This is a genomic window from Gracilibacillus pellucidus (assembly GCF_033949965.1).
GTDB classification, from domain to species: Bacteria; Bacillota; Bacilli; order Bacillales; family Amphibacillaceae; genus Gracilibacillus; species Gracilibacillus pellucidus.
The window spans coordinates 1-57,671 of the sequence record NZ_JAWZSR010000003.1 but is presented as its reverse complement, the minus strand read 5'-3'; the positions used below and the strand labels follow the sequence as shown (position 1 = coordinate 57,671).

Genomic DNA, 57,671 nt, shown 5'->3' with positions numbered 1-57,671 from the left:
AGCTCTTCTGTTGTTGATGGCATCTTTAGACCAAGTTCATCTAACCATTCAACATTAATCCAGCCTGTTGCATCAAGTGAATGAATACTTTCTTTTCCTGCTCCTAGTTCTTCAATCCATGGAAAAGCATAAATATGCCCATCAGGTGCCGTCATCATCGCACGATATTCAGGCGCTTGCTCTAATACTTTCTGTAAATTTGGCATATATTGATCAATTAAATCTTCAACAGGAATAATTGCCTCATCACTAGCTAAATTTAATAACTCATAATCACTGTAACCTGCATTCATAATTGCATCTGGTAAATCGCCACTTGCTACAGCCAAATTTCTTTTTTCAGCAAATGATTCGCCAGTATAATTTTTCCACTCGATATGCACACCCGTCTCTTCTTCTAGGCGTTGCAATATTAACTTATCATTAGGATCCTCTGGAGCCATTGGCGAACTTTCCGTTATAAATTTTAATGTTACTTTCTCTTCTAAAGGAAAGGTAATATTACTCAGCTCATAATTTTCTGATGAAGCTTGCTCATTACTATTACTACATCCTGCAATGAAAAGAATACTTAATAAAAGACTCATTAATAAACAACGATAAATATTTTTCATAAATACACCCCTCTTTTATTTTAGTGATCCTACCATAACTCCCTTTTCAAAATATTTTTGAAAAAACGGATACATAATCATTAATGGTAAACTTGCAATAACAATAGCAGAATACTTAATCATTTCTGCAATCCTTTGTAATTCCGCTCTAGCCATTTGGTCACCAATCATCCCTGGCTCTACTTCGTTTTGAATTAGGATGTCTCGCAACACTAGCTGTAACGGATGCAAACTTCTATCTTCTAAATAAATCATAGCGTCAAAATAAGCATTCCATTGACCGATAAATGAATATAGCGCAAGAACAAATATGATTGGTTTAGCAAGAGGTAATATAATACTAAGAAAGATTCTTGCGTCTGATGCACCATCTATTCTCGCAGCCTCTTTCAATTCATTTGGGAGACCTTTAAAATAAGTCCTAGCTAAGATAATATTCCAAACCGTAATAGCACCAGGTAAAATAATCGCCCATGGACTGTTTAATAAACCCAGATCTTTTACTAATAAATAGGTTGGAACCATTCCACCATTAAAAAACATCGTAAAAAGAAAATAAAGCATAATAATTTTCTTCCCTACTAAATTTTCAATAGATAATGAATAGCCTGCAAGTATAGTAAAACCAACTGAAACAAGTGTAAATCCAGTTGAGTATAAAATAGAATTTAAAAAGCCTTTCATAATTGACCCATCATTAAAAATGCGAACATAACCATCAAATGTCCAATGTTTTGGATCAAATGATATCCCTTTCGTTAAAAGAATATCAGGTTGTAAAAATGAACCTAATAGTACATATAAGAGAGGCAATGTCACAATTAGTACTATTGCACCCAAAAATAATTTATTAAAAAAGAGTAAGATTTTATCACTTTTTGAGTTGTTCATAATATTACTATTCATTTTGACTACCTCCTCTCTAATAAAGTGTTTCACCATTCGCCTTTTTCACAACGGTATTGACTGTTATTAGTAGCACCAAACTAATAATAGAATTAAATAGCCCAATTGCTGCACCAAATGACCAATCTGCCGCTTGTAGACCTCGTTTATACACATACGTATCAATAATCTCAGAAGCTGGTAAGTTCATCGAAGTCTGCAGTAAATACGCCTTTTCAAACCCAATTGTCATAATGCCTCCAACCGCTAAAATAAATAATACTGCCATTGTTGGTTTGAGGGTTTGAAAATCAATATGTCTAATACGTTGGAACAATGATGCACCATCAATTGTTGCTGCATCATGTAACTGTGGATCAACATTTGATAGAGCTGCTACATAAATGATAGATGCAAATCCTGCCGATTGCCATATTCCAGAGGTAATAAAGATAGTCCGGAAATATTCTGGTTCAGACATAAATGAGATCGGTTGATCTATGAACAAACTCAATAAAGCATTTAATGGACCTGCAGGCGATAAAAAGATAAATGCCATACCAGCAATAACGACAACAGAGATAAAATGCGGGGCATACAGTACAAGCTGAATATTCTTTTTAAGTTTTGCCCTTCTTATCTGATTGAGCATAAGCGCTAAGATAACTGGAACCGGAAAACCGATTAACAATTCAAACGTACTAAGTTTTATTGTATTGAAAAAAATTTGATGAAAATTTGGTGATTCCAAAAACTTAATAAAGTGCTCCAATCCTACCCATTCGCTTCCCATAATTCCTTTTAAAGGGCTAAAATTTTTAAAAGCAATTGTTACACCATACATTGGAATATAGTTAAAAATAAATACTAATACGACTGCAGGTAATAAGAACAAATACAAGATATAATTTTTTCTAATATACTCTAAGGTGCCTTTCTTTCTTGTTCTCCCTTCATTTATTTGTTCTCCCAATGTATCTGATTTTGGTGAAGTATCCCATTCTTGTGCCATAAGCATCCCTCCTCTACTTTTTCTTTATCTATAAAAGTGAGACTGCTATTAATGGGGGAAATCAAACAATGTTCAATAGAATTACCAGTAATTTTTTAAAACTTCATTGTTACTCTAAAACCAATGAACAATCATCAGATATAACATTTACAGCCTTCACCTTTATGTTTTCACTATACTAAATAATGAAAGCGTTTTATTTAGATATTTTAGGGGACTTAGCTTTAAAATATTTGGATAAAATTTTGCACAAAAAAACACTAGTATACACTAGTGAATTGGAAGACCATTATGTTTTATTAACAGCGTTCTGATTTTTAGATAAGGATAAAGACGATATTTTCATTACAATAAAACAAAATAAACTAAAACCTAGTAACAACGATAATGCTGGAACCACCCAATATATAAACAATATAACACCAAGCGATCCAATTAACATAATAGTATGGAATGGCTTAGCAATGGTTAATATACACGCATACTGTAGGTACTGCACTAACTTCAAATTAAAATGAACATATAACGGAAAAACATACAATACACTAATTGCAAAAAAGACACTAATAACAAACAGACCATTAAATAACACTACTTGAAAACCTGTATTATTTAATTGTTCAATCACTTTTAAATCAACATATAAAAATACCGCAATGAAAACAATCAAGTAACCAAGAATATTTGATTTAATAAATTCCGCTTTGAATTGTTGAATAAATAACAAATAAATAGATCCAGCTTCATCTTCTAATATAATTTTTCTTATAACAGCAAACAATGCCACAGTAGCTGGAAAAAAGCCGAATACAACAAGACCAACAAATGAACATATCACCCACATTATATTCAACATAATTAGATTAAACCCTAAATTTCCAAGTCGTATATACCATCTGCTTTCTCCCATACTGCGCCTCCTCCACTCAAGTATGATGAAGTTTCTTGTTACATACACTTTAACAGAATGAACACAAGAACGATTTTAATTATTTTGGAAGGTGTTCTATAATATCTTCAGTAAAACTTATCAGAAAGTTAATATCCGTTTCCCCCTCTTAGCTTTCTTATCTTTAGGCAGGAGATTTATACAGGCTTTTTGCCGTGATAAAAAAGGGCTATTCTACTTCTTTTATTCGCTCATTAATTATTTCAACTGCTTCTTCAACAGATGCCCTAACATCTTTCTTAGCGATACCAACATCTTCAAATAAGTTCCGTACAACGGTGCTAATTTCAGGATAAGTAGGTGTTACAGGACGATTTTTAGAATAATAATATGCTTGATGTAAAAATATATTGTATGGATATTCATTAAATATAGGCAAATCCTCTGCTACTGAATACCTTGCTGGGATATCTTTCGTTATCGTCACATATTTTTTCATGGCATCATAGCTAGTTGCATAACGGATAAATTCCCATGCTTCATCAGGGTATTCTGTTTGAGCTGATATGCCTAATGCCCAACTTCCATTCGGAACTACTTGTTTATCTGCTTTAGGGAGAGGTGCTACCCCAAAATCTTCCCCCAACACAAATCCATCTTTCTCCAATTCTGTTATGGCCCATGACCCAAGAACAGTCATTGCTAATTGGTTAGTTTCAAAAGCTTTTGCCGGTAATTCAAGCGCCGCAACCTCTTCTTTATGATACAAATCTTGATAAAATTGAAGAGCTTCAATAGCTTCTTCAGAATCTAAATAACCACTTGCTGTCGAAACATCCGGGCTTAAAATATTTGCATCAAACTGCCACAAAAACGGCAACTTAAAGTAAGCAGGGGATTCTCCCGTACCAAATCCTTGAGCAGGATCAATTCCATACACAGCTTGTTCTTTACTTTGTAATGTTTTAGCTATTTCAATCGTCTCTTCCCAAGTCATAGGATTTACTGCACTTTTATCAGGAAAAGGCATATCAGCAGCTTCAAAAATATTCTTATTATAATATAATGCGATACTAGATTCTATAATGGGCATTAAATACAGATCATCTTGATAGTTTAACCCTTCTATAATCGAGGGTGGAAAATCATCTTGTATATCAATATCCCTTTCCACAAAGGATGTTAATGGTAGCAGTATTCCAGCATTTGCGTATAGTCCAAGATTAGGACTATCAATAGCCATTATATCTGGCCCTTTTTCCGTTACAAGTTCTGTTCTTAATTTCACTTCATAATTACTATATTCTATTTCCTGCATATTAATATTGACATGAGGATGCTCGATTTCAAAATCTCTTATCAACTCTCTATAGGCCTCATTTTCAGCAGTATTACCAAAATTTCGCCAGAATGTTAAGTGTACTTTTTCCTCCTCATTTATCGCCTTTTTGTCGGGGTGTTCAAAGGTTAATGGCCTTATTACTAATATAAAATAACCGATTATAAAGCTAATTAGTAAAATAAATATCAACATATACATATATTTTTTCATTTTATACACCCTTTATTTTAAATCAGAAACTGCGATAGCTTTCCGATATTCTACCGGTGTTTGGCCAACACGTTTTTTAAATACTGTACCAAAATAAGCAGAGTTAGAAAAACCGACCAAGTTAGCTACATCAATAATTTTCAAGTGCTGATCTGTCAAAAATTTCTTTGCTTCAACTATTCTTCTTGCTACTAGATACTCACTGAAATTTTGACCTGTTTGCAGTTTGAAAATTTCTGATAAATAAGCACTATTAATGTAAAATAACTCCGATAAATGTGATAACGTAATATCACTTCCATAATGTTGATCTATATATCTTTTCACACCATCTACAATGAATTTTCCATCAGAGACACGAGTATTATTTACCTTTTCCATAATAATACTTGCTAACTGTGAAAGATAATCTATCACTTGTTTTTGAGCATTAAGTTCCCAAATTGCTTGCTGAACCTTCCAAATAAACCGTTGTGTTTCCGCTGTCTCCACGCTATATCTTTTCACTATAGCACTTAAACTAAATAATATTCTATTTGCTATAAGTGAAAAAGATAGTACTGATTGTTTGTTCATATCACCAAGCAACCATTCTAGTTCTGCTCTAAATTGCGTTAAATCGGATTGTTCAATAGCATTTATTATCTTCCGTTCCAACTCTGGCGAAAAATCAGTAATACTCTCTTTTTTTACTGCTTCGCCACTCATTTGTGAACAATTCCCTACTTGACTTTGACTCCAAGATAGCAAACTAGAAATATATCCCACCTTAAAATTAGGTAATCCAGTTACTTCATCACCAATGCCAATCACAGCTTCTAATCTAAGTAATGATCGCACATAATGTTGTATAGATTTTACTAAAAAGGATGGATTGCTCGACTTATCTACTAATCTTAACAATTGCATCATATTTGCATAATTAGGATCATAAAAAGCAAACACACCATCCTGATTCTCTACCATTTCTTTACACAACATTTGGAATGCTAGTTGTAATTGTTTAGCTCGATCCGTATCCTCATTCAAATCCCTTACCTCTACCGTAATAAATTGTGCTTTTACATTTTCCTGTAATAAACTATGCAACTTTAATTGTTTCAATCTATCTTCAATAATATGATGTTGAAACCATTCTCCCTTTACTAAATGAAGTAAGTATTGCTCTTGAACTTCGTGTAATTGATTGCGTGCCAAACTTCGTACTTTTTCTATCTCTAATTGCTGCTTTCTATCATCATCCATTTCCTTCTTCATTCTTCTTAATACTGCTTGTAATTCCTCTGGATCTACAGGTTTTAATAAATAATCCTTAACTCCTTCTTTCATCGAATTTTTTACATACTCAAAATCAGAGAAACCTGATAATATAATGACTTTCATCCGCCGATTATATTCTTTACATTTCTTTGCCAACTCAATTCCATCCATTACTGGCATTCTGACATCTGTCAAAACTAAATCTATTTGATTATTATCCATTAATAAGAGCGCTTCTTCACCATTTTCAGCTTCATTAACAATTTGAAAACCTTCCTCTTCCCAATCAACTTTCCAGTGTAGCCCTTTCCTAACTTGTACTTCATCATCAACGATTATGACTCTTTTCATCTATTGTTCCTCCTCATAATCTATCACTAATGTTATACGTGTCCCTTTATTTAATTCCGATTCTATATAATAAGAGAAGAGCTCCCCATAATATAATTGCAAACGATTCAACACATTGCGAAGACCGATGCTGTTACCGCTACTTTCCAATATATTTTCTTCTGGTGTACTTTTCTCTATTAAACAATGAATAAAGTCCTGAGACATTCCAATTCCGTCATCTTCAATTACGATGGTTAGCTGATTAGCGTGATAAGTGGTTTTAATATATACGGAAGCTTGATTTTTAGAGATAAAGCTGTATTTCACTGCATTTTCAATTAATGGTTGGATAATGAATTTAATAATAGGAATATTCCGTGCCTTCGGATCATCATCAATTGAAATGTCAAGTGCCTGTTCATAACGAAGTTGAAGTATTGTTGCATAATTACGAATGTATTCTAGCTCTTCATTTAATGTAACAATATTAGATTTTGTATCTAATGAATATCTCAACATTTTACCTAAGTAAACACTAACATTTATTACATCTTTATTTTTGCCTTGTGCGGCTAATCCACCAATAATTTCTAATGTGTTATTTAAAAAATGCGGATTTATTTGTAATAGCAATGCCTTATACTCAGCATTACGTCTACGTATATTTGCTTTATATTCCTTATCAATTAGCCCCTTCAATCGTTCGACTGTAGTCGCAAATACATTCAACACATAACGAATCTCATTATTTTCAGATTTAATTGTAGGCATCACCTTTCTCACACTATTAAAATCCCCTTTTTCCAAATAATGCATCGCTTTTGTCAATTCTCGAAGCGGGTTAGTAATCGAGGAAGCAAATGCGAAGGAAGCAATAATAGTTATTAGAAATACCCCTAAACTAAGTAAAAGCAAACTCTTTTGTAGGCGATATGGACGAGCAAATAAATCTTCTTCTGTCACTTCACTCATCAAAATCCAACCATCTACTGTTAAATGTTGATAAAACAATAAATAGGTTTTCTGATCATCTTTCACCTCCAACAATCCCTGCTCGTTATCGCTACGTTTCACCTTATTCAAAGCATCAGCTATTATATTTTTTGGTGTATTTATTTCCTCAGTTAACATATTTTTACCTTGCTCATTAATAATAAATGTATTTCCGTTATCACCAATCTTCATTTTCTCCAACGCTTCTTCTATCATATCTGTAGAAAAGTTGACTTTAATCACACCACTATCATGGAAAGAATTCATATCTACTAATGGTATTAAATGGCTGTTAATTTTCATATCTCTCATTAATGCTGACTGCTGATTAGAGTCTATATGTGAATGAGTGTATGTTTTACCACGTTCCAAAAAATCGTTATACCAACCAGTACTGTCTAAATTAGCATAATCTCCCCAAATTCCTTTCCCATCATGTGTAAAAATCGAAACAGATATATTATTTGAGTTATTCACCATCATAGAACTAAGCAACATATTTAATTCATTCCTTACTAACAATCGAGCTGTGGACAATGTTTCATCATCTCTTTGTCTTGTCTCTAATTGTACCCATTCTTGTGTTATGGAATTCACCAATACTTGTTGCCCCACATCTTCTGCCTGCTTCGTAACAGAATCAATATAAAGAGAAAACTGATTCATCATCTCAACTGTTAAATCCTGTGTTTGTTCTTTAATATACATCGTAAACAAACTAGGAATAACTAAAGAAAATACAAGAAATGGAATAGTCAACAAACATGAGAATACAAGAAATAGTTTATTACGCAATGAAAAAAACATAATTATTCCTCCGAAGAATTATAGCTCCTGTTATCCACCATTAAGTTAATAAATTAATTTATTTTATCATGAAAAAATTTACATTTGTTGATTGAATCACAAAATACATATCTATTTTTCATAATTAGGATAAAAATAATTTAAAAAGGGAAGCTTTCCAACCTCCCTCTTAAATAAAACTTCTGTTACTAACTGCTTAATTCAATTCCGCAGAAAGGAGCCACTGCTGACTTGCTTTTAACGGATCATAATCCTGTAACATTAATTCCTCTTGCTCTGATACTTCTAACGCTTGACTATTAAAAACAGATAGGATTGATTTTGTACCATTCTCATTATCTTTAATGAGCCAACGTTGATTGTCATAACCTAAGTAATCATATAGTTGTATAATATTTTCTTCCGTATCTAAATCAATAGCTTTATTTCCTTCATTTCTTATTGAAAAAGAATTCTCTTCATCACCTGTTGGAACTAATGTCCAATTTGTTGGTTCTTCATCTTTTCCAACTATAACTCTTTCACCATTATTAGATGTTGCTACATAGATGGTTTGCTCAGTAGAAGCATTCATGAAAGATGTTTCTATTAAGTTAGCTTCTGCTACATTATTAATCTCAACATTTTGATATGTCGCTTGACCACCAAATACATGTAATCCAAAATGACCCTCTGCAAAAGTACCGTCTTTTATATCGATAATATTCTCACCATCCACATTAACACGTATGTGTGGACCATTCGCTTCAATTCTCACTCTGTAAACCTTACCTGTCTCAATAAACGCGGGAACTTTCTTTAGTATCATACGTTCTTCCATATGTCCATTCATCTTATAAAAGAGACGAAATGCATTCATATTGGGGTCTATATTAAAATAATAACCACTACTCCCATCTTTTGTTGCGCGAAATAATATCGACCCAGCTCCGCCTTCTTTATCAAGTAACATGTCTGCTTCATAAAGAAAATCTCCTGCTCGTTCTTCCGCCATATAATGAGCATCACTACTATGTGATCCTCTAATTCCGTTCTCAGTAGTAATCCAATGGTCCGCAGAAATATCTGCATTCCACCCCGTAAGATTAGTATTGAACTTACCATCGTAGACATTTACATCAATCTCTTGATATATTTTTCCATCTGGAGTTGAAGCCGTTATCGTTACTTCTCCTACTTCTTTAGCTTTAACTTTAGCATGTCGATAATGGCTAGATTCTATCTCGACAATATCAGTGTTTGATGAGTTCCACTTTATTGGTCGCATTTCATTGCTTTTATTACTCTGAATATCTGCATGCAACGTTTGAACACTTCCGCTATTCATTTCTAACTCTTTTCTATTTGTCACAATACTTGATTCTTGATCTATTAATCGCTCCCATATATCATCTAATCTAAAGACTTCCAGGGAAACTATATCCACAGCACCACCTTCAGTGAAAAAGCTCATCCCTCTACTCGTTGCTCTAGGGAATATCACATCAGTAAAGACTACCTCCCCATTATTCACAAACACTTCAATAGAGCCATTATCTACAAAAACATTTAGTTTAATTCGCTTATTTTCTTGAAATAACGGAGCTTCATGTAACGTTGTAAATTGATTAGAGAAGTTTGTAACACCTGAATTAGAACGATCAATAAACATTAAATGATCTTCCACATTATAGCCAAGCACTGTTTGTTCTTCTATTCCTTCTCTAAATTGGATACCGAATTCATCCACAGGGCTATCGGAAGGTATTTCTACCTCCATCTCTATTTCATAAGAAGCTTCATTTATTTTTTTCAATAGATCCGATGCCGTTTCAGGGGTTACATGTTTATCTTTTTCTTCAAAAACAGGATGACGAAGCGTTTCCAATTCTACAATTGGAGATTGAGCTAACCTAATTCCATCCGACGTATCCATTAACTGTAATTTCCTAGGAATGGTAAGTTGACCTTGCCAACCGTCTGTTGGAAAATCAAAAGGATAATCCCAATTCGTCATCCAAGCCAATGCTACACGACGATCATCTGGCATATTAGCGAATGACATAGATGCATAGAATTCTTTACCGAAATCCGTTTTTAATACATCACCAGCTTCATTATCATTAACAAATTTACCTTCTGAGGTTAATTCTCCAATAAAATATTCAGCATCAGAACCTTCAGTATTTGGATTTGCCCCTGTACTAACCATAAGAACCCATTTTTTCTGATTTGTTCCTTCAACTTGCAATTCAAAAAGATCTGGACATTCCCATACTCCACCACGAATATACTCCCCATACCCAAAATTATCTGTATGTTCCCAATTCAGAAGATCAGTCGAAGTAAATAAACGTATATGATCTCCTCCAGACACAACCATTATCCAGCGGTCATTTGTTTCATCACGAACTACCTTCGGATCACGAAAATCCCAATCACCAAGGTCTTCGTCACTCTGACCTGGATTTTCAATTACAATTGGAGTATCGGTTGAGTATTCCCAGGTACGTCCTTTATCTTTACTATAAGCAAGCCCAATTTTTTGATTACCGTTCTGCAAATCAGGATTGTAAGACGTATAAAACGCAATCAACCCTTTACCACCTGAATCAGTAAAAAGTCCAGAATCATTTTCCAAATCTGCCACTGCAGATCCTGACCATACATGCCCATGTTCATTCCAAGGTAATGCTACAGGTACATGCTTCCAATTAATTAAATCGTCACTAATCGCATGTGCCCATTTACCACCATCTTGATGAAAAAGATGATATTCTCCTTCAAAATAAACCAACCCATTCGGATCACTAACAGAGCCACGAGCAGGTGTATAATGATAATCTGGTCGGTAATTTTCTTTATAATATTCATTGGTCGGAACTGCATAGACATCTTGAAAGTAAGCTGTTCCAGTTAATGCTATTAATCCTATAAATCCTTCTGAATAGCTATTATCTATAATTTCTATTGCAGGATCCGCATAGCCATCTAAATACAAGGTCACCTGTTCTTCCTGCACTATTATTTCTAAATGATGCTTAGTGCCATTTAGTGATGGAAAAGATTGCGTAGATGTACCCAGTATCGTTCCATCAGCTTTTTGTATTCTAACTTCTATTGCAGCTTCATGTTTATTTAAAATAACCTGATAACCTTCTGTTCCATCTTCATTCATACGAAATGTTAAACCAGCCTCATTTTCTCCTTCCTTAAAGGAAATATTTCCTTCCAAAACAAAGTTAGTCATTTTGTCATCATATATTTTTTCTGCTATTTCATCATCTTCTGCATACCCTTTTAGTCCATTTATATTGGGCTGCCAATCACCTTGTTCAACCAATATGGAATCAAGATTAGTTGAGAATTCACTAATAACTACATGCTGAAATAATGCAGAGCCATTTGATACGCTTAATCCTACATATTGATTATCGTCTAACGACATATCCGTATCGATTACTGGATTATATTGATTTTCCCAGTATACTTTAATCGTTTCTTCTGCTACTTTAACTCTTAAATTGTAAATATTATCTTCTTTAATATTTACTTCTACTTCTTCTACTAATTTATTTCCCTTCTCTACATTACGTAATTGAATAACTCCTTGTTCTGGTACTAATTGAACACTATAGGAATCACGTCCATTTTCACTTGCTCCGAATAATAACGCTACCTTAGCTGATTTATCTAAAATTTGTACATCTGATGCATAATTAAACGCTTCTGATTGAACATCCGAAATAGCGAACACATTCTCATTCGATTCTGATGATAGTTTTAAACCTTTGCGTGTATCCTCGAGCTTACCTGAACCATAAATGCTCCAATTAGATACATTCGTATTTGCGTTGTTAATAGCAATAACTTCTTTCTTATCATTATCCCCCTTCGTTTCATTTAGAGCGAACAGTTGTATACTAGACAACTTAATTAATAGGCCTACTATTACAATAATTAAAAGTAAACAATAAGTGACTTTTCTTTTTATTATATAAACCATGATAAGAACTCCCTTCTAAGATCTTGCTTTTCGTTATTATGATCCAAGAATACTTCACCTTTTTTGGTTTTTTGTTCATCATCGAGTAATAAAAAAAAGAAAACTGGTTGCATATTGTTTGAATTAAGCCCCCACTTAATATAAGTCCAATATTATAGAAAACGCTTACAACTGTCAACCGATTGACACATAAAGTGAGACTTCAATCAGTGGGGTTTTTACGGATTTATGCACCATAAAAAAAAAAAAAAAAAAGAACTAGCCGCTGAATAAATCAGCGGCTAACTCTTATTTCTTCTTCCCATTCCTCTTAACAATGTCAATCGCTGGTGTTGGTGGCTCATCCATATGATAACCTAGGAAAAATCCTGTATGTGGTGGTTGATTGTAAGCGACATTTTGCCATGCAACAGATAATCGATATACGGGGTCATGCATTAACGTATAGATCTTTTCTTCTGTTACATCTGTTGTCGTGTAAATCCGTAATTCTTCACTATCTGCAGTTGGCCAGATTACTTCCTCACGCCAATCACCAAAAATATCTGCCTGCAGCGACGGATTTCCTTTCGTCCAATTGTTTGTACGTGTGCCCTCTGGAACAAAAATGGTTTCTAATCTTTCCTTTTCGTAATCCCATTTATCGATTTTTCCAACTCCATGTGGATCACTATTTGGATCAAACGTATGGTCAAGTAGTTCTCTGCCCAGATCACCTGTCCACCAAATACCAAAATTAGCGGAGCGTGGCGCATTATCTGTAATGACTTCTCCATCTATGGCATGCAAGCCACTTCCTTGGCTACCGTCCCATTCTACTGATGCCCAGAATTGTGCTCCTTCATAGCGTGGGTCAATATCTGCTATCATCCCTCTACCAACATCTTGGGCTACTTCAAATCCGTAAATTAATTCACCTGTTCCAGCATCTCGGAAGCTATAACCAATCGGAATGCTCGCATCCTCATGTGTTTGGAAAATTTGAAATCCGGGACGATTCGGGTCAAATTTACCAACATGTAGTGCATCGCCATGGCCCCACTCTGTTGTATATAAGCCTGTTCCATCATTATCTACTACCATAGAGCCGTAAACAATTTCATCTTTTCCATCACCATCAACATCTGCTACAGCTAAGCTGTGGTTACCTTGCCCAGCATAGCCTTCATTCCCTTCATCATCACTGTCAAACACCCACTCTTGTGTTAATTCACCATCACGCCAATTATATGCCGCAAGCACTGTTCTCGTATAGTATCCACGAGCCATCACAATACTTGGACGCTCACCATCTAGGTAAGCTACTCCGGCAAGGAAACGGTCGACACGGTTACCATAACCGTCACCCCAATCATTCACATCACCTCGTGGTGGATAATAATCGGTCGTTTCCAACGCTTTACCTGTTTCACCGTCAAACACTGTAAGAAATTCAGGTCCGTCTAAAATGTAACCTTGATTATTTCGCCAATCAGCATTTGCATCACCAATCACATTACCTTCTCCATCAATCGTTCCATCTGCTGTTTTCAACGCCACTTCTGATTGGCCATTTCCATCAAAATCATAAACAAGAAATTGTGTATAATGAGCGCCGGCACGAATGTTTTTACCTAGATCTAAACGCCATAATTTCGTCCCATCTAGCTTGTATGCATCTAAATAAACATTCCCTGTATACCCACTATGCGCATTATCTTTTGCATTGGATGGATCCCATTTTAAGATAATTTCATATTGACCATCACCATCCAAGTCACCAACACTTGCGTCATTGGCACTATATGTGTACTCGACTCCATCTGGTGTAGTACCGCCTTCAGGCTTATCTAGTGCAATACTTAAATAATTTTCACTCCATACACTTACTTCTTCTGTATATTTATCACCTTTACCATTCAATACCTTCACTTGATATATAGAATCTGGTGTTCCATTTTCATCAAAGTAGTTCGTACTATCTCTTATTGGCTTTTTATTTATTTTCTTTCCGTCACGGTAAATATGAAATTGAACATTCTTTGGATCCGTACCTAGCATCTTCCATCCTAGATATACCCCACCATCTGATTCAACAGCAACTAATGCTCGATCAAGGTCTTCCATCTGTCGTTTGGCATCTTGTGACGCATCTTTTTTTGCATCAAGCAGACTAGAAGGCAATAAACCTATGAACAGGACAACACCAAAAGTAATTAGGATTTTCTTCACCAATTTCATTCCTCCTCGTATTTATCATACTAGAATAACGTGACGGTTTTCCTTCACACCTCCTTGTCGTGATTTTAGAGGTTTAGGATAACGCTTACATTTTACGTTTTCAAAAATAACTAAACCTCTTCGTTGGATAGTCTAAAATCTTAACATACGCTTGTCAATCAAACCTCTGATTTTTAACCAAACATCTCTGAAAAGTGGTACAAGCAAAGTCACCAAGAAGGCTATAAGGGAGTACTTTTCTTAATAAAGGTTATTTTTAATTTAATGTGTTGTTATGGAAAAACTGTGGTATATTATAAAGTGAGACTTCAATCAGTGGGGGTTTTTGACACCCACTAATTGTTAGCGAAACTTATCAGGGCGTTAGCGTCCGTTTATCGCCCGCTTAGCTTCTTTGTTTTAACTCGAATCTTGAAGTGGGGTATTACGGACTCATGCACCGTGATAAATAGAAATGTCATAACATAGTAAAAACCGTAGACACTCCAACGTCTACGGTTACAATAGACCTAATCCCGATAAGTGGGGATAGGCAGACTTAAGAAAATAATCCCTTAGTGCCTGGCAAAGCACATGAGGGGTTATTTTTTGTCGTTTTGTCGGACATAGTAAAGTGGGACTTCAATCAATAGGGTTTTTAACTCACACTAAAACGGATTATAAAACCGATTCCCATCGTAAAACGTAACAAGCATCGCTACAATAAACAATACAACACTAATTATCAATGTAAAGAAATCAGGCTTTAACAACGGTCTAGCACTATACCAAGTACGTTTTTTATGTTTGCCAAAACTACGTAACTCCATCGCATTACTGATTACTTCAATTCTATCCAAACTAGAGAAAATCAATGGTAGCATAATAGACGCAACGTTTTTCAGTCGTTTGATCAACTTTTCATTTTTGGATAAGTCAATTCCTCTTGTTTGCTGCACTTGTGCAATTGTTCGAAAATCTCGTTGAATGTCTGGAATATAACGTAATGCCAAGGATACAGCAATACCAATTTTATAACTGATCCCTATCTTATTCAGTGATGCAGCAAACTCACTTGGATGGGTCGTTAAAATAAATAACAATGCCGCTGGAATAACAACGAAATATTTTAATGTGATATTTAATTGGTAAAACAATTGCTCCCATGTCAGATTATATCTACCTATCCCTTCCCAAATCACATGACTAGTTCCGTAAATAGATACTCCCTCACTTGGAGAAAATAGATAAATAGCTACATTATTCAGTGCAAGAAATGCTAGAATAATAATCAAGACAAAGGAAATATCTCTCACACTAATTTTAGATAGACTGAATATGACAAGGCTTGCAATAAATAAGACGCAAAGCACTCTTGTATCATAGGTAAGCATTGCAACAGATGACCATAATAAAAACACAATGAGCTTTGTCAATCCTGACAATCGATGTATCGGAGATGTTCGTTCCATGTATCCTAAAATATTTACAGCCATCTTTTTCGAACCTTTCTATCATAAGCTATGAATTGATGTACAAATGCTTTCGGATCTTGGGCATTCGCTTTCTGCGCAAGATCAAACAAAGAAGTGCGTTTTAAATTGGCTTTTACTACTACTTGATCGTCTGTTAATACATCAACAGCTGACCGATCAGCGATTAACCTTCCATCTGCTAATACGATCGACCTTGATGTGTACTCTAACATTAAGTGCATGTCATGGGTAATGAACATGATCGTTGTGCCATTAGCATTTAGTTCTTGTAAGAAGGTCATCATTTCCGTATAATGACGAAAATCTTGACCAGCAGTTGGTTCATCTAAAATAAGAATACTCGGTTCAAGTACTAATATCGAAGCGATGGTTACTCGTTTCTTTTGTCCATAGCTCAAAGCAGAAATCGGCCAATTACGAAATGGATATAAGCCAAACACTTTTAATGCATGTATGACTCGTTTGTCTATTTCTGCTTGATCATAACCACGATTGATTAAGCCTAATGCAATTTCATCATAAATGAAATGCTTCGTAATCATATGATTAGGATTTTGCAATACAAAACCGATCTTACTTGCTCGGTCAAAAATCGTTTTGTTCGATATATCCTCACCATGCAATAGAATTTCACCACTATCCATCTGCTCAAAACCACAAATCAGCTTAGACAATGTAGATTTTCCTGCTCCATTTTTGCCGACAATACTAACCATTTCACCTTGCCTAATCGAAAAAGAAATATTTTGTAATATCGGATTTTCTGCATAGTTGAATTGTAGATTATGAACTTCTAATATATTTTCAGAAAATGATTGGGTAGCATCATCCTGTACTATCGACCATTGTTGTAAAGCTGTTTTGTTAGACGCTGACAGTTCTAAACGAGTGAGATCCGCTAATTGCATCTGTGAATGAAGCGGACAATCCGCATACTTTAATGCTTTTAAATAAAGTGGTTCTCGAATAGCTACTTGCTCTAACACATCACTTGCTAACAAGTCATTTGGCTTCCCATTGAACACAATCTTCCCTTCATCCATCACAATCACTCGGTCAAACTCGATATGCAAAGCATCTTCCAGACGGTGCTCAATCATCACAATCGTTTTATCCGTCTCTTGATGGACACGATCAATCAAATCCATCGCATACTGTCCTGTTGCTGGATCTAAATTTGCTAATGGCTCATCAAATAGAAGAATATCTACCTTTTCATCTACCATCACACCACCAAGTGAGACACGCTGTTTTTGTCCGCCGGAAAGCTCATGTGTCGCATGATTCATATGGTCCTCGACCTCTACTAGTTCTGCCACTTGCTGGACAATTTCTTTCATTTCCTGCTGTGGTACCTGCTCATTTTCTAATGAAAAAGCAAGATCCTCTCCAACTGTAATACCAATAAATTGACCGTCTGTATCTTGTAACACCGTACCTACCATTGTCGATATCGTAAAAATATCTAAATCCTTCGTGTTCTGCCCGTTTATCAAAAGCTCTCCTTCGATTTTCCCTTTATAAGAGAATGGCACTAGCCCATTTAAACAATGAACGAGTGTACTTTTTCCTGAGCCGGAAGGGCCTAAAATCAATACTTTTTCGCCTTGATAAATCGTCGCATCTATGTTGTGTAAGGTAGGTTCTGTTTGGCTATGATATTTAAATGTAAATTGATTAAATGCTATGATTGGCTCTTTCATGGTATACTCCTTTATCATGCTACGATTCCTTCGACAGACTATTTCCTTTCGTTCTTGTCTTCGCATAAGCTGCAAGTAAGATGGTACCGACTACGCCAACAGATATAATGTTAGAAATACTTGCTACCGCTCCTTGTGTGAATACTTTACTAGCTGGTTCGGCATAAATAAGAATATCTAATAATGGCGCGAGTAAAATCCAGCCAATCGCTTGTACAATAACCTGTACTACATTAAACGTCACTATTTGCTTTGTTCCAAACTCTCCATTTTCTACGGCAATCTTTCGTGCAAATAATCCGATAAATAGTCCAATAAACAGGGAAACAAACACCCAACTCCACCAAATCGAACCCCATAATAAAACATCTTTAAGCGCATGACCAATCAAGCCGATAAGTCCACCTGCAATAGGACCAAATAACACTGCCATGAAGGCTAAAAATGCTACTGCCGTTTCAATATTTGTATTGGGAATCCCAGTTGGAATCGTTAAAAACCTCCCTAAAATAACGTATACAGCAGCACCAATACCAATCGCCACAATTGTTCTAATTGATAAGTTCCCTTTCATTATTCCTCTCTCCCTTTAGAAAAATATGAGCTGTGTCCTTCTGTTGTCGATTCTTTTTAACTATATACAATCCTCGGTGCTTTGCGTACAATTAATTTCCATTTCTCCCCTGTTTGAATTTGATAAGCTTGTGCAAAAGACCCTTGATTCAATGCAACACCGATATTTTCTAGTGAATTAATATAGAGAAGCGGTTCTCCAACTCGTGTATCCGCAAATGATTTACCATAGGACATCACATTTTTATATACTTGTCTTGAACCATCTAATATTGTTACCTCTAACGTATCACCATAATTAATCTCTTCATTTTGAAAATATTCCTTCGAGATATTCGTCCATAAATTTCCGAATCGAATATCTAAAATATCGATATTACCTGTGATCATGCCATCCTCCACTGTTACTTCTGGTGTGGAGAGTTTCACCAACTGTTCCCTATCTAACTTCTTTCCAACTTCTTCAAATGTAATAACGCCTGTCGCAAGTCTCGCTCCTGTATATGCATATACATCTCGACCATGAAACGTATAGGATTCATAAGATTTTTCCAATCGATTCACTTTTTCATCTATTTCTCTAACCTCTTTAATGCCAATCGAATTCGCAAGATGTGTCACAGTCCCATTGTCAGGTGTCACAATATAGTGGTTACTAGTTGTTTGAACGACAATACTTAATCGTTCCGATCCTACCCCAGGATCAACTACCGAAACAAAAACGGTTCCTTCCGGCCAATAACTAATCGTTTGATAAAGTCTATACGAAGCCTCCCAAATATTGTACGCTGGTATATCATGTGTAATATCGTATAAATCCAAATCTTGCTCTACTGTTTTCGCCACACCATACATTGCACTCACCGCACCATCACTTGTACCAAAATCTGATTGAAATACTAAATTGTTCGACATAATTATTACCTCCTAGATGTATGTAATTACTAAAAAACGCCCTTATTGCTCTTATGAACAACAAGGGCGTTGACTATTTAATTCAACACGGTACCACCTTTATTTACTGCCTACTCACGTAAACAGTCTCTATAAGTACTCCGCCTAACAAGGCTTTCATACTTTGGTATAGATAACGAGTACCAAATCTCGTCGCCACTTACTTGCACCATTATCGGATACGTTCAGTACGAAGCTCCAAGGCCATTTTCAGCATCTGTATTTTTACTTCTTTTCAGCTACCGAAGCTCTCTGTCAAAAAACACGCGAAACTTACTTTCCCTTTTCATCACTTTTGCAATCATTATTCATTTGTCAATCTTATAAAGGATTATACGCAAAATGATGAAAAAGCGCAAGTTGTTTTTTGAATTTTTAAATTATTCCATCTATAAATGATCACTAATTTATTGGATGAGTGAAAGGTTTCGCCAGTGCGATATATATGTTCTTGTCTTAGTATTCGGTTTTCCCTATATAATTACTCTTTTCATGAGCAAACAGGAATATGTAAGCAGTATTCTACTAACAATCAATTCTGTTAGTAGTACTATTTTTAGTAAAATCCATTGTTAAAACACAAAAACTCGTTAATTCATATATGTTCCACCATTAATATTAATAGTTTCACCAGTAATAAAATCTGACATGAATGATGCGAGAAAAAGTATAACATCTGCAACATTTTGCGGTTTCCCTAATTTCTTTAATGGTATTTTAGAAACTACAGTTTGATAATATTCATCTGACCATTGTTTAATCATATCTGTTTCAACAGGGCCTGGTGACACACCATTTACGTATATATTATACTCAGCCATTTCTATTGCTAAATGCTTAGTTAAATAATCAATCCCAGCCTTCGAAGCACCGTATGCCGGGATTGCATTTTTATGACCAGATTTTGCAGTAGTTGAACTTACATTGACAATCTTTCCATAGTTTTGCTTTATCATATACGGTAAAACAGCTTTACAAAAGTATATATTCCCATTCAAATTAACATCCATAACCTTTTTCCAATCTTCTATATCCATATCGAGAGTAGATGTACGCATATTCATACCCGCATTATTGATCAAAATATCAATATGTCCATATTCCTTAATCGCTTGTGAAACTACTTTTGTTGCTGTTTCAAAATTTGTTACATCACCAACAGAAACCATACATTTTCTTCCCATTTCATTTACCTTGCCTGCCACTTCATTTAGTAGATCAACTTTTGTGCCTGATATTACTAACGAAGCACCATGCCAGGCTAATGTTAATGCTGTTTGTCTACCAATGCCTCGACTTGCACCAGAAACAATCGCTACTTTATCCTGTAATAACATATCTTCACTCCAATAAAAATGTCTATGTTGTTACTAAAACACATAATCCTTATTCCATTAGAATATTAGGCAAAAACGTAACAACATGAGGGAACAAAATAATAAGAATAATAGAAACTAAATATATACATACAAAAATGATAATCTGTCTCATCATTCTTAATACATTTGTATCAGCTACTTTAGCAGCTAACAAAATTGATAAACCATATGGAGGTGTCACTGTACCTAAGCGAATAGACATAACTGTCACAATACCTGCCACAACTGGATCGATACCTAACCCTTGAATAATCGGCACTGACAATGGAACGAAAATTAACATCGCAGAGTTCGGTTCCATAAAAGTTCCTAAAACAACATATAACAGCATTAATAATAATAGAAACATAAGGGGATTAAAGTTGTTTTCTATTAATAAATTAATGATTGGATCTAATGCTTTATAATACGAAAGCACCCAAGAAAGTAATGCTGCAGCAGCAATTAAAATATAAATGGAGGCCGAGTCAATAACTGCCTTTCTTGTAACCTCCATATATTTTTTGAAATTCCTTTCTTTTTTAATAAAAAAAGCAACAATAAAAACATATACAACTGCTATACTCGCAGCTTCTGTTGCTGTAAATATACCAGACATTATCCCTACTATAACTACCAAAAATAAACTCACTGGAAAGATACTCTTCTTTAAAGCAACTGTTTTAGATAAGGTCTGATCATTTGGTAAACCAATCTGTTCATTCTGAATATCACCCACATCATGTTTTTTAGCGTACATGTAGGCATATACCATTTGTGTAATACCTATTAAAATACCTGGTACAATTCCCGCGATGAATAAAGCTGCTACAGAGGTTTGCGCTAACGCTCCATACACAATCAACAAAATACTCGGTGGAATAATGGATCCGATTGTTGAAGATGCTGCAGTAATCGTAGCAGCAAATTCTTTACTATACCCCGCTTTAATCATTGCAGGAATTAAAATTCTGCCTAGTGAAGCTACATCCGCAACTGAAGATCCAGAAATAGCACCAAAAAATACACTTGTAACAATGTTCATATGTGCCAAGCTACCCTTTAATTTACCTACCAATGCTTTTGAAATATAAATTAAATCATCTGTTACTTTAGTTAAATTCATCAGTGCTCCACAAAAGATGAATAAGGGAATTGCTAATAAAGTAAAACTTGAAAACGACTCAATCATGATAGAACTTGCCTGCGTCAGGCTGATTAATGGTTCAAATAAAAGTGGAATAACAGCTGCTATGATGATACTAAAAGCAACAGGTACACCAATTAACAAGCAAACAAAAAAGATTAAGATGATGGAAAGTAGTATCATTTCTTCTTGACCTCATTTCTAGCCAATAGCTCTCGACTGTTTATCAAGTGGAAGTACAACATCAGTATCGAACCTACCAAGAAAGCTGAGTAATAATAAATAAGTGTTGGCTGTGTTGATAATATTCTGATAGGCACAAGTTCTGTTCTATTTAATCCTGATTGAAATGCTGCAATCCCAATAAAAACAAGAATCCCCATCCCAAAAATTGAGAGAATAAACACAACAAGTAACCTTATTCTATTTATTCTCTCACTTATATAATCTGAGAAAATATCAATTTCCAAATGCATCTTTTCTTTAACAGCTAGTGCCGAACCAATAAAGACCAACCACATTAATGAGAAATTCCGTAGCACCTCTAGTTCAGGAATAGAGTACGAAAAAACATATCTACTTAAAACACCCACAAATAACGTGACAGCCAATAGTATCATCATAAAAACACTAATAGCATGGGCTATTTTCACAATATACGAAGTCAATTTTGATTGAAGCAAATCGCTCACCTCCACATATCACCTATCGAAAGTTATACTGTTTTCTAACAATACGCGCTAGAAAACAGTATGTTCAATTAATAAAAAATATCTTCCACTTCATCTACAACATCATACTCTTCTGCTAATTTATCCAATTGCTCCCTAGATCTTTCGATAAATCCTTCACGATCAATTTCAGTGAATGTTACATCAAAATCTTCCTTCAGTGTCTCCATATCTCTTTCTGCCTGTTCAAACGCTTTCGCTATATATTCTGGTTGAACTACTTCTGCTGCGTTTGCTATAGCTTCTTTATGCTCATCACTTAAAGATTCGTATCGATTATTATTCATTACAACAAAGCCTAGGGTTAAATTATGTTGAGTCCTAGCCACATATTTTGCAACTTCACCAAATCTATTATTAAGCATAGAATCTAAACTATTCTGTGAACCTTCTACCACTCCAGTTTGTAAAGCTGAATACACCTCGTTTAAATCTATACTCGTAGGATTCGCTCCTAAAGCTTTCCACCATTCTATTTCAGTAGCACCTGTACCGCTACGCATTTCTTTGCCTTGTAAATCTTCCACTGATTCAATTGGGAAAGTACTCAAAATATTACGTTCTATTCCACCAATATACATCAAAGTATTCAAACCTGGATTTTCCACTAACTTTTCCTCAAAATATGATAGTTTATCACCTGAGTTTACAATTGACTCGAAGTGCTCTTGATCTCTAAACAAATAATTACTACTTAGTACATTAAAAACAGGACTATGTTCTGCAAACCAACCTGGATCAGAATAAATAAAATCGATATCTCCAGAAATAACAGATTGATACAAACTTGAAGCATTTCCCAGAGTTCCATCTGTATGAACTGTTATCTCAATTTCTCCATCACTCTGCTCTTCAATTTCATCAGCAAATGCTTGTAATGCTTGTGCTAACAAAGTATCTTTCGGGTTTATCGTAGCTGCTACTAAACTAACTGATTCACCATTACCAGATGAAATGGTTTCAGCCCCTGAATCATCCGAGCAAGCAACCGCTATCATTAATATTAGAGTGAAACTAAATATAAAACTCATTTTCTTCACAACTTTTGATGAAAACATATTCCTTTCTCCTCCTTCTTAGCAAAAGCATTAACTCTTAATCCATTCTTCTGTTACAACAACATGCTTTATAAAATGACGTAAGTAGGTAAATGTAATGTGAATTTTTCCATCATCTGTTTGCTTAATAGAGGGGTAAGAAAATTCTGGATGTTCAGCAAAAACATCTTCTTTCGTTATAATGTTTTTCTTATAGTTCCATGTTTCTCCATCATCATCCGAAAGTGCTATAGTTAAGGGTGCCCTTATAACCCCCCAAATAGATTCTTGTTCTTTTATATTTTTGTCAACCCCAACTTTGTCCATGTCACTCTTATCAAACCAAGGAGGTCTATTTTCATTTGGTGGCGCTAATTCGGCGTTAACATCATTAAAAATAATGGCTAATTCATCGTTTTTCAACCTTATTACTTGTATAGAAGCGTTATTGTTCATTAACTCTGTTTGCTTTGGAGTTGTCCATGTTCTACCATGATCATTTGATTTACTTATATAAATATAGTCTGCTTTTCTACTACGAAAAAAGCCAAGAAGATTATCTTGTTTATCTGATACGATAGACATATGAACTAATCCTTTACTATCCTTTACCACATGTTCTGTCCATGTCTTACCATGATCATTTGATATTTTCACTACGCTAAAGTCATTTCCTAAAAATCCAGTTCGCGATTTCAAACTATAGTATGCAGGTAACACTAATTCACCCGTTTCTAATTTAATTGGCTTATTTCGCACAAAAATACCTGGCTTGTCAAATAATGTTCTGATTTCACTCCATGTATATCCATTGTCAGTAGAGATTCTATATCGTACAACAGAGGATTCTTGATGAACAGCATTCTGAGCTGTATAAATCAACCATAGTTCACCATTTGTATTTTCAAATAGAACCGGATTCTGCTCAGATCTCTCTGTATCATCTGAAAGAACAATTGGCTGACTCCATTCTTTCTCATCTTTTTTTAGTCTCGAACACATTATTGAAATATCAGGTTTTCCTTCTCTTGAACCACTAAACCAAACACATAATATATCCCCATTAGCTAATACATGTAAATTAGAAGCATGGTTATGTGGATATAAAGCAGGAATATCCCTCGTTAATTGAAACGCTTTCAAATCATCCATCAAAACTCTCCCCCTAACCGAAAGATTAATTATATTGCTATACACTAATAATAAACATTCTTCAACCTATTTCGGAGCAAGTTCAGCAGCCGATTGTATTGCAGCGATCATACTCCGATTATCTGCAATGTTTTTACCAGCAATATCAAATGCTGTTCCATGGTCTACAGAAGTTCGAATTATTCCATAGTTTAAACCAATTGTTATATTAACTCCTTCTTCTAAACCTAATACCTTTATAGGTACATGCCCTTGATCATGATAACAAGCAACGACTATATCAAAATCACCTCGAACTGCTCGAAAGAATAATGTATCAGCTGGATGTGGCCCACTCACATTTACTCCTTCTTCCTGTGCTCTTTTAATAGCTGGAACTAATTTTGCCTCTTCTTCACCTTCACCAAACAACCTGTTTTCACCTGCGTGTGGATTGATACCACAAACTGCGATTCTTGGCACTTTATAACCTGCACGTTTTAGTGCAGTATCTGCTAAGTCAATAACAGTATAAGCTCTCTCTGGGTTAATAGTATCAATTGCTTCTTTCAAGCCAACATGTGTCGTCAAATGTATGACTTTTAGTTTTGGAGAACTTAACATCATAGAATAATCATCTGTTTCTGTTAGCGTTGCCAATATTTCTGTATGCCCTGGAAATTGATGTCCCCCTTTTACTAATGCTTCTTTATTTAAAGGAGCTGTGCATATAGCTTGTATCTGACTTTCTTTAGCCAATTCAACTGCCTTTTTAATAAATTGAAATGCTGCATTTCCTGCTATTGGTGAAACTTCACCAAATGCTAAATTCTCTGGTAATAGATTTAAATCTATACAGTCAACTGTTCCATAACGAAACTGAGCTTCTTGTACTTCCTGGATTATATTTACAACAATCTCTGAATCTGTAATATCAATTACTCGTTTTAATATTTTTGCATCACCTATTACAACTGGTTTACAAAATTCATAAATAGCTGAATCCTCTAAAGCCTTTATAATAATTTCTGGTCCGATACCAGCTGCATCCCCCATTGTTATACCAATTGTTGGCCTCATATGTTCACCACCTTAATAATTAAACTGTAAGATTAGAAATTCACTTTATTATCCTGACTGCTATTATTTAATTGTTTTAATACGTTTGTCATTACTTGAATAGTCCCGAAACTACCGGCCTTTGTGACCGTTATAATTTCATCCTGTGTTCCAATTTTTCCAATTGGAACACCTAATTCTAGTTCACCGATCAATTGATAATTTTTAATTCTTAGTCTAGTAAATACTTGTTGCGCTGTATCTCCACCTGTTAGAAATAGATTTCGAATTTTTAAAGCTTTAACAATAGAAACCGCTATATCTCCTAAGGCCTTTGAAATCCAATCACTAATTTCTGTAGGATGAATACCTTTATCTATTCCAACAGTTTTCACATTATCTACATCAGCAGATGAATACAAAGCCACACTCTTCCCAGCCATAATAGCTTCTTTTATTGTCGATTGAATGTCTGTCACTTCTTTTTCTTTCACTTCATAACCAGTAAGAATCTTAGCTGAATCCATCTCAACTCCAACCACATCAGAACTCGACAAAAGATGCTCGAGTTGTTGCCTTCCAACCTTGCTAATACTTCCAACCACAAATAAAACTGGTTTATTGTTTGGCTGGATATTATTTCTCTCCTCTTGTACCCGATATCCTAATAATGCTGGTAAATAATTAATCAAACCTGCCGATCCACATAGAACGGATCGATAGTCTGAATTCATAACATCCATTAATCGTTTTAAATCTTCTTCTATAACAGCATCAACAGTAATATAAGAAATCCCTTGTTTTTTCCAATTGCGCAATCGTTTTCGAATAAAGTCATTTCCTTTTCGTAAATCTTTATAAGTTAGATGCTTTACACTTCGCCCTGACGAATGTTGGATCAATTTACTTACATCAGATTCATGAACCGGGGTTTTAGGGTCATTTGCTACTTCTGTTTTACTTAGCTTTATTCCATCAAGATAATGAATCCCATCTTTAACGACTCTCCTATTACTCGGATGCGCTGGGGTAATAAATACAAAATCTGGTTGAAATTTATCATATATAGCATTCAATTCAGAGCCTATATTTCCTCTCATAGTTGAGTCAATTTTTTTATAAACAATGTCAAAAGTCATCTCCTTAATTTGTTCACACGTTTCACTAACTGTAAGGTATGCTTGATCATTTGTCATCGCTCTGCTATCTGTGTTAAAAATAATTACATCTTTATTAGTTTCTAAGTCATTCGTATCACTTTGAATTACCACTGATACATCTAAATCATATTGAACAAGTTGAACCCCTGTATCACATGCGCCTGTTAAGTCATCTGCAACGATAGCTATTTTCATCATATTTCCTTCTTTAAATTACACTAATAATTTTCTGTAAATATTTTCAATTTCATCCAAACTTAAGGATTTAGGATTATTATTTAACAGGCGTGTAACTTTAGAAGCAGAAACTGACAAGGCTTTTAAATCACTTTCTTTTACACCGTACTCCTTCAAGTCTTGTGGAATTTCTAAAGTCCGAGTCCACTCTTGAATTTTTTCTACAACTATATTAGCAGCCTCCTCTTCGGATATATCACGAACATCCATACCCATTGCGTCTGCCATTTCATATACTCTATTTGTAATCGCATCCATATTAAATCTAGTAACATGTGGTAATAACATCGAATTTGCTACTCCATGGGGAATATTAAATTTCCCCCCGAGAGGATATGCAAGTGCATGGACTGCTGCTGTTCCAGCACTAGTTAGCGCCATACCACCATACATAGACCCCACTAACATCTTTTCCCTCGCTTCCACATTAGAACCATTTTGATACGCTTCTACTATACTTGAAGATATTAACCTAATAGATTCTAACGCAAACATGTCACTTATTGGGTTAGCTTTGTTAGAGATAAATGATTCCAAAGAGTGTGTAAAAGCATCCATTCCAGTCGCTGCTGTAATTGGCTTTGGTAAACCAAGCGTTAAGGCTGGATCTAAAATCACAAGATTCGGTAATAAATATTTACTGACCATCCCTACTTTTAGCTCCTCATCCGGTAATGTTACGATTGCGTTTGGCGTAACTTCAGACCCCGTTCCAGATGTTGTAGGAATTAAAACAGTAGGTAATCCTGGATTTTTGAGCAAATCCGTTCCTAAATATTCTTTTAATGGTTGAGTATTTGTTTGCATTATGGATAAGATCTTTGTTGCGTCCAGAACACTTCCCCCGCCAATACCAATTAACACATCATATTTTTTCTCTGAAACATGCTTGAAAACATTAGTTATATTATCAATAGTAGGTTCAGGAAGAACATCTGTATTAATATCCGTTTCAATCTTCTTTTCAACTAATTGATCGTTGATCTCATCAACAAATCCTAACTCTTTGATAGTGGGCTGAGTCAAAATTAGTGCAGATTTAATATCCTCACCAATTACAGTGATGTGTTTGTTAAAAGATTTAATGGAATCTTTCCCTGAAATGATATGATCAGCAGTCTGATATTGATATAATTTTTTCATCGATTAATCACTCTCCCATTCAGCATAAAATGTTACTACTTCTTTTACTTTTTCTAATGCGCTACCTGATAGCTCTGTTACTGGCAATTTGGGTGGTCCTACTGGAATTCCAGTCAATTCTACTGTTTTTTTCAAAACAGAAGGAATTGTCCCATATTGAAACGAACTTCTTAACGGTTTTAATTTTTCCTGTGCTTCTTGCGCGGCTTTTAAGTTACCATTTAGCCAATTTTGGTAAATGGAAACGACAGTTTTTGGCACTGCATTCGCTGTCGCTGTTATCGCCCCAACACCACCAGCCTCAAGTGTTTTGAAAATTAATGAATCCGTACCACACATCACAAAGAAGTCTTCTTGTTTTGTGGATTCAATATAAGCTCGTATATTATCAAAATTACCACTACTATCTTTAATCCCTACTATGTTTGGTATTTTAGCAAGCGTTCCAACTGTCTCTGGTTCTAAGTTCATACCGGTCTTTGATGGGATGTTATATAAAATAATTGGTAATGAGGTACTTTCTGCGATAGCTAGATAATGTTTAATGACCTCTTCTTGACTTGGTGTTATAAAGAATGGGGTAATAACAGACAACGCATCCACCCCTATATCTTCCATTATTTTAGAGAGTTCAATTACTCCTGAGGTACTATTCCCTCCAACTCCAACAATAACTGGAACTCTTCCATTTGCTTCCTCAACTATCAATCTAGTTAACTTTATTTTTTCATCACGAGCTAGTAAATGAAACTCTCCATTCGTCCCTAAAGCGAAAAGACCATCTACCCCAGAACCGATCAATTTATTAACTAACTGACTAACAACACTTCCATTAATCTGCTGATCGTTAGTTATTGGTGTGACCATCGCTGGTATAATTCCCTTGAACATTCTCTAACCTCCCTTTTTTGTTTAAAAATGCAACAAACTAATTTCGGAAAACGCTTTCTTGTTGCGATTATATTATAAAGAGTTTAAAAATACAACCTTAATTTTATTTTTTTGCAACAATATATGTTATAAATCTTTCGCTATCAATCACTGGGGTTTTACGGAGGTTTGCACCGTAATAGATCAATCATGCTAACACTTGATTCCAATTCAAACAAAAAAGCAAGATGTAAATTGGTGAGTTTCACCTCATTATCATCCTGCTTCCTAATAACAAATACTATCTAATTTTTACTCATCTTTTAATTTTCTCCACAATGTTGATCGATTAATCCCTAAACGATTAGCAGTTCGAGAATGGTTTTTATTTTCCTCTTCAAAAACCCTTTTAATAATTGCTAATTCTATATCTTTTAACGTTCCCTTTAATGGAATTGTAGAATCAAAATTAAAAGGCGCTTGATACTTAACTAATACATTTTCAATCTCTTTTTTATTGATAAAAGGTCCTTCTGCTATGAGTATGACTTCCTTCATAACTTGCATTAACTCATCAACATTCCTTGACCATACATGATTTTGTAATACTTCGAGTGCACCAACACGTATTCCTGCTATTTCTTTACCATAATCGTAGTTAAATTTATTAATAAACAGCTTCACTAATCTCTCAATGTCTTCTTTTCTTTCTCGTAACGGCGGGAGCATTAATTTTAGCGTGCTTAAGGTAAGATATAAATCATATAGAAACTCACCCTGGTCCACTTGTTGTTTAATTTTCTCCCTTGAAGATATTATAAGCCGTGGATGGGAAGCAACTTGCTGTACATATTCAAGTAAAGCTTTCTGATCAGCTAAAGCTAGTTTTTCAATTTTTTTTAAGTATACTGTTCCTTCTGTATTATTTGAAATAATTCCATCACCGTTCCGCTCACTCCCCAACAATTCAGACCAATCATCTGAATCTGTTAACTCACAATCAATAATTAACAAAGGTGTCGATGATCTTTCACTACTTAAATGTATTAAATAAGCTAACCTCTCTTTACCAGCACCCAGTTCACCAAATATCCATACATTTTCATTTTGTAAGCTAAACGCCTTTGCTTTCGTAATAGTATCCTTCATTAAGTTATTCTTGGCTGAAAACCAATTCATAGAGTGTAATGGTACCTCGTGTAATGGGCTAATAACTTGAATACCTTTCTGTTTATTACCTTCTCTATTTTCATGTAGAGATAGTTCTAAGCAAGCATATTCCTCTTTGTCAAAATACAACAAGTAAGCGCTCACCAACAAGAGATTCCCTTCTGATTCTGCTAAAGTCCTGAATTCTCCATTTTCAAATACTTCTTGAACCCACTTGTCCATGTCCCTTCTAACTACATCCTTATACAAAGATTCAGCAAATTTATTCTTATAGAAAATATGTAGTTTTTTATCCATTACAATAATCGCTGTATCATGTTGATCTAAAATAGTTTTTGGGATTAACTCCTTGGTAGTAATAGGTGTATAAACCTGTTTTATTTTCACCGCCTCTTCAAACGCTTTAATTACACTTTCTCTCCCCGATGTTAATAATAAGCCATTTAATCCTATTGCTTCAGCATTTCTAACCGTGATCGTATCACCTATAATTATTTGGTAACCTTCCTTTTGTAGTTGAAGCAATTTCGGCATTACATCTTCCTCATATTCAATGGTGTATGCTGAAACCTCGACCTCTAGTAAGTTACTGATTGTCAGGGCACTTTCAATAACATTTTTAAAACCAACGATTGCTTTTTTTTCCGTACTATCTCTAATCAACGTAAAAATTCTGAGCAAATCGTAAGCAGACACTTCAATTTCCACCACTGGTATTTTTACTTCTTTTTGAATTAATTCAGCAGTTCCACCTCTACTTATTATAATATCCGCACCATTTAATTCGGCTTCCTTAGCTAATCTAACCCCTTCCTCTAAATCTCCAATAACTACTTCGACAACAATATCCTCAATCTCATTTATCACTGCTTGTATAATTTCTTTCAATCCATAATATGGAGCAATAGCGACTACTTTCACTTTCTTTACCACCTATCTGTTGCGAATTGAAACATTTATATTCATACTATAGCAAAATAATATGTTAAATAAAACAATATTTATTTTTACAACAATCAATTTACCTAGTAGTAACAAAAAATACGGCATTAAGAGATACTCTTTCCTACTAACTTTATGTCCTTTCTTTTTACCTTTTACTCGTGCATCCTTCTTTTTCGATTACACAAACAACATACAAATAGTAAGTAACCTAGAGTTCTTCGTTAAACTGCGTTAAGATAGAAGCAAATACAGGAGGGGCTTTCATGAACAATATATTATTTGATATTCCTGCTAACACATACAAAACGTTAAGTGAAACAGAAAAGTATTTACTGGAGCATATTCACAACCATTTAACCGTTTCATTATCAGGTGTCACGACACGCGAAACTTACTTTCCCTTTTCATCACTTTTGCAATCATTATTCATTTGTCAATCTTGTAAAGGAATTTACGGAAAATAATGATAAGTCGCAAGTTATTTTTTTGAATTTTAAAATTATTCCAAATATTATTTACTCACTATATTGTTAGATAATTTGCTTAAATGAAGGTTTCAAAAGAAAGCGCCTTATTGTCATAATATACATATTTTTACAGAAGGGAGGGTAATGTGAGTTGCATCTCTGTAAGTCCTAATCTCCACCATAAAATAAAAAAGGACGTGAGAAAAAAATGAAGAAGCATTTGCTATTGTACCACCATCAAAAGTAGCGAAACCTTGCATATTGAAGTCAGGCGTGTTAGCGGATATAGAAAGGAACGATAAACCAAAGAGAAAAGCAACAAAAAAACCGAGAGATATCCATTTGTACAACTGGTGGAGCTGGTGGGACTACCGTAACGGTTCATACTGGGGACGAGTTAATTCAAGCATTAAAAAACAAAGCTCCTAACACGCCTTTAACGATTTATGTTGACGGTACCATTACACCGAACAATTTATCTGAGGACAAAATTAATATCAAAGATGTATCAGATGTTTACATTCTTGGTCTCGGAACAAACGGCGAATTAGACGGTATTGGTATTAAGATTTGGCGAGCAAGCAATATCATTATTCGTAATCTCACGATTCATGAAGTGTACACTGGAGATCTTGATGCAATCAATGTCGAAGGACCATCAAATAATATTTGGGTTGATCATAATGAATTATATGCAAGCTTAGATGTGGATAAAGATTATTATGACGGCCTTTTTGATGTGAAACGCGATTCATTTAACATTACCTTCTCATGGAATTATGTACATGATGGTTGGAAAGCAATGTTACTCGGCTCATCTGATAATGACAATGAGGATCGAAATATTACCTTCCACCATAATCATTTTCAGAATTTAAATTCACGTGTACCAAGCTTCCGTTTTGGACAAGGTCACCTATACAATAACTATTTTGAAGGAATTGTTAGCACTGGAATCAACGCTCGAATGGGTGCACAACTTCACGTAGAAAACAATGTATTCGAGAATGCAAAAGATCCACTTGGTTATTGGTACAGTAATGATACAGGTTATTCGAACGTATCCAATAACTTATATATCAACAGTTCTGGAAGTCAACCAACTACTTCTACAACTAATTACACGGCGCCATACAATTATACACTTACACCAGTTGAGGATGTAAAAGCACTAGTAACAGAATATGCTGGCGTTGGGGTTGTACAACCGTAATTGTAATATATAAAGTGAGACTTAGCAGGGAGTTAGCGTCCGTTTATCCCCACTTAGCTTCCTCGTTGTCACTCGAACCTTGAAGTGGGGACTTTAAGGATGTTTACACCGTGATAAAATAAATAAGTGATATCTGTTAATAATACTTTTCCAGGTATATTTTGTTTAATCTGCGATGCAAGAATGTTTATTTCTGTTTCTTCTTCATTCTCCTCTGTGCCATATCGAGCTTTTTTAGTAATTTTACCTCTGCTTTCAACAAGTTATTTGTGCCTCTAATCTTTGATACTTTTCTTCTAATAGAAGACGTAACTAAGATATCCGAACTAGTCAAGTTCTAGCTAAGACTCTACATAATAGTTCGAATTTCCCCCTTAGTATATTGACTATACCACTCTTATAATCTAAAATTTATACTCACTGGGAGGGTTTTGACACATACTAAGGATTAACACCATGATATACTATTTGATTTTTTCCCTGTTGTTTAGCAGTATAGAGTGCTATATCAGCTTCATTTAATAGTAGATCAAAGTTGTTGTTTAGCCGACCAACGCTGATTCCAATACTACCTCTAATCGATATCGTTTTACCGTCTATAGAAATTGATTTTTTTATATTTCTCAGCAATGATTCTGCTACCTTTTTAGTATATTCTTTGTTAATATAGTCAGTAATGAATACAAACTCATCTCCACCAATACGAAAAAACCCTTGTTTCGCATCTTTCAGCTGTATAATTCTACTACCAAATGATCGCAAGACTTGATCACCTATCATATGACCAAATGCATCATTAATATGTTTGAAATTGTCTAGATCAATATAAAAAATAGCGAGTTTTTTATTACGCTTTTTTTGCAAATATCTAGCTAAAGCATGGCGATTTGGTAAGCATGAACCAAAGTCTCGAAATGCCATTGTTTTATATTTATGTCTGCTGACAAATAATAAACAGAAAGTAATAACAATTATTATGATAGCTAGGTACTTTAAACTATTTTCTAAAAGCAACATATAAGCAACTCCTGTAGGTTATCGTTCTATTTCGTTAATTTCGTATAATGGCAAAAACGCCAATAATTACTATAAGAAATCTTACTATACATATTTTAAACAAATCTATAAATCTGGATAGGTAAAAAGAACTATAAAAAACGCCGTTAGGAGGTTGCTATGAATGAATGTATGTATATTCGATGATGAACCAATGGCTCTTGACTATCTTCATCATCAATTAAATAAATTTTCAAATATCAACGTAATATTTAAATCTACTGAACCTCTCATAAATCTAAATAAACACTTATGGGATGATATCGACATTGTATTTCTAGATATTGAAATGCCCGAGACAAATGGATTAGCATTGGCAGAACAAATTACAGCCTACAATCCACATATAATTATCGTATTTGTAACTGCACACAAGCAATACGCAATTGAAGCTTTTGAAATGCATGCACTAGATTACTTGTTAAAGCCTGTATCAGTTAAACGATTAAATAAAACTATTCAAAGAATTAATTCCATAAATTCTCGCTCTGAAAACGATCGCATTAATTCAACAAGCACGCTTCACATTAATGTTTTTGATGATCTAACGTTCCGATTAAGTAATAGCTCCTACTTGGAATCCATCAAATGGCGAACCTCTAAATCAAAAGAATTATTTTTATACTTACTACATAATGAAGGCAAACTTGTATTAAAATCTGAGTTAGTAGAAGCATTATGGGAAGAAATTGATGTAGATAAGGCATTTGCATATTTATATGTTAGCATCTACCATATCCGACAATCTTTAAGTAGTTTACAAGATTATATCAAAATATTAAATATTGAAGACGGCTATCAGTTACAGTTGCAACATGTCCAATTAGATAAAAAAGAATGGAAAAAGCAACTACTAGAAGCTCCTGATATTAATATACATACGATTGAAACATATGAAGAAATCATGCAATTATACAAGGGTAATTATCTAGAGAAGTTTGATTATCTGTGGATACAAGGAGAGAAATTTGAGTTAGAGGAGTTGTGGATACGACACGCAAAATTAATGGCAGATTGTTATCGAGCTCACAACCATATTGAAAAAGCCATTTCCTGGTACGCAAATATTATAAAAATACGTCCTGAAGATGAAGGTACTGCCTTCCATTTAATGACGTTATACGCCACTTTAAATTATCGAATGTTTGTTGACTATCAATATAAACAACTATACAAAAGTATGGCTGAATTAGATTTAACAGTAAACTCGGAAATTACCACATGGTATACTAATTGGAAAAAGAATATAAAATGAATAAAACACTGTTCCTCTAATAGGCAGTGTTTTCATTCTTCTTTCAACATCTTGCATAGTTTTAAATAAATCTTGCACCTCATATTAAGGTTGTTTTTGTCATCTTGGAGAAAACACCTTATAAAGTGAGACTTCAATCAGTGGGAGTTTTTTACTCCTACTGATTGTTAGCGAAACTTATCAGGGCGTTAGCGTTCGTTTATTCTCCACTTAGCTTCTTTGTTTTAACTCGAATCTTGAAGCGGGGGTATTACGCGGAATCATGCACCGTGATAAATGGAATCATGGTGCGTTTACGAACCAATGGTGACTTTCACCTAAAGGCACGACGAACACGATGTTCTAGTATAGACATTGGTCACAGAACCTGACCGAATGTAGTCGATGAAAGTACGACTAAGCCTCTGGTTTTGCCAATCGGCAAGTCTTTCGTAGGGCGATTCATGAAGTCGCCTGGTTTCTGGGCGCTCCGAGCTAGACAAATACTCGAATTTTATACTGTCTTTACTTATTAAAAAAAGCTCTCACCGTTTTGGTGAGAGCTTTTCGTAATCTCAAATTTATTACTGTTTCCTGCGTTTAACTACGACCATAGACACTACGCCTAAAAATAGTAGAACTAAACCGACTGCAAATAGGTTAAAAGTATCAGTTGCTGTATCAGGCAATATATCTTTACTTGTTTTATTTGAATCACCTGAGTCTTCAGATTTTATTGACTCTTGTGAATCAGTATCTCCTGAGTTTTCAGGTTTTGTTGACTCTTCTGAATCAGCATCCCCTGAGTCTTCAGGTTTTGTTGACTCTTCTGAATCATTATCTCCTGAGTCTTCAGGTTTTGTTGACTCTTCTGAATCATTATCTCCTGAGTCTTCAGGTTTTGTAGGCTCTTCTGAATCATTATCTTCTGAGTCTTCAGATACTTCTCTTACAAACCCAAAATCTAGTGTTGGGTCACGTTCTTCATCTTCTGTTAAATGACGAGATATCGCAAACCAGCTTGATGAGTCTTTTGCACGATCATCTCCTACTTCATGCAACGTTGGTTCATATCCTTCTAAAGCTTTGGCTGATGCTTCTCTGTCAATTCTTACGATATACGTATTGTCAATTGGCAAATTATCAAATGTATACCAACCATTTTTATCTGTGGTTGTTGGCCCAACTGGACTCCCGTAAACATCTGTTACCGGGTTTCCATCTTCATCCTCAATTGTTAACACTACGCCTTCGATTGGAATATCCGTGTCATCTTGAAGACCATTTTTGTTTTTATCAAACCATACATAGTCACCCACACTTACTTTTTTAGGGCTGTTAACAATAACAACATTGTTTTTATCTTTTACATCGATAGTGCCTTTATAGCCGTAAACTTCTTCTTCCACAACAGAGTAATCAATTTCGTCTCCATCTGCGTAGATGTCTAATCCACCGAAGTCTGCTTGCCAATTATTGGATTCACTCAATTCAACTGAATCCACTTCTTCTCCATTGGCTAGTAAATGAACAGTGATCGACTCTGGACGTGCTTCTTTATTATTCGCATCGTTCCATCGTTTCACAACATTGATACTTGTTTGCTCTGGGGTGTAGCTGTTAGTAATATTCAAGCCATCAATCGCAGTTGAATAATCCTCTACCTCATCTTCTTGTACTGTGTAATTGATTTCCTCGCCGTTTGCGAATTTCGGTAGATCGGTAAATGCAAATTCCCATTCCGTTTCCTCTGTTACCTCAATGTCCTTCACATCTTCACCGTTAGCTAATAAACGAACCGTGATAGCATTTGGACGTTTTCCGTCTTGATTCTCAGCGTCATCCCATGTTTTGGATCCAACTAAATCAATAACCTCTGGTGTATAGCTATTGGTAATGACATAGCCATTGTCATTGGTTCCAGTTATTGCTGTTTCATAACTTTCTACGCCTTCTTCTTCAATACTGTATTCAATCGTTTCTCCATCTGCATATACATCCAGTTCAGTGAAGTCACCTTGCCAGTTGTTTGCTTCATTAAGAACCAATTCTTGACCTGTATTTTCCCCATCTGCCTGTAAATTCACTGTGATCGAGTCTGGGCGTTTGCCATCTTGGTTATTCGCATCTTCCCAGCTTTTCACCACGTTAATACTAGTTTGTTCTGGTGTATAGCTGTTGGTAATATCCATACCGTCAATTTCAGTTGAATAATTCTCTACTCCATTTTCTTGAATAGTGTAGTTGATTTCCTCACCGTTTGCGAATTTCGGTAGATCGGTAAATGCAAATTCCCAATCCATTTCCGCTGTTACCTCAATGTCCTTCACTTCTTCACCGTTAGCTAATAAACAAACGGTGATCGAGTCTGGACGTTTGCCGTCTTGGTTGTCAGCGTCATCCCATGTTTTCGTACCGGCTAGATCAATCAATTCTGGTTCATACGTATTGGTAATGACATAACCATTCTCAGCATTACCGGTCGTTTCTGTTTCATAAGGATCAACGGCTACTTCTTCCACCGTATAATCGATTAATTCACCATTTTTAAATTTATCCAATTCAGTAAAATTGGCTTGCCAATTGTTCGATTCATTTAAATGTAAAGAATCAACTTTTTCCTCATCAGCCAATAGATTTACTGTAATGAATTCTGGACGAACTCCATCTTGGTTATTGGCATCTTCCCAAATTTTAGAAACACTTACACTAGTTTGTTCTGGTTCGTGAAGGTTGGTTAATATGATATTTCCATGATCCATATCATTGACAGAGTTTTCATAGCCGTCTGGAACAGATACTTCTTTGACCGTATAGTCAATTTCTTCTCCACCATTTTGGTATGCGTCTAGTTCTGACCATGTATGCATCCAATCATTGTCTTCAGACAAGATAACCGTATCACCAATTTCATCTTCTCCTGCATACAATTGAACTTCAACCTGTTCAGGTCGAATACCATCTTGATTATTGTTATCGTTCCATCCTTTCGACACGGTAACTGATGTTTGTTCAGGTGTATATGCATTAGTAATTGTTACTCTATTTTCTTCATTTACTTCCACTTCTGTTGAATAATCTTCTACCGTATTTTCTGTTATACGATAACGAATTTCTTCTCCGTTTTGATTTTTTGGCAAACCTTCAAACGTATGTGCCCAATCATTTTCTTCATTCAATTCTACTGTGGCAACAATCTCAGATAAATCATTCATGACATTTACGGTCACACCATCTGGACGGACACCATCCTGATCCTCTTCATCTTCCCACACTTTGGTAACAGGAATTTCTACTGTATCTGGTGTACGGATGTTCGTAATCAACACGACGCCATTTTCTTCCTGTACAGCCGGCTCCTCATAACTTGCCGGGACATCTGTTTCTTCTACCGTATAATCAATTATCTGACCGCCATCATGGTAAACATCCAATTCTGTCCATGAATAGGTCCAATCATTTTCTTCCGATAACTGAACAGGGCTATTAACAGGCTCTCCATCAGCGAATAATTGAACTGTTACATTATCCGGGCGGACACCATCTTGGTTATTCCCATCTTCCCAGCCTTTCACAACGGTCATAGATGTTTGTTCCGGTGTGTAACTGTTTGTAACAACAAAGCTTCCATCTGCATGTTTTGTCATGTCTGTTGAATAGTCTTCGATGGCATCTTCTACGACACGATATTCGATTTTATTACCATCATGATATTTCGGTAACCCTTCGAATACATGTGACCATTCGCCATTTTCGTTTGCCATTACTTCCTCTGTTTTAACAACTTCAGAAGCTTGATTGACTACATGTAGTGTGATGCTCTCTGGTCGTTTACCATCTTGATCATTCGCATCATCCCATTCTTTTTTAACTGGGATGTCAATCAATTCTGGCTCATAACTGTTAGTAATTGTAATAGCTCCATGATTTTCATCGTTTATTTCCGATTCATATCCTGCTGGAACATCGACTTCCTCAACAGAATATTCAATAGTTGTTCCGCCATCACGATTCGCATCTAATTCGGACCATGTATAGGACCAATTATCTGCTGCGGTAAGGAACACCTCATCTCCTAATGGTTCACCATCTGCTAGTAATTGAACACGAATACTGCCTGGACGTTGACCGTCTTGATCTCCTGCATCATCCCAGAATTTATTCACGGTAACAGATGTTTGCTCAGGAGTATGTTCATTCGTTACGGTAAATGTTCCATCAGGATTGTATGAAATTTCAGTGGAATAATCTTCTACTGTATTTTCTGCAACGCTGTATTCGATTTCTTCTCCGTTATGATATTTTGGCAGATTCTTGAAAACATGTGACCAATCTCCATTTTCATCAGCCGTTATCTCTTTCGTTTCCACCACTTGTGAACGATCATCATAAAGGTTGATCGTAATACTGTCAGGACGTGCTCCGTCTTGATCATTGGCATCTTCCCAATTTTTTTCAACCGCAATATCGATCACTTCTGGTGTGTAGCTGTTGGTGATGGTAAAACCATCTTCGGAAGTTCCACTAATAGCGCTGTCGTATTCTTCTGGAACATTTGATTCTTCAACCGTATAGGTAATCTTTTCTCCATTTTGGTATTTATCTAAATTGGTAAAAGAAGCTTCCCAACCCTTCAATGGATTCAAGACAATCGATTGCCCCGTTTCTTCGCCATCCGCAAACAGATTTACCGTAATGGCGTTCGGACGCTTACCGTCTTGGTTATCTTCATCATCCCATAGTTTTTCTACCGGGATAGCTATAGTGCTTGGTGCATAGCTGTTTGTAATAACAAACCCGTCCTCGGTATTTCCAGCAATTTCACTCTCATACTGCTCTGGCACATCTACTTCTTCAACAGTATAGGTAATCTTCTCTCCCCTATTATCCAGCTCCGGTAAATTCGTAAAAGAATTTTTCCATTCATTGTCATTATTCAAAGTAATGTTGTTTTCTTCATCTGTTTCCTCACCATTTGCCAATAGTGCGACTTCAATGGAATCAGGACGAATACCATCTTGATTATCCGCATCTTCCCATACTTTTTCGACTGAAATTTCTGTATTCGGGGATACAAACTCATTTGTAATCGTTAATCCATCTTCTGAAACTGATTTCTCAAAATGCTCAGGAACTTGCACTTCATCAACAGTATAATCATACGCATTGCCGTCGATGTCTGTTTTGTCTAAGGCAGTCCAAGTATATTCTGTTTCACCAGCTTCCAAGGTTACAGCGTCTCTAAGTTTCTCACCATTTCTAAATAATTGCAGTTCAATGGAATCTGGTCTGACAGACTCTCCACCTTCCCACACTTTCGTTCCTGTTATATCTACTTTTTCTTTAGTATTCTCGAACTCTACTGTTTCAATATTATCTTCATCGTTGTCGAAGCCTGTATCCACAACAATTTCTATTTCTTCATCAGATAGAACATAGCCATTTGGTGCTTCAACTTCTGTTAGATAATAAGTTCTAAGTGGTAAATTTCCAACTTCTAACACACCATTTTCAGTCGTGTACTCACCAAATTGTTGTCTTTCACCATTTAAGTCGAATTCAAGCTTAAAGGTAGCTTCATTGTTTGCTATTATATCTTCTGTTTCAGCGTCGATTTTCGTTACACGTAATGCCCCTCTATCTGTAGCCCATTCTCCACCTACGTTAGAGAATACTCTTGCTTGCAGTTCCTGAGATTCTACAGATTTTTCTTCTATCTCGGATCCTTCTAATGAGATTGTATTGTTCACTTCACCGTCCTCTTCTGTTACGACAGTTGAATATCTTAAGATTATGGTGTCTTTCAATTCATCAGTAAGTTCAATAGTTAAAACATTCTCATTATCGTCTGTTGTAGTTACATCAAGCGTATAATCTGTTCCTTCTTCTAGAGAGGATTCTTCTGTTCCATCTAATCTGACAATTTCAAGACTATCCTTTACATAGACAAGCCCTGCACTAATGGTATCCGTAATGATAGGTTCTTTAATGTTTGATAGACTTTCGTTCACTCTAACTTCCCAGTCTATTTCATCACCTGTGAAAACACTACCTCCATCAACACTGACTGGATCTTTTACTAAGAAGTCGTTATGTTTATTATAGTTAAGAGTTGAAGAATATGGATATTCTTCACCGTCAACTTCAACCATTGCGTTATTCGTATAGTTGGGTTCCGAAATATTTGGTACGGAAGTTGTAAATTCGACAATATACCTTTTTGTTACATCTTCTTCAAAAGTTAACTCGAAGTTTTCACCGTCAACCTTCAAAGTGTATTTTTCGGAATCTAGAACCTCGTCAGTAATCTCAGTCGTTCCATTAGCATTTACGTTATAAACCGATACTTGAATACTCTCTTCATCAATTTCTCCATCATACTGTAACGTATCTGTTATGGTAACATTTGACCCAAGATCTTGTTCTTGATAATTCGTATATAGCTGCCAAGCGATTTTTCTTTCAGATCCACTTTCCCAGCCATTAACTAGATTTCCTTCATCATCAACATGTACGAGTTGCCCCTCTTTTTTACCACTGTTCCAAGAGTCTTCTCTTACCGTTGTATCTGCGTCTCTTCCTTCATCAATCTCATTACCATTTTCAGTTGTTCCTGTGAACTGAGCGTGATTTGTATACACTCTATCTTGTTCTCCATCACTCTGATGAGTATCAAGTGTATTACCATCTACTTCCTTCTGTGGATCATAAGAAGTTTGGTACGTAACTTCTAGTTGACCGCCATCTAACGGTAATGCATCTGGTAGAAGTTCAATGGTAAACCCTTTATGATAACCAGTTTCATCACCTTCTGTTCTAGGTTCTAGCGTATAGTCATCGCCTTCTGTTAGAGGCTCTCCTTTATGGGTAACCTTTACTTCATCTGGTAGTAAGATCAGTCCTTTATTTGGGAAGGTATCTTCTATTACTAATGCATCAATTGCTTCCCTTTTTGGATCGACGTTTAATTTCCAATCGATCGTCTTTTCAGCATAGTCTATTCCTGTAAAACTCTTCGTATAGCTATTACCTACCGGGGTGATTGTAGCATTACTCTCTGCGCCATCTTCACCGATACCATCACCTTTGATGCCAACACCATTATTAAAATAATTACGCTCAAAGTCGGTAATTTTGGTTGTATAAGTAACAGTAAGCTGTTGTGTTCCTATATTTCCTAAGTCAATTTCAACTCCGGTTCCACCATCAGCATCAGGGTTTATGTTGATATTATTAGGAGAATACGTCTTGCCATCCTCATCTGTGATCTCAATATCATTTTCACTAATTTCTAACCCCTCTGGAATTAAATCTGTTAACACAGCTTCTCCAACTGGGTGTCCTGCTTCATTCACATGAATGGTCCAGGTAACTGTCTTGTCGTCATAATCGACATTGGATGTCCCTTCTTTTCGCAGGACAGGATCTCTGACGATGTCAACAGTTGCATCATCACTATCTACTTCAATATTATCATTATAAAGTGTTGCTGTATTTTTGAAACCATTTTCTTCTAGGTATTCACCACTGTTTACTTTTTCCCAATCAACATCTGTTTCAAATTTAATTCGATAGGCATCGTCTTGTCCTAATTCGCCTAATTGTATAGGGAATTCAGTAAACTCTCCTTCATGAGGATCTCCTTCAGACCAATTATCACCATTTTGTGTAATTCGCATAACTTTGATAGTTTTTGGATCTAAGGTTAACCCGTCAGGTAGGTCATCATTTACTATAGCATTATTTATTAAACTTCCATTTTTATTAACATCTATTTCCCATTGAATTTTATCCTCGTTATTTTTTTGGCTACCAGATTTCTCAATTGAATCACTTCTTGTCAATCCACCAACTGTAGCCTTTGCAGGTAAGTTTGTGTCTCCATAGTTAAATGTTGCATCATTGGTAAACGATTCTTTCGAGTAATCTTCAATGGTTGTTGTATATTGAATACGGTAACCTTTATATGGAGCGATAGTACCCAATTCTACTTCAAATTCACCTTCAGTATCAGAAGATGTTTCAAGTGTAACTTCATTACCGACTGTTTTATCTCCATCATAGCCTATGACCAACTCATGGATGACAAAATCTCTAGCTTCGCCTAAACCATCGGGAATGTTGTCTGCTAGAGTTGCATCTGTTATCTCTTCTTCATTCGTATTGATAACGTCTACTTCCCATATGATTTCTCTTGCATCATGGTCAGTGTCAGGATGTCCTTCCTTATCAATACCACTAATATCTCCATTTGGTTTTGCGATAATCGTTAACGAATTGTCTTCACTATCATTGAATTTAATCTCTTGTTCAATATCTTCACTGAATTTTGCCAGATTGAACTCTAATCCAAGATCGACAAATCCGTTATGGACATTATCATTTTCAATATTTTCATTGAATTCGAACTTTAGTACACCATTCTCGATATAGTAAGTTCCTACATCAATCCCATCAACTATGATTGGTTGCTTCGGAGAGTCAACCATTTCAAAAGCGTCAGAAAGAAGGATTTCAGCTGTATCACCATCTTTTGCATTATGCCCCTGTGTATCCCATTTGAATCCTAAATGTGCTATAGTACCTTCACCTATATCAATAATATCGCCATCATTAATGTCTTCTTCATTCATTTTAAGATAATCAAAGGTAAAGATATTTCCTAATTCAGCGGAAGGCTCAATATCAGAGGATGCAGAAGTGGACTTAGTCGTTGACTCTTCTTCTGAAGACACGTTTTCGTCTTCATTTGCTGGCTCTTGTTGCTCTTCTTTAGTGCTTTCTTCTGTCCCTTCTGAATGTGAACTGTCCTTTTCTTCGGTTGCTTTATCATCAGTGGTGGCTTCTTGCTCCTCTTCTTTTGACTCAACAGCCTCTTCCTCAGAATTAGCTTCTTGTTGTTCATCGGAAGTGACAGCTGAAATAACAAAATTACCACTCGCTTCAGGATATTCTTCGATCACTTCATTCAATCTTATCGTGACCGTATTATCCGTTCCAGCTGTGTATTCACCTACTTGCTGTTCTTCAAAAAGTAGATTACTAGTTTGTTCTTGTTGCACAACAATGTCAGAATCAAATGTGATTGTCTCTTTACTGTCAGCTTCTACTTCTAGATCAGCTACAGACCAATCGATACTTACTTCTACATCGCTACCAGACATTGTTTCCGCATCAACTTGATTGCCTTCTTCGTCTATAACACTAATATTCTTAAAAATAGACATGTCTGAAGACGAAATAGCCTGCGAAGGCAACATGAAACTACTAGACAATGTTTGAAACAATAACACTGCTAGTAAAACAATACTTAATTTCCTTGTCATAAAACATTTACACTCCTCTCTATACTTATAATTGATACGAATGGAGATGAAGTCCTAGCATATTTATCTCCATCTTGATGGTAGTGAAGGCTAGCAACCTATTTTTCTTAAAACATGCTTAAATTACGAGGTAACCTATTACAAGTCAGACGTGTAAAATAGAAGCGATGAAGTGAGACTTCAATCAGTGGGAGTTTTTTACTTTCGTTGATTGTTAGCGATACGTATCTGGAAGTTAGCTTCCGTTTATCCCACACTTAGCTTCTTTATTTTAACTCCAAGCTTGAAGTGGAGATGCTACGGACTCATGCACCGTGATAAACTGTCGTATCTATCACTATGAAATTATTTAGTTCAAGTTATCCTCACGTCACGTCTATATCGCAAGTACATTTCATGACTTATTAAGCATGTCATGTAGGATTTAGCTAGTTACACAACCAAATTTGAATTATAGAGGTGAATACTGAACACATTCTTAAACAATTTTTAAACTAGTTATCATTTTAGCAGGGAAAAAGTCCCATAAATGAACCAATTGCGTTTAACGATTTACTGATAATCCCATAAAATCAGGAAATAAGAAATAATGAATAAACAGTAAAATTTTCAATGAATGCGTTCACATTTTATACTATAAAATGTGAATCAGATGACAACTTATATAAAGGAAGAATTCAATCAGTGGGAATTTTGAACTCCCACTGATTGTTAGCGAAACGTATCTGGAAGTTAGCAGCCGTTCATCCCCCTCCTTAGCTTCCTTGTTTTGACTAAATCTTGAAGGCTGGGTTTCACGGATATTTACACCGTGATAAACCTTGTCAATTAAGGCAGATGTTTGTGAGGGATACTTTTTGGATAGCTATTCCTCTATTTCAATTATGTTAGTGTTGTTTCTAGAAGGAAAAGTGAAAATAACAGATCAAATGTACGAATGAACCTTAAAAACCTCGTTTTCGTTAACTACACTTTTCCAATTAGACACTCTAGCTTCTTGTTTTGAATACATATTATTTATATAATGAAAGAACGATAAAGCGAAACTTATCAGGGCGTTGGCGTCCGTTTAACCCCCACTTAGCTTCTTTGTTTTAACTCGAACCTTGAAGTGGGGGTTTTACGGACTCATGCACCGTGATAAACAAATAATATATCATGAAATCGGAGACTAATATGGCACTTGATCTACAAACACTTCTACTAGTTATTGGTATCATTAATTTTATGGGATTAACATTAATGATTGTTTTATGGAGAATTAACTCTACGGTAAAAGGGCCAGCTTTCTGGACTTTGTCGTCTGTTAGTTGGTTCGTGAGCTTTATTAGTATCTATTTTTTTAATGGAAGTTTAATAACGTTCTTAAACAACAGCTGTACATTAACCGGTGCAATTTTATTAATGGAAGGAATTATTAGATTTCGTGGCTTTGGTAATGATCGAAAAAGACAAAAACTACTAATAGCATTAATTCTGTTATCCATTATCATGTCGTTTATCAATCAAACAAACCCTACCGCAAGATATCTTTACCATGATTTTATCGTCGTAGTGGTTGCTGTGATTTCGATAGTGGCTATGCTTTATAAAACAAATAAAGTTCAATTTTGGGTGCATTTATACACAGCTATTTCAATCGCTTTGATCATCCCCATTTTTTCTTATAGATGGTATTTAGCATTTAGCGGTCAAATTGAGGAACAACTAATTGGACCGACACAACATACATTTCAAGTTTTGTTAGTTCTATCTACCATCCCTCTTTACATTGGATGGCCTTTAGGATTAGGACTTGCTTTATCCTATCAAATGAGACAAGAATTAAAATCCGCAATGGAAGCAAAATGGTTACAAGCACAAATACAACCACATTTTATCTTTAATACGTTAAACTCCATCAATGCACTAAGCATTGTAGACGTTGATAAAATGCGTCGATTGGTAGATGAATTTAGTGAATTTCTACGGAGCAAATTTGACTCTCACTCCTTTAATAGATGGATATCTCTTGATGAGGAAATTTCCATCGTAGAATCTTATCTTTATATAGAAAAGGTAAGATTTGGAAATAGATTAAAAGTGCTGTGGGATGTAGAAGTTGTAAAAGGTTTTTATTTACCAACGTTGACAATTCAACCAATTGTTGAAAACGCAGTAAAACATGGGATTATGAAACAAGCTTCTGGTGGAACAATTGAAATTAAAGCTTTTAAGAAAAAAGATTATGTGCGAGTCATCATTAAAGATAATGGAGTTGGCATGAGCGAAGATAGCGTTCGTTCGATTAAACAGATGGATTTAGTCAATTCTGTAGGAGTAGGGCTCAACAATACGAATAGAAGGCTAATTGAAGGTTTTGGATCAGGTTTGCAAATTAGGAGTAAGATGGAGGTAGGTACGGTGATTGCTTTTAATATGACGAAAAACGATTCGCAAGAAGAAAAACCGAACAATTACAGATGCTCCTCATAACGCCATGACAAACTGCACCTCGACAACGCAATAATCAGCTGAAACTTTTACTAGCAGTGGTTTACAATCTAAAACGCGAACTATGTAAACCAAAAAACTGTTAAATAAAGTGAGACTTCAATCAGCGGGAGTTTTACGGACTCATGCACTATGATAAAAAAGGCACTTTACTGTCGGCAAGTCTTTTCTTTATCATAGGACGATTGGTGAAGTCGCCTGGTTTCTGGGCCCTCCGCTCTAGACAAATACTCCATTCTTTACTTAAGCAAAAAAAGCTGCCGAGAATAATTTCTCAGGCAGCTTTCCTGTTCTTATACCGCTTCTTGTTGCTTGAGCTTTCTATCTTTCAGTAACAATGATACATATAGTAAAATCGCAATCACTATTGATACCGCAGCAATAACATAAATGTAGCTATATCCTAATGCAGATGCCACAAATCCAAAGCCAATCGCGCCAACACCAACACCTAAATCAAAGAAAGAAAAGAATGTTGCGTTCGCCATCCCTTTTCGGTTAGCTGGTGATTGGTTAATCGCCCAAGCTTGTAGCGCTGGTTGTACGGTACCGAAGCCTAATCCATATAAAGCTCCCGCTAAATATAGTACGAAAGAATTAGGTAGCCATGCCAACAATACCATTGCCGCTAAAATCAATAACGTACCTGGGATAAATACGACAATATGCCCTTTTCGATCATATAATTGACCAGCGAATGTTCTTGTCACCATTAAGAAAATGGCATATACGAAGAAATAGATTTGTATACCTGCCACACCCTCTTCTGCTGTATATAGCGGCAGAAAGGAAGCAATTCCACCAAAACAAAATGTAATGAAAAACAATAAAATCGATGGTCTAAGCGCACTTTTTTCCATTACATCAAAGCGTGGTGCTACTACTTTTTTCGCATTTGGGTCAACAGGTTTATACTTAATCACACTAGATAAAATAAATGCTACAATACCTAAAGATGCACAAAGTAAGAACAGTGCTGTAAATGAGATATAACCATATAATGTTAACCCTAGAGCCGGTCCGATAGCTAAAGCAAGATTACCGGAAAGACCGAAATATCCCATTCCTTCCCCACGTCTACTTTCAGGAATTAAATCTGTCGCAATCGTACCAGTAGCCGTTGTGGAAAATCCCCAACCTAACCCTTGTATACATCGCATAATAAATAAAATCACAATACTTGTAATAAATGCGTAAGAACCGATAGAAATAACAAAAATGGCTAGGCCGATCATATAAACAAATTGTCTACCTTTTGTTTCCAAAGCATGTCCAGCACTTGGTCGTAAAAGTAATGCACTAAATGTAAAAATACCAGTTATAATACCAATAAATTGATCACTACCGCCCAATTCTTGAACAAATAATGGAATCGTTGGTAGCGTCATTTGAAACCCTAGAAAAATAAAAAAATTTGCCATACAAATTAAGGCAAAATCCCTCGTCCAAATCCTCTCTTTTTTTGCTTGTATCTGTGCCAAAAGAAAATCTCCTTTATTTCGATATTCGAAATATTATTATAACCGATGACGATGGCAATTGGAACCCTTTTGCACTTCCAAATTGCTCTTATACTATTATGAATATTTTCTCTATTTTTTGTTGGTGGAGTCAGCCTGTCATGATGAGGCGTAAGTAGCGTGGAGAGCGATTTCCCTTCCTCATTTTGTAGATATGTCTGGTTATCTACATTTTCTCGCTCTATCTCACTCGCTTTTGTAAATAAATCTTTTTTTCTGCATTTTCTTGCTCTATCTCACTCGCTTTTGTAAATAAATCTTTTTTTCTGCATTTTCTCGTTCTATCTCACTCGCTTTTGTAAATAAATCTTTTTTTCTGCATTTTCTCGTTCTATCTCACTCGCTTTTGTAAATAAATCTTTTTTTCTACACTTTCTCGCTCTATCTCACTTGCTTTTGTAAATAAATCTTTTTTCTACACTTTCTCGCTTCATCACCTCCTCTTTTTGTAGATAAATTGCTTTTTTAAATGGTATAGGTTGTTGTTGTTTTGTGAAAAATGGGAAAGAAGTCATCATAAGAGAGGAATAGACATATATGTGGTTCATGATTGTTGGTGGTTTGTTGCTGTTTATTACTTTCACTTTATATTGTTGTCTTGTTGTTGCTGGGCGGGCTGATAAACAGTATGAAGAATATGTAAGAAGGAAGTAGTTACTTCCTTCTTACCATCGGAAAATTTCCCAGATATATTTGAGGATTTCACTTGCTCCTTGTTTTCTTGTTTCATGATTTTTCCACCAGTTACGGTCATACACATCGTCGCGGACTGGCACAGAGATGACTTCTATCCCTTCATCTTTTAATGTTTTTTGGAAAATCCATTTTGCGCGGGCAGAGTGAAACTTGCTCGTTACAACCATTAAACGTTGCACATGTAACTCTCTCAGCATTGGGATAGATAATTCCGCTTCTTCTCTTGTACTTGTCACACCTTTAAATGAATAAATCGCATCTTTCGGTACATCTAATGCACGTAAATGCTCTGTCATCATATCAGAAGAGTATGTTTTCCAGCCAACTGGTGCTCCTGTGACAATGATTTTATCACTATAGCCTTCATGGTAGAGTTTTGCTCCTTCTTCTTCTCGTTCACCAAGCCCGCCACTTAATACAATAATCGCATCTACCTTTTCTGGTGTATCCTGTGATACGATAAATCGATGCAAGTTAAAGAAAATAACGCTGCCCACTAATAAGAAAAATAAAGGTAATGATACAAGTAACCCTTTTTTCCAAGTCATTCTGCCACGCTCCGTTTCTACATGTAAACTGCTATTATAGCTTATCATGACTCTTTACCGAACTCTAGTGGCAGAATACTTTATTAATATCCTTTGTGATAATCTACTACATTAACAGATGGCTCCCCTTGTTTGAGATATTGTCTAATATTTGGAATGACGATATCTCGTACGACACGTTCATCATAATGCTCTGTCGAACCAGCAGTATGCGGGGTTATCATCACGTTTTCCATCTCCCATAGTGGACTTTCTTTCGGAAGTGGTTCCACTTGAAAAACATCTAAACCAGCACCGGCAATTTCCCCTTTTTCTAATGCCTGAACTAATGCCTCTTCATCAACAATTGGCCCTCTTCCAATATTAATTAATATCGCACTATCTTTCATCAATCGGAAAGCTTCATTATTAAACATTCCTTCTGTTGCTTCTGTTAAAGGAAGGGTTATGACTACATAATCACATTCCGGTAAAAATGTAGCTAATTGGTCAGGGGTATACATCTCGTCTACATAGGCAGTTTCCTTACCAGAATGACGAAGTCCTAATACGTTCATACTAAAAGCTTTGGCTATTTTAGCCGTTTCTTGACCTATTGCACCTACACCTAATATCCCAATCGTTTTGTTGTGTATTTCTAACTTCAAGTCCGCATGATGCCATTCTTTGTTCGCTTGTCCGCGGACATATGCATTCATTTTTCTCGTCAAACCTAACATAAATGCGAAGATTGTTTCCGAAATAGAATATGCGTGTACACCTGTTGCACTTGTCAAGGTGACATTCTTTTGCTCTAATGCTTCGAGCGGGAGACTATTAACACCTGCACTCCATGTTTGAATCCATTTCAGCTGTTTATTTTGCTCCAGTATGATTGGCTCAATGGCTTGTTTCCAATGAAGAATTATTTCTGCCTCTGCTAGCTCATCCGCTATTTTATCTGTATTTTTCGTCGCAATGACATGCCAACCAGGGATTTCCTGTTCAATTTCTTGCAAAAGTGTTTCATCTAAAGCTTTATTAATCACCATTGTTCTTGCCATGATAACGTCCCCCTCTTTAGAATTTGTATATAGTTAGTTTACCATTTTTTCTCTCATTAACCATTGTGAATGGTAAGAAAAAAGCCCATACTCTCTAATCGAGAATACGGACTCCTATTTAGACTAAATCACATGCTTCTACTGGCATCCAATGCTCATCCTGGTTATGCCATTTCACATTACAGCCTAATGGATTCGTTAATGGTGTGGAAATTTCCTGACCTGCTAAATGTTCTGTTAAGGCATTTTCTAAATCATTCACTGTCGCCTTCTCTGACTCGCGTGGGTTGTCAATGCCACGGCCTGTGTAAATTAATTCTCGTCCTTCATTGAGTACATAAAAATGCGGTGTACGTAATGCACCATATGCCTTCGCAACTTCTTGAGACTTATCGTGTAAGTAAATCCACGGGAATTGATGTTCTTTCATTTGTTCCACCATCGCATCAAAGGAATCATTTGGTTTTGTTTTTTCACTATTGGCGTTAATTCCGACGAATGTTACGCCTTTTTCCGCAAATTTCTCCGCTGTAGCTCTCGTTACCTCATTAGAACCCACAACAAAAGGGCAATGATTACATGTAAAAAATACGACTAACACTTTAGCATCAGCAAAATCGGATAAACGATATTCTTTTCCATCTGTAGCAGGAAGTTGAAAATCTGGTGCCTTTTCCCCTAATTCTAACGTAAACGCCATAAAAAAACTCCTCCTATTCGTATTATATACGAAAACGATATCATGAAAAATCTGCTAGTCTCAACCAAATTACTAGAATATTATAATTAAACACTATATAATATGGGTAATTAGGATTACAACTAGATAAAAAGAATTAGTTTCGCCTTACTTTAATTATTTCGATATGTTTTCGGTGTACAGCCAACTATTTTCTTAAACTGTACAGAGAAATAGCTCTGACTTTCAAATCCACAAAGTTGTGCGATTTCTACAAATAAATAATCAGTATGTCTAATGAAATGTTTTGCTTTTTTAATCCGTTCCTCCAAAATATAACGATGAATGTTTTTATTTGTTTCACGTTTAAATAAAGCTGAAATATAATTAGGATGACGTCCACAATGTACGGCTAAATCTGATAAACCAATCGGTTCTGATAAATTTTCTTGTATATAATGAATAATAAGCTGAGATGTTTTACTTAGTCCTTTTACTCTATTTTGCTTTATTTTTCGGATGAAAACTAAAAGAATTTTTGTCTCTACTTCAAAAATGATTTCTTTGTCTAGTGAAACAGAGTAATTCTCTACTTCTTTTATGATATTACTCATTAGATTGGTCATTTCGTTCGGATTACAACCTGCATCAATTGCAGCACGTGTCAAATGGGTAACAAACACAATGAGATTATTTTTATAGCTTCTATTCTTAGATGTTGCTAATGTTTGGACAAACTTTTCTCGCTCACTTTTAAACACATCTAGCGAGCGCATATCACCATTCGAAAATAAACGAAGGAAATCTGATTCTTTCTGAAAGCAATACTGGGTATTATCCAATTGTTCACCTTCTCTAGCATATTCATTGTTTGCTAGCAACAATTGTTGATTGAAAAGATCATTGGAATTCGACATTATAGCAGTCCCTTCTACTTGGTGTGAAAGATCTATGTCTCTATTAATCTTTTTTTATTTGTAAGACTTTCTGATAGTAATAATGATAGGATGAGATATAATGTGCTATGTCATCAAATTTCATACGGAATGAACGATTCTTAATATAAAATGTTCCATTAACTTTTTGTGGTTCTTCCATATACATGGCTAGCTCTGGGAAAAAATATCCATCTAATTGATGTTTGGCACGCTGATGAATCGTTGCAGTGAAATATTCAACTGGATATTCTTCTAACAAATATTCCTTTTGCAATCCTTTTATACGCTGAATAAGTTGCTCTGTCGACATTAATAGCTCTAAGTATATAGGATTCGAAGTTGCCTTCTTTAAGATATCAGCTAAATTCGTGCTCATTTGTTGCAAACAAAATGTAAAATAGTTATCTTCAGGTCTGTACTTTGTTATTTCATTAGCACAATAGCTTAACCAGTAATCTGGTTGTTCTGTCTTCTCTTCGATGAATCTATCAAAAGAGAGCAAAGCTCGATTCAGCCACTTATCCTTATGCTCTACCTCATACAATTTCAGTAGTGCATAAATGGTCATCTCATCATAGACAGCGTTTCGATAGGCTTGTTTTATGTTAAAATCTTTTACCTTTACAATATGGTGAAATAGACCATTATCTTGTTGCAAACTTAGGATACCATGCCCTAAAGATTCGGCCATAAATCGGAAAGATTGATCGTTAAATATATCTTCATACATAGTTATAGCTATAACAGTAATAGCTATTACACCTAACGCAGTTTCATAGCCTTTCTTCTTGTCCACAACATATGCTACCGTTCCGTATTCTGGATGCTTTCTATAAACGATCTTTTGATGAACCAAATAATTTAACGCTCGTTTTATTGCTTTTTCTAGCATTGGATTTTTTGTAATTGCATACGCTTTTATCATTGCATAGATCGTACTCGCATGAGTGAACAACCGATGTATATCATCTGACTGGTTGAAATCATAAGAAAATTCCCCAGTTAGCTTCACCTTATTCGCTAAGTGTATGGAAGCAGTATCTATCATTTGTTGGATAATAGCTTGATCGACTACCGACACTTTCCTTCTACCATTTGACAAACCACCTGAATGTAAAGGATAAACGTTTCGCTTATCACAAAAGACACCAACTGTATCAAAAATAATAATTTCTTTTATATCAGATTCTCTTAATCTTTCCTTATAATGTCGATATGTTTTTAGATAATCAAGCATCGTATCAATCGAAAATGATTGTTCTTCTAAAAAGACATTCGCACTTAATTCTTGTTCTAAGAATGCTAGATTGAATGACCTATCTAGTGAGATCCCTTTACGAAGGTGCCTCTTCTCCACTTGGTGATATGTTTGAAAGAAAGTATGTTTCGATTGTAGCTTCATATTAATGACTACATCAGCTTTAATCCATATCGGTCTCATTCTTTGTTGATTAATTATCTGCAAACATTTCTTTTCTGCGTCCAACCACGCAAGTTCCATAGATTCTGCTACACCAGTCGTAACAATTGCTCTCGTCTTCCCATCAGATACAGATAAAAAAATAACGTATTTCTTTTCATTTGGGAAAACATTACTATTACTCCTAGCAACATCATCCTTTCGAGAGTACAATCGTTCTTTTGCCTGACTAAGATGTGGAATAAATTTATCTAATGCCTTCAGTTGATTCCACCCTCTCTACTTGTTAAAGTGCCGTTTGGTAACATTATAGTATCTATGGACTATTTTATGTTGTTAAGTCGCAAATTGTCAAAATTTTCACTCAACAAAACGTGTTATTTGGAAAAATTGGTCAAAAGGTCACGTTGAAACATATTGTAATAGGCTATATATCCTGATAAATTATGTTCTACATCATCTATTCTTGTCCGAAAAGAATGATGGCGAATGAAGAATGCCCCACCTGTTCTATCAGGCTTCTTATAATACATAGCTAGTTCTGGATAAAAGTAACCATTGCGCTGATATTCTGCTCTTTGATGAATCGTTTTTACTAACTTCTCTTCATCAAAGTTTTCTAACAGATGGTCTACTCCTATTTCTTTCATCCTCTTAACCATACGATATGCTGCAAGTGTCAGCTCAAGAAATGTTGGAAATGTCGTAATTCGTTGATAAATGTAATCTAATCGACCTTCCACATTTTTTAAGCCAAATTCAAAGTAACGTTCTTCAGGTGAATAAATTGTTAACTCATTTGTACAATAACTTAACCAATGATCATGATGCTTCCAATAATCATTCGCTATAAAATGATCAAATGCTATTTTAACCATTTGTAAGTATTGCTCCTCTTTCGTTAACTTATATAGACGCATTAGCGCGAATGCTGCTTCGCCATCATAATAAATAATACGGTATTTATCTTTCAATTCTAATGATGGATAGTGAAGCACATGTACAAAAGAACCATCTTCATTTTGCATTCGTTTGATTCCATCTGCTAATTTACACGCAACATCCAAATAACGATCATCTTCAAACACTTCTGTGTACTTTGTAATAGCTAAAATAGAAGCAGCATTCCCACCAAGCTTAATTTCTTTACCTTCCTTTGTTTTTTCTGTTAAAAAGGCTTCCTCCTCTGTTTGTACAATAAAATTATTAATTAAAAATCGTAATGCACGGATAATCGCGAGTCTAAGCTCCTCTGAAGGGAAATATTCATACGTTTCACACATCGAATAGAGTGAACTAGCATGACGTAATGTATTGTAATGGTTGATCTCACGATTAAAGCAAGCGAAATATCCATATGTAAATATACCTGAGTCTTTTGTTAATCTAGCTAAATAATCGCTTCCCCCTCTAACTAATGATTCTAGCTCCTGTTTATCTAACGGAGTCATTCTTCTCCCATTATCACGTTCTCCTGTATGTAGTTCATAGCAAGTTTGGTCTTCAATAATATAGCCCTTTGTTGTAAAAGTATAAATAGAGTTTATTTTTGAAAAATCTATTGTCTTGTCTAATGGTCGATGCTTCCTAATATAAGATTGAAGATTACGTTCATCAATAAATCCTCGTTTACTTTTTGAATCGATTCGAATAATCGAATATCCATTTAATTCTTGTTCCAAAAAGGCATTCCGGAAATTATCTCCAAAACTCACACCGTAACGAAAATAGTATTTCCTTGTTTTCGTTAATTTCTCTGCGAATTCTTGTTGATCTTCTTTGATGATATCTTTCACCATATCAACTTTTAGTAAAGATAAATCCAGTGATTTTGTTTGGATATAATTTTTCCCTTTTTGATAAAGTGCATCCCACGCACAATCAAAAGAGTCTCCTGTTTCAACAAGGACTGTAGCACGCTCATTTTTATAAGCAATGGATAAAAACAGAATTGTTTCATCTGATTGTGTTGGTGTCTCTTTCTCTACAACGAATCGACGCAATTTATTCATTTGTGACTGATATCTTTCTGTGACACCAGCTAGTACTTTAACCATTGTTTAATTCCTCCTTCTCATAGATAAACAGAGTGATTTTTCTGTGATTAAACTTTTCCCATCATGTTGAGAATTAAAACCTATTTTGTTATTATTTTTTCAATTTTTTGTTTATTTTGTAAGTATCAAATAGATTTGTATATGTATAAACGGAAAATTGGAGCAAATGCATTGCCACATTTGCTCCAGAAATTTCCCTGTGTTCTTATGAATTTCGCTTACGACGACCAAAGGTTCTAGCAGCAACACCGGCTAACAGAGCTCCAAGTCCACCAGCCACATACGCCCAAGTATTAGTAGCTGTATCAGGTAATGTACTTCCACTATCATAATCACTTGATCCAGTTATATTCGTACCTGAACCATTGCCTCCAGTAGAAGAACCTGGTGTTGTAGAACTTCCTCCTGTATAAGAAGCATCGTCTTCTGAATCTGCGTCCGCATCTGCATCCGAATCAGAGTCCGCGTCTGCATCCGAATCAGAGTCTGCGTCTGCATCCGAATCAGAGTCTGCGTCTGCATCAGAATCAGAGTCTGCGTCTGCATCAGAATCAGAGTCTGAGTCTGCGTCTGCATCAGAATCAGAGTCTGCGTCTGCATCCGAATCAGAGTCTGCGTCTGCATCTGCATCAGAGTCTGCATCTGCATCAGAGTCCGCATCTGCATCAGAGTCTGCGTCTGCATCTGCATCAGAGTCTGCATCTGCATCAGAGTCTGCATCTGCATCAGAGTCCGCGTCTGCATCTGCATCAGAATCTGCGTCTGCATCTGCATCAGAATCTGCGTCTGCATCTGCATCTGCATCAGAATCTGCGTCTGCATCTGCATCTGCATCAGAATCTGCGTCCGCATCTGCATCTGCATCAGAATCTGCGTCCGCATCTGCATCAGAATCTGCGTCTGCATCTGCATCAGAATCTGCGTCTGCATCTGCATCAGAATCTGCGTCTGCATCAGAATCAGAGTCTGCGTCTGCATCAGAATCAGAGTCTGCGTCTGCATCAGCGTCCGCATCTCCTTCTTCTGGGTCTGTCGGCTCATCATCTAACGGAAGAACCGTAATAAATGTTGACTCACCTTGATTCCCATGCTCATTAATTTTATACAGCTCAACTTCTGTTCCAGCATGTAACATTTCTTCTAAATCAATCTGGAAGAATCCATGTGTGTCACTTTCTTCTGTTGGGATATCAGATTCTTCATCAACTGAATCATTTAAAGTTACTAATTCAGAGTTCATTGTTAGCATGGATGTATCTAATGCTGGTGAAGCAAGTGACATCATCATTGGAGCAATCGGATCATCATTTACATGATCCACATAAGTAGAACCAATGATTTCACCATCAACTACTGCATATACTGTTGTTCCACGTTCAGCGATTCCAGTAATAAACTCATCACCATGATAAATATTGTCAACATATGGTCTATCAGGGATTAGATCTATATCGGAATCTGAATCAGAATCTGCGTCTGCATCCGAATCGGAGTCTGCATCTGCATCAGAATCCGCGTCTGCATCTGCATCAGAATCTGCGTCCGCATCTGCATCAGAATCTGCGTCCGCATCTGCATCAGAATCTGCGTCCGAATCTGCATCAGAATCTGCGTCCGCATCTGCATCAGAATCTGCGTCCGCATCTGCATCAGAATCTGCGTCCGCATCTGCATCAGAATCTGCGTCCGCATCTGCATCAGAATCTGCGTCCGCATCTGCATCAGAATCTGCGTCCGC

At 35.7% G+C, this 57,671-nt stretch carries 36 protein-coding genes, 1 pseudogene and 1 other annotated feature (1 of these 38 running past the window's edge); of the genes and pseudogenes, 4 read left to right on the top strand and 33 right to left on the bottom strand.

What is annotated here, in order from left to right; translation table 11 throughout:
• The 23 genes from SH601_RS05980 to SH601_RS05870 all read right to left on the bottom strand — a co-directional run.
• On the bottom strand, window positions 1–614 hold the 5' portion of the coding sequence (locus tag SH601_RS05980; protein WP_319957359.1) for an extracellular solute-binding protein. The gene continues 997 nt to the left of window position 1, outside the view; the window shows 614 of its 1,611 coding nt (coding positions 1–614); the start codon lies at window positions 612–614; the stop codon falls past the left edge of the window.
• A gap of 15 nt (window positions 615–629) precedes the next feature.
• On the bottom strand, window positions 630–1,520 hold the full coding sequence (locus tag SH601_RS05975; protein ID WP_319957358.1) for a carbohydrate ABC transporter permease: 891 nt from the start codon (window positions 1,518–1,520) through the stop codon (window positions 630–632).
• Window positions 1,521–1,536: 16 nt separating this feature from the next.
• Window positions 1,537–2,511, bottom strand: coding sequence for an ABC transporter permease (locus SH601_RS05970; RefSeq protein ID WP_319957357.1), 975 nt, complete (start codon window positions 2,509–2,511; stop codon window positions 1,537–1,539).
• Between the two features lie 289 nt (window positions 2,512–2,800).
• Window positions 2,801–3,421 carry a YesL family protein gene (locus SH601_RS05965; protein WP_319957356.1) on the bottom strand — a complete coding sequence of 207 codons (621 nt, stop codon included), beginning with the start codon at window positions 3,419–3,421 and terminating at the stop codon, window positions 2,801–2,803.
• A gap of 208 nt (window positions 3,422–3,629) precedes the next feature.
• Window positions 3,630–4,952 carry an ABC transporter substrate-binding protein gene (locus SH601_RS05960; RefSeq protein ID WP_319957355.1) on the bottom strand — a complete coding sequence of 441 codons (1,323 nt, stop codon included), beginning with the start codon at window positions 4,950–4,952 and terminating at the stop codon, window positions 3,630–3,632.
• 12 nt (window positions 4,953–4,964) lie between these two features.
• Window positions 4,965–6,563: a response regulator transcription factor gene (locus SH601_RS05955; protein WP_319957354.1), complete on the bottom strand. Its 1,599-nt coding sequence runs from the start codon at window positions 6,561–6,563 to the stop codon at window positions 4,965–4,967.
• Window positions 6,564–8,345 carry a cache domain-containing sensor histidine kinase gene (locus SH601_RS05950; protein ID WP_319957353.1) on the bottom strand — a complete coding sequence of 594 codons (1,782 nt, stop codon included), beginning with the start codon at window positions 8,343–8,345 and terminating at the stop codon, window positions 6,564–6,566.
• A gap of 196 nt (window positions 8,346–8,541) precedes the next feature.
• On the bottom strand, window positions 8,542–12,330 hold the full coding sequence (locus SH601_RS05945) for a GH32 C-terminal domain-containing protein (protein ID WP_319957352.1): 3,789 nt from the start codon (window positions 12,328–12,330) through the stop codon (window positions 8,542–8,544).
• 288 nt (window positions 12,331–12,618) lie between these two features.
• Window positions 12,619–14,550 (bottom strand): rhamnogalacturonan lyase, encoded by a 1,932-nt coding sequence (locus SH601_RS05940; RefSeq protein WP_483401891.1) that lies wholly within the window; start codon window positions 14,548–14,550, stop codon window positions 12,619–12,621.
• 647 nt (window positions 14,551–15,197) lie between these two features.
• A complete protein-coding gene (locus SH601_RS05935; RefSeq protein WP_319957351.1) occupies window positions 15,198–16,025 on the bottom strand; it encodes an energy-coupling factor transporter transmembrane component T family protein in 828 nt (275 codons plus the stop codon).
• Entirely contained in the window at window positions 16,016–17,728 is a 1,713-nt protein-coding gene (locus tag SH601_RS05930; protein WP_319957350.1) for an ABC transporter ATP-binding protein, read from the bottom strand. Before SH601_RS05930 ends, SH601_RS05935 begins: the two co-directional genes overlap by 10 nt.
• Window positions 17,729–17,747: 19 nt before the next feature.
• On the bottom strand, window positions 17,748–18,302 hold the full coding sequence (locus SH601_RS05925; protein WP_319957349.1) for an ECF-type riboflavin transporter substrate-binding protein: 555 nt from the start codon (window positions 18,300–18,302) through the stop codon (window positions 17,748–17,750).
• A gap of 56 nt (window positions 18,303–18,358) precedes the next feature.
• Complete coding sequence (locus SH601_RS05920; protein ID WP_319957348.1) at window positions 18,359–19,216, bottom strand: SAM hydrolase/SAM-dependent halogenase family protein; 858 nt, start codon at window positions 19,214–19,216, stop codon at window positions 18,359–18,361.
• A gap of 59 nt (window positions 19,217–19,275) precedes the next feature.
• Window positions 19,276–19,554, bottom strand: a binding site (T-box leader).
• A gap of 291 nt (window positions 19,555–19,845) precedes the next feature.
• Entirely contained in the window at window positions 19,846–20,592 is a 747-nt protein-coding gene (locus SH601_RS05915; RefSeq protein ID WP_319957347.1) for an SDR family NAD(P)-dependent oxidoreductase, read from the bottom strand.
• 49 nt (window positions 20,593–20,641) lie between these two features.
• Window positions 20,642–21,943: a TRAP transporter large permease gene (locus SH601_RS05910; RefSeq protein WP_319957346.1), complete on the bottom strand. Its 1,302-nt coding sequence runs from the start codon at window positions 21,941–21,943 to the stop codon at window positions 20,642–20,644.
• Window positions 21,940–22,443, bottom strand: coding sequence for a TRAP transporter small permease (locus SH601_RS05905; RefSeq protein ID WP_319957345.1), 504 nt, complete (start codon window positions 22,441–22,443; stop codon window positions 21,940–21,942). Before SH601_RS05905 ends, SH601_RS05910 begins: the two co-directional genes overlap by 4 nt.
• A 77-nt stretch (window positions 22,444–22,520) precedes the next feature.
• Entirely contained in the window at window positions 22,521–23,549 is a 1,029-nt protein-coding gene (locus SH601_RS05900) for a TRAP transporter substrate-binding protein (RefSeq protein WP_319957344.1), read from the bottom strand.
• A gap of 30 nt (window positions 23,550–23,579) precedes the next feature.
• Window positions 23,580–24,680: a sialidase family protein gene (locus SH601_RS05895; protein WP_319957343.1), complete on the bottom strand. Its 1,101-nt coding sequence runs from the start codon at window positions 24,678–24,680 to the stop codon at window positions 23,580–23,582.
• A gap of 66 nt (window positions 24,681–24,746) precedes the next feature.
• Entirely contained in the window at window positions 24,747–25,739 is a 993-nt protein-coding gene (gene pdxA / locus SH601_RS05890) for a 4-hydroxythreonine-4-phosphate dehydrogenase PdxA (RefSeq protein ID WP_319957342.1), read from the bottom strand.
• 32 nt (window positions 25,740–25,771) lie between these two features.
• The gene (locus SH601_RS05885) at window positions 25,772–27,073 is read right to left on the bottom strand and encodes a four-carbon acid sugar kinase family protein (protein ID WP_319957341.1); all 1,302 of its coding nucleotides are present in this window, start codon (window positions 27,071–27,073) and stop codon (window positions 25,772–25,774) included.
• A gap of 18 nt (window positions 27,074–27,091) precedes the next feature.
• Entirely contained in the window at window positions 27,092–28,258 is a 1,167-nt protein-coding gene (locus tag SH601_RS05880; RefSeq protein WP_319957340.1) for an iron-containing alcohol dehydrogenase, read from the bottom strand.
• Between the two features lie 3 nt (window positions 28,259–28,261).
• Window positions 28,262–29,149 (bottom strand): 4-hydroxy-tetrahydrodipicolinate synthase, encoded by an 888-nt coding sequence (dapA, locus tag SH601_RS05875; RefSeq protein WP_319957339.1) that lies wholly within the window; start codon window positions 29,147–29,149, stop codon window positions 28,262–28,264.
• A gap of 291 nt (window positions 29,150–29,440) precedes the next feature.
• Window positions 29,441–31,219 (bottom strand): sigma-54-dependent Fis family transcriptional regulator, encoded by a 1,779-nt coding sequence (locus SH601_RS05870; protein ID WP_319957338.1) that lies wholly within the window; start codon window positions 31,217–31,219, stop codon window positions 29,441–29,443.
• A gap of 287 nt (window positions 31,220–31,506) precedes the next feature.
• Here SH601_RS05870 and SH601_RS05865 point away from each other — a divergent pair, with 287 nt between their 5' ends.
• Window positions 31,507–31,707: a hypothetical protein gene (locus SH601_RS05865; RefSeq protein ID WP_319957337.1), complete on the top strand. Its 201-nt coding sequence runs from the start codon at window positions 31,507–31,509 to the stop codon at window positions 31,705–31,707.
• Window positions 31,708–32,056: 349 nt separating this feature from the next.
• Window positions 32,057–32,923, top strand: a pseudogene (locus SH601_RS05860) (pectate lyase family protein); the annotation flags it as partial.
• 441 nt (window positions 32,924–33,364) lie between these two features.
• On the opposite strand, the gene SH601_RS05855 reads toward SH601_RS05860, so the two are convergent.
• The gene (locus tag SH601_RS05855; RefSeq protein WP_319957336.1) at window positions 33,365–33,940 is read right to left on the bottom strand and encodes a GGDEF domain-containing protein; all 576 of its coding nucleotides are present in this window, start codon (window positions 33,938–33,940) and stop codon (window positions 33,365–33,367) included.
• 163 nt (window positions 33,941–34,103) lie between these two features.
• On the opposite strand from SH601_RS05855, the gene SH601_RS05850 reads away from it, so the two are divergent.
• A complete protein-coding gene (locus SH601_RS05850) occupies window positions 34,104–35,234 on the top strand; it encodes a response regulator (protein WP_319957335.1) in 1,131 nt (376 codons plus the stop codon).
• A gap of 563 nt (window positions 35,235–35,797) precedes the next feature.
• Here the strand turns inward: SH601_RS05850 and SH601_RS05845 are convergent.
• Window positions 35,798–44,539 (bottom strand): Cna B-type domain-containing protein, encoded by an 8,742-nt coding sequence (locus tag SH601_RS05845; protein ID WP_319957334.1) that lies wholly within the window; start codon window positions 44,537–44,539, stop codon window positions 35,798–35,800.
• Window positions 44,540–45,715: 1,176 nt separating this feature from the next.
• Between SH601_RS05845 and SH601_RS05840 the strand changes: the two genes are divergently transcribed.
• Window positions 45,716–47,014, top strand: coding sequence for a sensor histidine kinase (locus SH601_RS05840; RefSeq protein WP_319957333.1), 1,299 nt, complete (start codon window positions 45,716–45,718; stop codon window positions 47,012–47,014).
• Between the two features lie 311 nt (window positions 47,015–47,325).
• Here SH601_RS05840 and SH601_RS05835 read toward each other — a convergent pair whose 3' ends face one another.
• The 8 genes from SH601_RS05835 to SH601_RS05800 all read right to left on the bottom strand — a co-directional run.
• The gene (locus tag SH601_RS05835; RefSeq protein WP_319957697.1) at window positions 47,326–48,453 is read right to left on the bottom strand and encodes an MFS transporter; all 1,128 of its coding nucleotides are present in this window, start codon (window positions 48,451–48,453) and stop codon (window positions 47,326–47,328) included.
• Between the two features lie 764 nt (window positions 48,454–49,217).
• Entirely contained in the window at window positions 49,218–49,796 is a 579-nt protein-coding gene (locus SH601_RS05830) for a YdcF family protein (protein WP_319957332.1), read from the bottom strand.
• Between the two features lie 83 nt (window positions 49,797–49,879).
• Entirely contained in the window at window positions 49,880–50,842 is a 963-nt protein-coding gene (locus SH601_RS05825; RefSeq protein ID WP_319957696.1) for a D-2-hydroxyacid dehydrogenase, read from the bottom strand.
• Between the two features lie 115 nt (window positions 50,843–50,957).
• Window positions 50,958–51,539: a thioredoxin family protein gene (locus tag SH601_RS05820; RefSeq protein WP_319957331.1), complete on the bottom strand. Its 582-nt coding sequence runs from the start codon at window positions 51,537–51,539 to the stop codon at window positions 50,958–50,960.
• Window positions 51,540–51,691: 152 nt separating this feature from the next.
• Window positions 51,692–52,435 carry an AraC family transcriptional regulator gene (locus SH601_RS05815; protein WP_319957330.1) on the bottom strand — a complete coding sequence of 248 codons (744 nt, stop codon included), beginning with the start codon at window positions 52,433–52,435 and terminating at the stop codon, window positions 51,692–51,694.
• 43 nt (window positions 52,436–52,478) lie between these two features.
• Entirely contained in the window at window positions 52,479–54,089 is a 1,611-nt protein-coding gene (locus tag SH601_RS05810; RefSeq protein WP_319957329.1) for a prenyltransferase/squalene oxidase repeat-containing protein, read from the bottom strand.
• 164 nt (window positions 54,090–54,253) lie between these two features.
• Window positions 54,254–55,933, bottom strand: coding sequence for a hypothetical protein (locus tag SH601_RS05805; protein ID WP_319957328.1), 1,680 nt, complete (start codon window positions 55,931–55,933; stop codon window positions 54,254–54,256).
• Between the two features lie 205 nt (window positions 55,934–56,138).
• On the bottom strand, window positions 56,139–57,671 hold a 1,533-nt coding region (locus SH601_RS05800), incomplete at its 5' end, for an LPXTG cell wall anchor domain-containing protein (RefSeq protein WP_319957327.1).

Coding starts and splice junctions, on each gene's coding strand:
- dapA (WP_319957339.1), bottom strand. CDS start 29,149: ATGTTCAAGGGAATTATACCAGCGATGGTCACACCAATAACTAACGAT.
- SH601_RS05925 (WP_319957349.1), bottom strand. CDS start 18,302: ATGAAAGGGAACTTATCAATTAGAACAATTGTGGCGATTGGTATTGGT.
- SH601_RS05900 (WP_319957344.1), bottom strand. CDS start 23,549: ATGTTTTCATCAAAAGTTGTGAAGAAAATGAGTTTTATATTTAGTTTC.
- SH601_RS05805 (WP_319957328.1), bottom strand. CDS start 55,933: ATGGTTAAAGTACTAGCTGGTGTCACAGAAAGATATCAGTCACAAATG.
- SH601_RS05820 (WP_319957331.1), bottom strand. CDS start 51,539: ATGGCGTTTACGTTAGAATTAGGGGAAAAGGCACCAGATTTTCAACTT.
- SH601_RS05955 (WP_319957354.1), bottom strand. CDS start 6,563: ATGAAAAGAGTCATAATCGTTGATGATGAAGTACAAGTTAGGAAAGGG.
- SH601_RS05940 (WP_483401891.1), bottom strand. CDS start 14,550: ATGAAATTGGTGAAGAAAATCCTAATTACTTTTGGTGTTGTCCTGTTC.
- SH601_RS05815 (WP_319957330.1), bottom strand. CDS start 52,435: ATGTCGAATTCCAATGATCTTTTCAATCAACAATTGTTGCTAGCAAAC.
- SH601_RS05930 (WP_319957350.1), bottom strand. CDS start 17,728: ATGAAAGAGCCAATCATAGCATTTAATCAATTTACATTTAAATATCAT.
- SH601_RS05895 (WP_319957343.1), bottom strand. CDS start 24,680: ATGGATGATTTGAAAGCGTTTCAATTAACGAGGGATATTCCTGCTTTA.
- SH601_RS05970 (WP_319957357.1), bottom strand. CDS start 2,511: ATGGCACAAGAATGGGATACTTCACCAAAATCAGATACATTGGGAGAA.
- SH601_RS05855 (WP_319957336.1), bottom strand. CDS start 33,940: ATGTTGCTTTTAGAAAATAGTTTAAAGTACCTAGCTATCATAATAATT.
- SH601_RS05920 (WP_319957348.1), bottom strand. CDS start 19,216: ATGTCGAACAATTTAGTATTTCAATCAGATTTTGGTACAAGTGATGGT.
- SH601_RS05885 (WP_319957341.1), bottom strand. CDS start 27,073: ATGAAAATAGCTATCGTTGCAGATGACTTAACAGGCGCATGTGATACA.
- SH601_RS05965 (WP_319957356.1), bottom strand. CDS start 3,421: ATGGGAGAAAGCAGATGGTATATACGACTTGGAAATTTAGGGTTTAAT.
- SH601_RS05915 (WP_319957347.1), bottom strand. CDS start 20,592: ATGTTATTACAGGATAAAGTAGCGATTGTTTCTGGTGCAAGTCGAGGC.
- SH601_RS05840 (WP_319957333.1), top strand. CDS start 45,716: ATGGCACTTGATCTACAAACACTTCTACTAGTTATTGGTATCATTAAT.
- SH601_RS05935 (WP_319957351.1), bottom strand. CDS start 16,025: ATGGCTGTAAATATTTTAGGATACATGGAACGAACATCTCCGATACAT.
- SH601_RS05945 (WP_319957352.1), bottom strand. CDS start 12,330: ATGGTTTATATAATAAAAAGAAAAGTCACTTATTGTTTACTTTTAATT.
- SH601_RS05850 (WP_319957335.1), top strand. CDS start 34,104: ATGAATGTATGTATATTCGATGATGAACCAATGGCTCTTGACTATCTT.
- SH601_RS05865 (WP_319957337.1), top strand. CDS start 31,507: ATGAACAATATATTATTTGATATTCCTGCTAACACATACAAAACGTTA.
- SH601_RS05835 (WP_319957697.1), bottom strand. CDS start 48,453: ATGGCAAATTTTTTTATTTTTCTAGGGTTTCAAATGACGCTACCAACG.
- SH601_RS05950 (WP_319957353.1), bottom strand. CDS start 8,345: ATGTTTTTTTCATTGCGTAATAAACTATTTCTTGTATTCTCATGTTTG.
- SH601_RS05845 (WP_319957334.1), bottom strand. CDS start 44,539: ATGACAAGGAAATTAAGTATTGTTTTACTAGCAGTGTTATTGTTTCAA.
- SH601_RS05975 (WP_319957358.1), bottom strand. CDS start 1,520: ATGAATAGTAATATTATGAACAACTCAAAAAGTGATAAAATCTTACTC.
- SH601_RS05910 (WP_319957346.1), bottom strand. CDS start 21,943: ATGATACTACTTTCCATCATCTTAATCTTTTTTGTTTGCTTGTTAATT.
- SH601_RS05880 (WP_319957340.1), bottom strand. CDS start 28,258: ATGAAAAAATTATATCAATATCAGACTGCTGATCATATCATTTCAGGG.
- pdxA (WP_319957342.1), bottom strand. CDS start 25,739: ATGAGGCCAACAATTGGTATAACAATGGGGGATGCAGCTGGTATCGGA.
- SH601_RS05960 (WP_319957355.1), bottom strand. CDS start 4,952: ATGAAAAAATATATGTATATGTTGATATTTATTTTACTAATTAGCTTT.
- SH601_RS05830 (WP_319957332.1), bottom strand. CDS start 49,796: ATGACTTGGAAAAAAGGGTTACTTGTATCATTACCTTTATTTTTCTTA.